The organism is Cupriavidus sp. 05L310, from assembly GCF_056398185.1.
Genome location: NZ_JBFTOX010000049.1, coordinates 1 through 56,647, shown reverse-complemented (window position 1 = coordinate 56,647; position 56,647 = coordinate 1). Strand labels below are relative to the sequence as shown.

The following is a 56,647-nucleotide window of genomic DNA, read 5'->3' as shown; positions in this document are numbered from 1 at the left end:
CTGTTGCTGATTCATTGTCTCTAACCCTCTATTCTTGGCAACTTGCGCGCAATTGTGGGAAATGCCGTGTTCGGTGGTACCGGGGATGCGATGATCGGGGGAAACCGGGGGGCAAGGGCGGGGCGCAGAAGGCGCCGATCGTGCCGGCCTGCGTGTTTTTCCTCTTTCCCTTTATAGCCCGAGTTCTTAGAATCTCCGGCATTGTCCGGGACTCGCCACGGTCAGGCAAGATTTTTTTTGGAACGACCGTTCTTTTTTTTGATATGCTGCCTTCCATTTGAGCCAGGCAGTTTCGTGAGGAGCACCCCGTAGCCGTGGCCATGGCAGGCGGCGCGGGGGGCTCCCGAACATCGAGGTCAATATGGGTTTGTCGATCAATCTGGAAGGCAAGGTCGCGCTGGTAACAGGCGCTTCGAGCGGTCTGGGCACGCGGTTTGCCCACGTCCTGGCCTCGGCTGGCGCCAAGGTTATACTGGCGTCGCGGCGGACCGAGCGGCTCAAGGAACTGCGTGCCGCGATCGAAGCCGAGGGGGGCAGCGCCCATGTGGTGCAGCTGGACGTGACCGACCACGACAGCATCCGCTCCGCGGTGGCGCATGCCGAGACCGAGGCGGGTGCGATCGATATCCTGGTCAATAACTCGGGGGTTTCCACCACGCAGCGCCTCACCGACGTAACCCCTGACGATTTCGATTTTGTCTTCGATACCAATACCCGGGGTGCCTTTTTCGTGGCCCAGGAAGTGGCCAAGCGTATGATCGCGCGCTCCAAGGGAGCCGAGAAAAACGGCAATCCGCTGCCGCAGTCGCGCATCGTCAACATTGCATCGGTGGCCGGGCTCAAGGTGCTGTCGCAGATCGGCGTGTACTGCATGAGCAAGGCCTCGGTGGTGCATATGACCAAGGCGATGGCGCTGGAATGGGCGCGCCACGGCATCAACGTCAATGCGATCTGCCCCGGCTATATCGATACCGACATCAATCACCACCACTGGGACACCGATGCGGGCCAGAAACTGATCCAGATGCTGCCGCGCAAGCGCGTGGGCAAGCCCGAGGACCTGGACGGCCTGCTGCTGCTGCTGGCGTCCGACCAGTCCGCATTCATCAACGGCGCGATCATCACGGCCGACGACGGCATGGTGTAACCGAGGTCAACGGCGGCGGGCTACACGCCCGCTCGCCCCGGCAAACTGGTTCTGCCACGCACCATAAGTGCGGGCAGGCATGCGGTTCGCTGTCCCTGGGCTTATCCGGTCCCCTTGGGCGCGACGCGCATCGGCGGCTTGCCGGATTGCCCGTTACCGACAGGCCGCGCGAGCCCCGGCCGGGCACATGGGCGCCATGTCCAGCCGATGCCGGGTTGCGGGACCAAGCAAAAGTTCCCGCACGCTCCACAGTCTTGGCATAATCCGCCATGTCTTGAGATTAAGTCTTTACATAATTCAAAGAATATCCGCCTGCGGCCAGGAGCGCCGCGCGGACCGGACCGGAGGCCGGGGAGATGCAAGCAGATAGGGAGGGACGGCGCGATGCCGACCCGCAAGACGTCACGGCCATGCCGGACGAGACTGGCGCCAGCCAGCAAGGGGACAGCAGCTTCAGGGTTTCGCCGCGGCTCGAAGACTGGGTCGGCGTGGTCGTCATGGTGCTGTTGGTGTGCATCACCTTCGCCAATGTGGTGGTCCGTTACTTCACCGATGAGTCCTTTGCCTGGACCGAGGAATTCTCGGTCTTCCTGATGATCGTGCTGGCCCTGGTGGCAGGCAGCGCCGCGGTGGCGCGCGACCGCAATATCCGCATCGAGTTTTTCTTCGAGCGCGGCAGCGCGGCTCGGCAGCGGCGCCTGGCAGTATTGTCGGCGCTGGCCGTCGCGGTGATGTTCATCGCGCTGGCGGTACTGGGCGGGCGCATCGCCTGGGACGAATACACGTTTGGCGAGACCTCGCCGGGCATCGGCGTGCCAAGCTGGTGGTACTCGGTCTGGCTGCCGGTGCTGTCGGCCGCCATCGCGCTGCGGGCGTTCGGCGTGGCGGTACGCAACCTGCGCGCGCTCAAGGCCATGCATGCCGGGAGCGCGGATGGCGTACCTGCTTCGGAGTCCGCGCCATGACCCTCGTTGCGATCATTCTGTTTGTGGTTTTTCTTGGCCTGATGATGCTTGGCGTGCCGATCGGCGTGTCGCTGGGCCTCGGTGGCCTGGTGGCGATCGGCCTGTCCAACCTGGATACGCAGATGTTCGGCCTGCTGGCCGTGCCGCAGAACTTCTACGCCGGCCTCGGCAAATACCCGCTGCTGGCCATCCCGATGTTCGTGCTGGTCGGTTCGATCTTCGATCGTTCCGGCGTGGCGCAGCGTCTCGTGACCTTCGCCATTGCCATCGTCGGGCGCGGCCCCGGCATGCTGCCGCTGGTGGCCATCCTGGTGGCCATGTTCCTGGGCGGGATCTCCGGCTCCGGCCCGGCCAACGCGGCCGCGGTGGGCGGCGTGATGATCGCGGCCATGTCGCGGGCCGGTTATCCCGGCGCGTACAGCGCGGCCGTGGTTGGCGCCGCCGCCGCCACCGACATCCTGATCCCGCCCTCGGTTGCCTTCATCATCTATAGCGTGCTGGTGCCCGGCGCGTCGGTGCCGGCGCTGTTCGCCGCCGGCATGATCCCCGGCATCCTGGCCGGTGTGGCGCTGATCGTGCCGGCCGTCTGGCTGGCACGCAAGCACAATATGGGCGCCATCGAGGCCGGGCTGCCGCGTCCGCCGTTCTGGAAGAGCCTGCGCGAAGCGGCCTGGGGGCTGGTCGCGCCGTTCCTGATCCTGGGCGGCATGCGCGCGGGCTGGTTCACGCCGACCGAGGCTGCCGTGGTGGCAGTCGTGTACGGCTTGTTCGTCGGCATGGTGATCTATCGCAGCATCGGCCTGCGCGACCTGTTCGTGATCTTTCAGGAAGCGGCGGAGACTTCCGCAGTCATCCTGCTAGTGGTGGCGCTGGCCGGCATCTTTGCCTATGCGCTGTCCACGCTGGGCGTGATCGATCCGCTGGCCAATGCCATCGCGCATTCGGGGCTGGGCGAGTACGGCGTGCTGGCGCTGATCGTGGCCTTGTTGATGACGGTGGGGATGTTCCTCGACGGCATTTCGATCTTCCTGATCTTCGTGCCGCTGCTGCTGCCGATCGCCAACGCCTTCCACTGGAATCCGGTGTGGTTCGGCGTGGTGTTGACGCTCAAGGTCGCGCTTGGCCAATTTACGCCGCCGCTGGCGGTGAACCTGATGGTCTCGTGCCGGATCGCGCGCGTGCGGATGGAAGAGACCGTACCCTGGGTGATCTGGATGCTGCTGGCCATGTTCGTCGCCATGCTGATGGTGCTGGCCTATCCGCCACTGGCGACGTGGCTCCCGGACTATCTCGGTTATTGAAGCTGAATCGGAAGTTGATCCCATGGACGGGCTTCGCGGCTCGCCTGCGGGATCGCGCAATGAGCCACGCTCAACGCAGTGCATAAGAAACACACAACACATCCTGAGAGGAGAGAATCCATGAAACGTCGTGCCTTGATGCTGTCGCTGGCAGCCACCATCGCCGCTGCCGCCCTCGCGCCCGCTGGCGCCATGGCGCAGGCCTACAAAGCCGAGTACAAGATGTCGCTGGTGCTCGGCCCGGCCTTCCCGTGGGGCAAGGGCGGCGAGATCTGGGCTGACCTGGTGCGCCAGCGCACCAGCGGCCGCATCAATATCAAGCTCTACCCCGGCACCTCGCTGGTGGCGGGCGACCAGACCCGCGAGTTCTCGGCGATCCGCCAGGGCGTGATCGACATGGCGGTCGGCTCGACCATCAACTGGTCGCCGCAGGTCAAGGAACTGAACCTGTTCTCGCTGCCGTTCCTGATGCCGGACTACAAGGCGCTGGACGCGCTCACCCAGGGTGAGGTCGGCAAATCGATCTTCGCGACGCTGGACAAGTCCGGCGTGGTGCCGCTGGCCTGGGGCGAGAACGGCTTCCGCGAAGTCTCCAACTCCAAGCGCGAAGTCCGCAAGCCGGAAGACCTGAAGGGCATGAAGCTGCGTGTGGTGGGCTCGCCGCTGTATATCGAGACCTTCAACGCACTCGGCGCCAATCCGACCCAGATGAGCTGGGCCGACGCGCAGCCGGCCATGGCCTCGGGCGCCGTGGATGGCCAGGAGAACCCGCAATCCGTGTTCGCCGCTGCCAAGCTCTACACGGTGGGTCAGAAGTTCGTCACCACCTGGGGCTACGTGGCCGACCCGCTGATCTTCGTGGTCAACAAGCAGATCTGGGAAAGCTGGACGCCGGCCGACCGCGAGATCGTCAAGCAGGCCGCCATCGATGCCGGCAAGCAGGAAATCGCGCTGGCGCGCAAGGGCCTGGTTGAGCCGGGCGTGCCGGGCTGGAAGGATATGGAAGCCCACGGTGTGAAGGTGTCGCAACTGACGCCGGCCGAGCACGATGCCTTTCGCAAGGCCACGGCCAAGGTCTACGACAAGTGGAAGAAGCAGATCGGCACCGACCTGGTCAGCAAGGCTGAAGCCTCGATCGCCAAGCGGTAAGCCGTGAGGAGGGATCGCGGTGCCTGCGAGGGCACGGAGAGCAGGGGCCGTTCGCGGACCCTGCTCTCCTTTGGCGGACGGATTGCGTCGCCAAAATGATCGCAATTGTCACAAATTTGGGAATATCCCGGTCGTTTGATAGAATGCGCCTTTCGCGGCGCATGGGAATTCCATCGCCGCGCGCCTGCCGCGCGCGCGGCGGCGGCCCGGGATCCCAAGAAGGTCCCGTCCTGTGTCCCGACCGGAATGTCATGCCGAACAAGCCTCGCCGTACCTCCTTGCCTGCCCGCCTGACGGGCCTAGCCCTGCTGCTGTCCGTGGCTGGTGCGCAGGCTGCGATGGCGCAGGCAGCATCGCCTGCCGTCCAGGTGGCGCAGGACAGCCTGCCGGCATCGGCCTCTTCGCTGGGGCTTGTGGCGGAACTACAGCAACGGCTGCGGGACAAGGCCGTGCGCGAACTGCGTACCAGCTACAACGGCGATTACGGCACCACGCTGATGCTTGCGGACGACCAGGTGGTCTGCTACGTGGCGCTGTTCTATCAGAAGAACCTCTGGCGGGTTTTCCGCTTTGAGTCGTTCGCTGCGGCGGAGCAGGCTTACCGCCAGTTGACCCAGCAGAGCACGGCCTGGGCGGACGACGATATCCGCCGACAGGTGCTGGCATCGCAGAAACGCGCATTTGACCGGGCCTTGCAAGAGAGCGAGGCGCGGGCAAACGCGCTCAACGAAGACGTGCGCGTGATGCAGGCGCAGCGCCAGCGCATCGCCGAGGAGCAGAAGGTGTCGCGCGTCGAGGTGCAGAGCGCGGAAATCGAGAGCCGTGCCTCGCGCATCCGCCTGGAGCAGCTGCAGCAGCAGATTCGCCGCATGGAGTCGTCGCTGACGGATTCCGGGCTGGTCATCCCCGGGGCGCCGGGGAGTGACCGTCCGGCGCGCCGCCAATAAGCCGTTTGCGCCTGCTTGGCAGAAATTTCCGAATGCTGAAGCAGAACTGTCTGAATTTCCCTATCTTTCCGTAGCGCTATGATTTCGCCCGGACCCGTTTCGCCCGCATAGGCTGGCGAGGCCGCGTCGCGTTTGCGCTGCAGAGGTGAGCCCCAGTGTCCCATTCCATTTTTCCATCGTACGCCAATCTTGATGTGCCGCCCCCATGGGGCACGGAGTTGGATGTGCGCGATGCGTTGGCGGCAATGCGTACCGCAGCTATCAAGCAGCATCTTGCTGCCACCGGTCCTGCGCATGCGCAGTCGTTGCGTCGCGTGCGCCTGCGCGGGCTGGCGGCCGGTGCGTTTGGCGGCGGCCTGGCTGTCGTGGTGGCGTGGCTTGTGACAGTGCTACTGGTGGCTCCGGCGCCATTACCCGCGCCCGCTACCGCCGGATTGCAAGCCGTGACCGTCCAGCGACCGGAAACTGCGGCGGCAGACGTGCAGAACTTGCCCGCGCCGCCGGATCCCGTTGCTGCCTTGCCTGCGGAACCCGCCGGCTACGAGCCCGAACCGGTCGCCGTGCCTCATCCCGTCGTAATCGCCCAAAGGGGCCGGCCGAAGGCGGGCGAAAGGGGGGCTACGGCCACGGCAGCCAGCCCGGTGACGCCGGCTGCGAATGCGGTCACACGGAGGCAGCCGTATGCCGCTCCGGTCCGGTTCGTGCCCTCGGCCAGCGGCAACGACAGCCAGACGCAGCCGCGCAGCGAGGCGGCCGATTTGCCGGTCTCAGGCGCCCCGGATATCGACCTGCGCCCGAGCGCAGTCGCATTCGTGCCGCCTGACATGCGCTTCGAACTGCAAGGCCATGCCCGGCTGATCGACGACTAAGGCGGGCGCGCCAGGCGCGAACCGTCGTTTCCGCCGATGGAAGCGAAGCGCCCCCGTGATAGGCTCGGGGCCATGAAACCCGTATTCACTCTCCTCATGCCCATCCGGTGGGGCGACATGGACGCCATGGGCCATGTCAACAACACGGTCTACTTCCGCTACCTGGAGCAGGCGCGCATTGCCTGGTTCGAGTCGCTCGGCCTTGGCGGCAAGGATGCCAACGGTTGCGGCCCGATCATCATCAACGCGCACATGACCTTCATCAGGCAGTTACGCTATCCGGGCGATATCGAGTGCCGCCTGTTTGCCGGCGATCTGGGACGCACCAGCTTCGAGACCCACATGGAGATCCGCCGCACCGATCAGCCCGATGTGGTGTATGCGGAGGGCGGCGCCAAGGTGGTGTGGTGTGACTATGAGGCCGAGAAATCGGTACCCGTGCCGCCGGCGATCCGTGCGCTGATGGCGTAGGCGTTCCGCGCCCCTAGTGGTTGACCAGGCGTTGCACCAGGTCCACCGAGGTATGGGCGCCGTATTTCTTCATCAGCCTGGCCCGGTAGATGTCCACCGTGCGCGGGCTGATCGACAGCAGCTTGCCGATCTGCTTGCTGGTCTTGCCGTCGACCAGCTGCGCGGCGATATCGCGCTCGCGGGCCGTCAGCTCGGCGGTGACCGGACGCTTCTGCGAGAGATCTTCGAAGGTCCAGATGCCGGCGCCCAGCGGCTGCTGGCGATCCAGCGAGCGTCCGGTGACATGGCACCAGAACAGCTCGCCGCCGGCGCGCTTCATGATGCGCTCGTCGGAGTAAGTGCCCTTGGCGTTCATGATGGGCACGATCCGCGCGCCGGTGCGCTCGAATTCATCCGCGGTGGGATAGAGTACCTGGAACGACTCGCCGATCAGGGCCTGCCTGGTGGTGCCGAAGATGCGGCAAAGCTCGTCATTGCAGTCCTCGATCATGCGCTCGCGCGACAGCACAAGGCCCACTGGCGCGAGCTGGAAAGCGGTCTGGTAGTCGATAGCGGGCATTTGCTTATGTAATTGTACGTATTGGCGCGGGCTGCGGCGCTTGCGTATGCTGTCGGGCAGTCGGCAATCTGGCGATTTCCGTCCGATTGTACCGTTACAATTTCCCTGCGTGACTCGCCGGCATCACCCGGAGGCGGGCGCAAAGACAGGAAATCACCGAGGAAGGAGCAAACATGAACAAGGTCTATGCCAGCGCCGCGGAGGCGCTCGCGGGCGTGGTTCGCGACGGCCAGACGATCGCGGTTGGCGGTTTCGGTCTGTGCGGCATCCCGGAGGCGCTGATTGCCGCCCTGCGCGACAGCGGCGCCAAGCAACTCACCTGTATCTCGAACAACGCCGGCGTGGACGGTTTTGGCCTCGGCCTGCTGCTCGCCACGCGCCAGATCAAGAAGATGATCTCCTCCTATGTGGGCGAGAACAAGGAGTTCGAGCGCCAGTACCTGGCCGGTGAACTTGAGCTGGAGTTCACCCCGCAAGGCACGCTGGCCGAGAAGCTGCGCGCCGGCGGCTCGGGCATCCCCGCGTTCTTCACCAAGACCGGCGTGGGCACCATCGTGGCCGACGGCAAGGAAATCCGCGAATTCGATGGCCAGCAGTACGTGATGGAACGCGCGCTGACCGCCGACGTGGCGCTCGTCAAGGCGTACAAGGCGGACCGCGCCGGCAACCTGGTGTTCCGCCGCACCGCGCGTAACTTCAACCCGATGTGCGCGATGGCCGGCAAGTTCACCGTGGTCGAAGTCGAGCACCTGGTCGATACCGGCACGCTGGATCCGGACGAGATCCACACGCCAGGCATTTTTGTGCAGCGCATCGTGCTGAACGCCAATCCCGAGAAACGCATCGAGCAGCGCACCGTGCGTGCCGCCAGCTAAGGAGAAACATCATGGCATGGACACGTGACGAAATGGCGGCGCGCGCCGCTAGCGAACTGCAGGACGGCTTCTACGTGAACCTGGGCATCGGCCTGCCGACGCTGGTGGCCAACCACGTTCCCGCGGGAATGGAAGTCTGGCTGCAATCCGAGAACGGCCTGCTGGGCATCGGCCCGTTCCCGACCGAGGCCGAGGTCGACGCCGACATGATCAATGCCGGCAAGCAGACCGTGACCACGCTGCCGGGCTCGTCGATCTTCTCCTCGGCGGATTCCTTTGCGATGATTCGCGGGGGCCATATCAACCTGGCCATCCTGGGCGCCATGCAGGTAAGCGAGAAGGGCGACCTGGCCAACTGGATGATCCCGGGCAAGATGGTCAAGGGCATGGGCGGCGCGATGGACCTGGTGGCAGGCGTGGGCCGCGTTGTGGTGTTGATGGAGCACACGGCCAAGAAGAAGGACGGCACCGAGGACATCAAGATCCTGGCGACGTGCGCATTGCCGCTGACCGGCGTGGGCGTGGTCAACCGCATCATCACGGACCTCGGCGTGATCGACGTGACCGAAGCCGGCCTCAAGCTGGTGGAAACGGCGCCGGGCGTGAGCCGCGAAGAGATCCAGAGCAAGACGGGCGCCCCGCTGCTCTGATGCGCTTTGCCGCGCCGGCCTTCGTGGCGGGCGCGGAGTGGCAATGAAAAAGCCCCGCGAGCTTGCGTTCGCGGGGCTTTTTGCTGGCGCTGCGGTGGCTTCGTCAGGCGCGGCGCTTGTTGTAGCTGGCGAAGACCGAGGCGCCACCGTCCGCGCGGACCAGCAGGACATCGAAAGGATCCTTGCGCGAACCCTGTTCCATGCCCGGCGAACCCACCGGCATGGCCGGCACCGCCAGGCCCGCGGCCTTGGGTTTGCCGGCCACCAGCCGCTTGATGTCGGCCGCCGGCACATGCCCTTCGACCGCGTAGCCGGCGATACGGCCGGTATGGCAGGAGCCGAAGCGCTCGGGAATGCCAAAGCGGGCGCGATAAACGCCGGTGTCTTCCACGTCGCGCACGGTGACGGCGAAGCCGTTCGCGCGCAGGTGCTCGACCCAGCCCTCGCAGCAGCCGCATTGTGGGCTCTTGTACACCTCGATGGCGAGCGGGGCGGCAGCGGTGCTGGCGCCGGCACGCAGCCCTAGCGAGACCGTGGCGCCGATGGCCAGGGTGCGGAGAAAGCGGCGCCGTTGCATGGTTTGTGCTGGTGCGCTCATTGCGCCACCCAGCCGCCATCCATGTTCCAGGCCACGCCGCGCACCTGCCGGGCCGCGTCGCTGGCGAGGAACACGGCCAGCGCGCCAAGCTCCTCGGGCGTAACGAACTGGCCGGAAGGCTGCTTCTCGATCACCAGTTCATGCTTGGCTTGCTCGACCGGGATGCCGTCCTTCTGGGCGCGCGCTTCCACCTGTTTCTGCACCAGCGGCGTCAGTACCCAGCCCGGGCAGATCGCATTGGCGGTGACGCCGGTCTGCGCGGTTTCCAGGGCCGTCACCTTGGTCAGCCCGACGATGCCGTGCTTGGCTGCGACATAGGCGGACTTCTGCGCCGACGCCACCAGTCCGTGGGCGGAGGCGATATTGATGACGCGGCCCCAGTCCTTGCGCTTCATGCCCGGCAGCGCCAGGCGGGTGGTGTGGAAGGCGGAGGTCAGGTTGATGGCGATGATCGCGTCCCAGCGCTCGGGCGGAAAGTCCTCGATATTGGCCACATGCTGGATGCCGGCGTTATTGACGAGGATATCGGCGCCGCCGAATTCCGTTTCGGCATAGCGCATCATGTCCTCGATCTCCGCGGACTTGCTCATGTCCGCGCCGTGGTAGCCAACGCGGATGCCCGCGCCGGACTGCGCGATCTCGCGCTTGGCGCCGTCGGCGTCGCCGAAGCCATTGACGATGATGTTGGCGCCCTGCGCGGCGAGTGCCTGCGCGATGCCGAGACCAATACCGCTGGTGGAACCCGTGACTAGCGCCGTCTTGCCTTTGAGCATGTTTTGCCCTCCGTCGGGAGATTTTGATGTTGGAATTGGACTGCGTGAACAGGCTGTCGTCCGCCAGCGGCAAAGGCATGGCGGCGCGAACCCGGATGCTGTGGCATTGTAACTGCTGCAGCGTACAATCCAGCTTTGCTTAACCTGGGCGCCGCCTGTTGGCGGTGCCGTTCTTGCTACCGTCTTGCCAGGGAGTTCAGATGTCAGTCAGCCCGCGCCTCGGCTTCGTTCAGTGCATCAGCCCGGCGGGTCTTCACCGCATGGCCTATCACGAGTGGGGCGACCCCACCAATCCCAGGGTGCTGATGTGCGTGCATGGCCTGACCCGCACCGGCCGCGACTTCGACACCGTCGCCGCCGCGCTGTGCGGCGAGTACCGCGTGGTGTGCCCAGACGTGGTCGGGCGTGGCCGTTCGGACTGGCTGGCGGACCCGCGCCGCTATGTGGTGCCGCAGTACGTCTCGGATATGGTCACCCTGATCGCCCGGCTCAATGTGGAGCAGGTCGACTGGTTCGGTACCTCGATGGGCGGCCTGATCGGCATGGGGCTGGCGGGGTTGCCCAAGACGCCGGTGCGCAAGCTGCTGCTCAACGACGTGGGCCCGCGCATCGCCGCCTCGGCGGTGGAGCGGATCGGCGCCTACCTGGGCCTGCCGGTGCGCTTCAAGACCTTCGAGGAAGGCCTGGCCTACCTGCAGACCATCAGCGCGTCCTTTGGCCGTCACACACCCGAGCAGTGGCGCGAGCTTAACGGCGCCATTCTCAAGCCGGTGCAGGGCGTGGAAGGCCTGGAATGGGGTTTGCATTACGATCCGGCGATGGCGCTGCCGTTTCGCGAGACCACGCCCGAGCAGGTGACTGCCGGCGAAGCGGCGCTGTGGCACATGTTCGAGGCCATCCAGGCGCCGACGCTGGTGGTGCGCGGCGCGCAGTCCGATTTGCTGACGCGCGAGACGGTGGCGGAAATGGTCTCGCGCGGACGCGACGTGAGCGCGGTGGAGGTGCCGGACGTCGGGCACGCCCCGACGTTCATCGACCCCGCGCAAGTGGCCATTGCCAAGCAATTTTTCCTGGGCGCGGCCTGAAGGCGGCCGCGGCCCGGATCCGATGTTTGAAGTCTTACCGACAACTAGAGTATTGCCATGAGTACCAGTGAACTGAAGCGCGCCCATGTGGGCAAGCGCCTGTCCGAATACGCGATCTACAACGGCGTGGTCTACCTCGCCGGCCAGGTGCCGGAGGTCGATCCCGGCGCGGATCTGCGCGGCCAGACCCGTGAGGTGCTGGGCCACATCGAGCGTCTCCTGAACGAAGCCGGCAGCGACAAGAGCCGGATCCTGTCGTGCCAGATATTTCTCACCGACATCGACCAGATCGGCATCATGAACGAGGTCTGGGATGAATGGGTGGTGCAGGGCAATACGCCCCCGCGCGCCACGGTGGAGGCGCGCCTGGCCAATCCGCAATACCTGATCGAAGTGGTGGTTACCGCCGCGCTCAAGTGAGGTTGGGGCAGCGAGATGGTGACGTCGACTGACCTGACCGGGCAGATTGCCGGCACGCCCGATTCCGGGCTGGTGGAGCGCGCCCTGGATTTCGTGCGCGAGCGTGGCAGCGAGGCGATGCTGCCCACCGGCGAAACCGTGTTCTCGCATGCCGAGGGCATGCTGCGCATTCTCGACGGGCTGCGCGTCGACGATGCCGCGCGCGCCGCGGCCTGCCTGTTTGCGCTGGCGGCGTTCGTGCCCGGCAGCGAGGTGGAAATCGAGCCGCTGTTTGGCGAGGAGGTCGCGAGGCTCGTCAAGGGCGTGAGGCAGTTGTTGCGTATCGGTGCGATCGCGGTGGGCCACAGCGGCGCGCCCGAAACCACCAAGGACGAAATCGCCGCGCGGCAGGAGCAGGTGGAAGCGCTGCGCAAGATGCTGCTGGCCTTCGCGCAGGACATCCGCGTGGTGCTGGTGCGGCTGGCCTCGCGCCTGCAGACGCTGCGCTGGCTGGCGCAGGCTAAGGCGCAGCCGTTGCCCGGTGTCGCGCGCGAAACGCTGGACATCTACGCGCCGCTGGCCAACCGGCTCGGGATCTGGCAGATGAAGTGGGAGCTGGAAGACCTGGCCTTCCGCTTCGAGCAGCCTGACACCTACAAGCGCATCGCGCGCCTGCTTGATGAAAAACGGATCGAGCGCGAAGGCTATATCGCGAGCGCCATCGCGCGGCTCCAGTCCGAGCTGGCTGCGGCGGACATCCGCGCGGAAGTGACCGGCCGCCCCAAGCATATCTACAGCATCTGGAAGAAGATGCGCGGCAAGGAACTCGACTTTGCCGATCTCTATGATGTGCGCGCCTTCCGCGTGATCGTCGACGACATCAAGGATTGCTACACCGTGCTGGGCATCGTGCACCATATCTGGCAGCCGATCCCGCGCGAGTTCGATGACTATATTTCCCGGCCGAAGTCGAACGGCTACAAGTCGCTGCACACGGTGGTGATCGGCGACGACGGGCGCGCCTTCGAGGTGCAGATCCGCACCCAGGAGATGCATCACTTCGCCGAGTACGGCGTGGCCGCGCACTGGCGCTACAAGGAGGCCGGCGCCAAGGGTTACAGCGGGCAGTTCTCGGCCAGTGAGCGCTACGACGAGAAGATTGCCTGGTTGCGCCAGTTGCTGGCCTGGAAGGACGATGCCGATCATTCCGTGGCGCACGACGAGTCGCCATGGGAGCAGCTCAAGCATGCGGCCATCGACGACCACATCTATGTACTGACGCCGCAGGCGCGCGTGGTGGCCTTGCCGCAAGGCGCCACGCCAGTGGATTTTGCGTATTACCTGCACACCGATCTTGGCCATCGCTGCCGCGGCGCGCGCGTGGACGGCACCATGGTGCCGCTGAACACGCCGCTCAAGAACGGCCAGACGGTGGATATCATCGCTGTCAAGCAGGGCGGGCCGTCGCGAGACTGGCTCAATGCGGAGCTGGGCTACCTGGCCAGCCCGCGCGCGCGGGCCAAGGTACGCGCCTGGTTCAATGCGCTCGATTCGCAGGAGACCATGTCGCAAGGCCGCGCGCTGATCGACAAGACCCTGCAGCGCGAGGGCAAGACCGCCGTCAACCTGGATGACCTCGCTACGCGGCTCGGCTTCAAGATGCCGGACGACCTGTTCGCCGCGGTCGCCAAGGATGAATTCAGCCTGCGCCACGTGGAGCAGGCGCTGCGGCACCCCGAAGGCGAGGCCGCGGTGGTGCAGAGCGAAGAAGAGGCAGTCACCAAGAAGAGCCGCGCCACCAGCGTGGCGCGCGGCGCCAAGAGCGGCGTGCTGGTGGTGGGCGTGGATTCGCTGATGACGCAGATGTCCAAGTGCTGCAAGCCGGCGCCGCCGGACGAGATCGTGGGCTTCGTCACGCGCGGGCGCGGTGTTTCCATCCATCGCCGCACCTGCCACACCTTCGGCCAGCTTTCGGCGCGCGCGCCTGAGCGCGTGATCCAGACCGAGTGGGGCAAGAAGAGCGATGCGGTGTATCCGGTGGACATTCACGTGGAGGCGATCGACCGGCAAGGGCTGCTGCGCGACATCTCGGAAGTGCTGTCGCGCGAGAAGATCAACGTCACCGGCGTGAAGACGCTATCGAGCAAAGGCGTTGCCCGGATGCAGTTCACCGCCGAGGTTTCGGAGGCCACGCAACTGCAGCGCGCACTCGGATTGATAGAAGATGTGGTGGGGGTCTTGCAGGCGAAAAGAAAGTGATGCTATACTTTCGTTCTCCGCAGGCTCGTAGCTCAGCTGGTTAGAGCACCACCTTGACATGGTGGGGGTCGTTGGTTCGAGTCCAATCGAGCCTACCAACGCATAAGTAGTAAGAGTAGTGCAGTGAAGTTCAAGTAGTGCCATAGGCTCGTAGCTCAGCTGGTTAGAGCACCACCTTGACATGGTGGGGGTCGTTGGTTCGAGTCCAATCGAGCCTACCAACGCATAGCAGTAAGAAGTAGCAAGCAGTACCGAAGCAGTCCGGTTCAACCCCGACAACCTGGAACGGAAAAGGCGCCATGTTCAAGACACAGCGAACTACTACCGCTAATTAGCGACAGTAGTCGAGGTGCGCCTTCGGACCCGGTGGATTGGGGTTAAATCGAAAAACAACGCAGCCTTGGCTGCGTTTTTTTTCGTCTGTCGCTTCTTGGCTCCCTGATATCCTGCTCGGTCGCCGGTAAGTGCAACCGAGTGAAATCCCCGCTGCATGGTCCATGCCTGTCGCATGTGCCCGGCGCTATAAGATGCTTTTCATTCGCTTGCCGGAGGCATTGCCCCGGCGGGTGGATTCCTGATGAGGTGCAAGATGATCGCAATCACGCTGCCGGATGGTTCCCGCCGCGAATTTCCCGGCCCGGTGACGGTTGCCGAAGTGGCGCAGAGCATTGGCTCGGGCCTGGCCAAGGCCGCTCTGGCCGGGAAGGTGGACGGCCAGATGGTCGATACGAGCCATCTGATCGATCGCGATGCTAGCCTGGCCATTGTCACGGACAAGGATGCCGACGGCGTCGACGTGATCCGTCACTCGACGGCGCACTTGCTGGCCTACGCCGTCAAGGAGTTGTATCCCGAGGCGCAGGTGACGATCGGCCCGGTGATCGAGAACGGCTTCTATTACGACTTCGCCTACAAGCGCCCCTTCACGCCCGAGGATCTGGTTGCCATCGAAAAGAAGATGGCCGAGCTTGCCAAGAAGGACGAGAAGGTGACGCGCGAGGTCTGGAGCCGCGACGAAGCCGTGCAGCTGTTCGAGTCGATGGGCGAGAAGTACAAGGCCGAGATCATTGCCTCGATTCCGCAGGATCAGGAGATCGGCCTGTACCGCGAAGGCAAGTTCGTCGACCTCTGCCGTGGTCCGCACGTGCCGTCCACGGGCAAGCTCAAGGTCTTCAAGCTGATGAAGGTGGCCGGCGCCTACTGGCGCGGCGACGCCAAGAACGAGATGCTCCAGCGCATCTACGGCACGGCCTGGGCCAAGAAGGAAGATCAGGAAGCCTACCTGCACATGCTGGAGGAGGCCGAGAAGCGCGACCACCGCAAGCTGGGCAAGCTGCTTGACCTGTTCCACCTGCAGGAGGAAGCGCCTGGCATGGTGTTCTGGCATCCCAAGGGCTGGCAGGTTTGGCAGGCGGTGGAGCAGTACATGCGTGGCCGCCTGACGCAGGCTGGCTATGAAGAGGTACGTACGCCGCAAGTGATGGATCGTTCGCTGTGGGAAAAGTCAGGTCACTGGCAGAACTACAAGGAGAACATGTTTGTCACGGAGTCGGAAAAGCGCGACTACGCGATCAAGCCGATGAACTGCCCCGGCCATGTGCAGATCTTCAACCATGGCCTGCGCTCCTATCGCGACCTGCCGCTGCGTCTCGCCGAGTTCGGTGCCTGCCATCGCAATGAGCCCTCGGGCGCACTGCATGGCCTGATGCGCGTACGCGGTTTTGTGCAGGATGATGCGCACATTTTCTGCACGGAAGAGCAGATCGTGGCGGAGGCGAAGGCGTTCAACGAACTGGCATTCTCCGTGTACGACGATTTCGGCTTCAAGGACATCGCGGTCAAGCTTTCGCTGCGTCCTGATCAGCGCGCCGGTTCGGACGAGGTCTGGGACCATGCCGAGGAAGGCCTGCGGCTGGCGCTGCGCGCCTGCGGCGTGGAGTGGGAAGAACTGCCGGGCGAGGGCGCCTTCTACGGTCCCAAGGTGGAATACCATATCAAGGACGCAATCGGCCGTTCCTGGCAATGCGGCACGCTGCAACTGGACCTGGTGCTGCCGGAGCGCCTGGACGCCGAGTACGTTTCGGAGGATAACTCGCGCAAGCGTCCGGTGATGCTGCATCGGGCTATCCTGGGCTCTTTCGAGCGCTTCCTGGGCATCCTGCTGGAGAATCATGCCGGCGCGCTGCCCGCCTGGCTGGCACCGGAGCAGGTCGTGGTGCTGAATATTGCCGATTCCCAGGCGGAATATGCTGAAAACGTCGTGCAACTTCTGCAAAAACAAGGATTTAGGGCAAAGGCGGATTTGCGTAACGAGAAAATTACGTATAAAATCCGCGAGCATTCCCTTCAGAAGATTCCCTACCTGCTGGTAGTGGGCGACAAGGAGCGGGATGCCAGTCAAGTGGCCGTGCGTGCCCGTGGCAACGTGGATCTGGGTGTCATGCCCGTCTCCGCGTTTGTGGAGCGTCTGCAACAGGACGTTTCCAGCAAAGCCTGATGGGATGAGCACGGCTTGTTTTTTGTCTTCTTGAGGTAACGCAACATCGCTACAGACAAAGGTCATCGCATCAATCGCGAAATCAGCGCACCCGAATTGCGCCTGGTCGGGGTTGATAATGAGCAGCTCGGCATCGTCAAGTTCATGGACGCGCTTCGCCTGGCTGAGGATAAGGACTTGGACCTGGTGGAAATCGCTCCGACAGCGGTGCCGCCGGTTGCCCGTATCATGGATTACGGCAAGTTCAAGTACGAGGAAGCCAAGCGCGCGCACGACGCCAAGCTGAAGCAGAAGATCATCCAGGTCAAGGAAGTCAAGTTCCGGCCGGGTACGGATGATGGCGACTACAACGTCAAGCTGCGCAACTTGAAGCGTTTCCTTGAAGACGGCGACAAGACCAAGATCACGCTGCGCTTCCGCGGCCGTGAGATGGCGCACCAGGAAATCGGCGCACGTGTGCTCGAACGCCTGAAGGCGGATCTGGAAGAAGTCGGCCAGGTCGAGCAGATGCCGAAGATGGAAGGCCGCCAGATGGTGATGGTGCTGTCTCCCAAGAAGAAGAAGTAAGATTTTTGCGCGCCGCCGCGGCCCGGAGGGGATTCCTCCGGGCGCGGTGTCGTGCGAAAGCGGCGCAGGTGCCTCCGCGGCATCGCGCAACAATAAGTGGATGCGGGTTTTGCAAGTGCTGGCGCCAGCTGGCCACCTGCATGCATGTCATAGAAGCTGGAGTTTTTCATGCCGAAGATGAAGACCAAGAAAAGCGCTTCCAAGCGCTTTACTGCGCGTCCGAATGGTTCGTTCAAGCGTGGCCAGGCCTTCAAGCGTCACATCTTGACCAAGAAGACCACCAAGAACAAGCGTCAACTGCGCGGCACCCAGGACGTCCATGAGACGAACCTGAAGTCCGTTCGCGCAATGATGCCTTACGCATAACCCTAACGAAAACGAAAGGAGCATTTCATGCCTCGAGTAAAACGTGGGGTCACTGCACGGGCCCGCCATAAGAAAGTCATCGTCGCTGCCAAGGGTTTCCGCGGCCGCCGCAATAACGTCTACCGTATCGCCAAGCAGGCGGTCATGCGCGCTGGTCAGTACGCATACCGCGATCGCCGCAACAAGAAGCGCGTGTTCCGCGCTCTCTGGATTGCGCGTATCAATGCTGCTTCGCGTGAGCATGGCATGACCTACAGCGTGTTCATGAATGGTCTGAAGAGGGCCTCGATTGAGCTGGACCGCAAGGTGCTGTCGGACATGGCTATTCATGACAAGCCTGCCTTTGCCGCCATCGTCAACCAGGTGAAAGCCACCGTTGCCTGATGCCGGCTCCGGGATGCCGCGCTAGTTCCTGGCGCGGCGCCCCGGGCGCAAGCACCGACCGCAAGGTCGACAGCATTTCCGCCGAATTTGCCCGAGCAGCGCCCGTCGCTGCAGCGGCGATTCAGCCGGACCTGCAGAAACGGGGCTCCTCACCGAGCCCCGTTTTTATTTCGAATGCCGTTTTGCATCGTGCCACCGCACGCCGCAAGACGACATCCGAAACGAAGCCCGCGCCGCCCCCGGTGCCGCACGGACTCTGCACCCACATCGCACCTAGTGCCAACCCACGCCCGGGCCCTGCGTGACCCGGACGCCAAATTTATCGCCGACCGCCGCCATGTCTCTGGATCCGGATCAAATCGTCGCCGACGCCCAGGCCGCCTTCGCCGCAGCCAACGATAACGCCACGCTGGAAAACGAAAAAGCCCGCTTTCTCGGCAAGACCGGCGCGCTCACCGAACTGCTCAAGAGCCTCGGCAAGCTTGACCCGGAAACCCGCAAGAGCGAAGGCGCGCGCATCAACCAGGCCAAGCAGCAGGTCGAGGCCGCGCTGCAGGCACGCCGCCAGGCACTGGCCGATGCGCTGATGAACGCGCGGCTGGCTGCAGAAGCCATCGATGTGACGCTGCCCGGCAGGGCGGTTGCCCGCGGCAGCCTGCATCCGGTGATGCGCACATGGGAGCGGGTGGAGCAGATCTTCGGCTCGGTTGGCTTCGACGTGGCCGATGGTCCCGAGATCGAAACCGACTGGATGAACTTCACCGCGTTGAACAACCCGGACAACCATCCGGCCCGTTCAATGCAGGATACGTTCTATGTGGACGGCCGCGACAGCGAAGGCAAGTTGCTGCTGCTGCGTACCCACACCAGCCCGATGCAGGTGCGCTACGCGCGCATGCACGTGGAGAAGTACAAGGGCCGCGAGATGCCGCCGATCAAGGTGATCTGCCCGGGCCGTACTTACCGCGTCGACAGCGATGCCACGCACTCGCCGATGTTCAACCAGGTCGAAGGCCTGTGGATCGGCGAGGACGTGAGCTTTGCCGACCTCAAGGGCGTGTACACCGACTTCCTGCGCAAGTTCTTCGAGCGCGACGACATCCAGGTGCGTTTCCGCCCCTCGTACTTCCCGTTCACGGAGCCGTCGGCGGAAATCGACATGGCCTTCGGCAACGGCAAGTGGCTGGAGATTTCGGGCTCGGGCCAGGTGCATCCCAATGTGCTGCGCAATATGGGCCTGGACCCGGAGCGCTACATCGGCTTCGCCTTCGGTTCGGGCCTCGAACGCCTGACCATGCTCCGCTACGGCATCAACGACCTGCGCCTGTTCTTCGAAGGCGACGCGCGTTTCCTGCGCCAGTTCGCCTGAGGCGCCCGCCGCGCCCGAGCACATCGTCACCGACACCACAGAACAGAATACTTACCGGATCAGAAGCGCCATGCAATTCTCGGAATCCTGGCTTCGCAGTTTCGTCAATCCCGACAAGATTTCCACCGATGCGCTCTCGCACAGCCTGACCATGGCCGGGCTGGAAGTGGAAGAGGTCGGCCCGGTCGCGCCGCCTTTCAACAAGGTGGTGGTGGCGCGCGTGCTTTCCACCGAGCGCCATCCCAACGCGGACCGTCTCAACGTTTGCCAGGTCGATGCCGGCACCGGCGAGAACCTGCAGATCGTCTGCGGCGCGCCCAACGTCGCGCCCGGCATCCTGGTGCCGTGCGCGCTGGTTGGCGCAGTGCTGCCGCCGTCGGAGACGGGTGGCAAGCCGTTTGAAATCAAGGTCGGCAAACTGCGTGGCGTCGATAGCTTCGGCATGCTGTGCTCGGCGCGCGAACTCAAGCTGTCGGAAGAACACGGCGGCCTGATGCTGCTGCCCGAAGATGCGAAGATCGGCCAGGACATCCGCGAGTATCTGGATCTTGATGACCAGGTCTTCGTGATCAAGCTGACGCCCAACAAGGCAGACTGCCTGTCGATCCACGGCGTGGCACGTGAAGTTGCCGCGCTGACCGGTGCCGAGCTCCGGCTGCCCGACATGAAGCCGGTAGCGGTGACGCTGAGCGACAAGCTTCCGGTCAAGGTGTCGGCGCCCGACCTGTGCGGGCGCTTCTCTGGCCGCGTCATCCGCGGCGTGAACGCGCACGCGGCCACGCCGGCGTGGATGGTGCAGCGCCTGGAGCGGGCTGGGCAACGCAGCATCTCCGCGCTGGTCGACATCTCGAACTACGTGATGCTTGAACTTGGCCGTCCCTCCCATGTGTTCGACCTGGACAAGATCCACGGCGGCCTGGATGTGCGCTGGGGCCGCAAGGGCGAACAGCTCAAGCTGCTCAACGGCAATACTGTCGAGCTCGACGAGCAGGTTGGCGTGATCGCTGACGACAAGGAGATCGAGAGCCTGGCGGGCATCATGGGCGGCGACAGCACCGCCGTCACGCTGGACACCACCAACATCTACCTGGAAGCCGCCTTTTGGTGGCCGGAAGCGATCCAGGGCCGCTCGCGCCGCTTCAACTTCTCGACCGATGCCGGGCATCGCTTCGAGCGTGGCGTGGACTACGCCACCACGGTCGAGCATATCGAGCGCATCAGCGCGCTGATCCTCGAGATCTGCGGCGGCCAGGCCGGCCCGGTCGACGACCAGGTTGTCAACCTGCCGCAGCGCAAGCCGGTGCGCCTACGTGTGGCGCGCGCCGAGCGCGTGCTCGGCATCGAGCTGTCGCCCGCGGTCATCGCCGACGTGTTTCTGCGTCTGCAGCTGCCGTTCACCCGCGAGCAGGGTGCGGACGGCGAAGTGTTCGTGGTCACTCCGCCGAGCTATCGCTTCGACATCGAGATCGAGGAAGACCTGATCGAGGAAGTGGCCCGCATCTACGGCTTCGAACGTATCCCGGCACGTCCGCCGATCGCCGAAAGCGAGATGCGCCCGACCGACGAAGCACGCCGCTCGACCCATGTCGTGCGCCACGCAATTGCCGCGCGCGACTACCAGGAGGTGATCAACTTCGCCTTCGTCGAAGAGAAGTGGGAGCGCGACTTTGCCAGCAACGACAACCCGATCCGCCTGCTGAACCCGATCGCCAGCCAGCTGGCGGTGATGCGTTCCACGCTGATCGGCGGCCTGCTCGACAAGGTGCGCTACAACCTCAACCGCAAGGCATCGCGCGTGCGGATGTTCGAAGTGGGCCGCGTGTTCCATCGCGACGCCTCGGTTGCCGATGGCGGCCTGACGGTGGCCGGCTATCGCCAGCCGATGGTTGCCGGCGGCATTGCCTACGGCCCGGCCTTCGAGGAGCAGTGGGGCATCGCCACCCGCCCGGTGGACTTCTTCGACGTCAAGGGCGATGTCGAAGCCTTGCTGTTCCCGCGCGTCGCGCGCTTCGAGCCGGTATCGCATCCCGCGCTGCACCCAGGCCGCGCCGCGCAAGTCGTGATCGACGGCAAGGTGGCCGGCGTGATCGGCGAACTGCATCCGCGCTGGCTGCAGGAGTACGAACTGACGCAAGCGCCGGTTGTGTTCGAGCTGGACCTGCAGGCACTGCGTGAAGTAGGCCTGCCCGGCTACACCGAAATCTCCAAGTTCCCGGCCGCCGTACGCGACCTGGCACTGGTGGTGAAGCAGTCGGTGCGCGTGCAGGACCTGCTGGACGCCATGCGCGAAGCCCTGGAAAAACAAGGCTCCGCCCGCTATTGCCAGAGCCTGGTGCTGTTCGACGAGTTCCGTCCGAAGGCGGCTTCGGCAGCCATTGGCGCAGACGAGAAAAGCCTTGCGTTCCGCGTGACCTTGCAAGATACTGGGGCGACCCTCCAGGACGAAACCGTCGATAGCGCGGTACGTTGCATGGTCGAAGCCGCCAGCGCTGCATTCCAGGCGCGGATGCGCGGCTGATCCACCAGCTGACATGACAATGGAGCGCCCGGACTTCCGCATCCGGGCGGATCGCCACACTGAATGACAATGAACGATCGACAAGCGTATCTCATGGCCGCAGCAATGGGCGGGGCAGGCGACCGGCAGGCAGCCTCCCATGATGACGAGACGTCCGACGCCCGCGTTGCCGAGGTGCCGACCCTGACCAAGGCCGAGCTCGCCGAAATGCTGTTCGACCAGGTCGGTCTCAACAAGCGCGAATCCAAGGATATGGTCGAAGCCTTCTTCGACGTGATCCGCGAAGCGCTGGAACATGGCGACAGCGTCAAGCTCTCCGGCTTCGGTAATTTCCAGTTGCGCGACAAGCCTCAGCGTCCCGGCCGCAATCCCAAGACCGGCGAGATCATTCCCATCACGGCACGACGCGTGGTGACCTTCCATGCCAGCCAGAAGCTCAAGGGTCTGGTGGAAGAGCGGGCCGGCCTGGTGGCGGTGGCCGGCTGATCGTTTGCCAGTAGCGCGAGCACTCGTTATCCTGCTTGTCTCGTTTGTCCGCGCGCTATCCCGCGCGGACACCACAACCTCTCCCGGTACGGCCTGAAGCCCGCCCATTGACCGTATGTCGGAAAGATCCAGCGAACGCATCTTGTTGCCGCCGATTCCCGCCAAACGCTACTTCACCATTGGCGAAGTCAGCGAGCTTTGCGCCGTCAAGCCGCATGTGCTGCGCTACTGGGAGCAGGAGTTCACGCAGCTCAAGCCCGTCAAGCGGCGTGGTAACCGGCGCTACTACCAGCATCATGAAGTCCTGCTGATCCGACGCATCCGCGACCTGCTTTATGAGCAGGGCTTTACGATCAATGGCGCCCGCAATCGCCTCGACGAAGGGCGCCAGCACAGCCATGCGTCCGCGGAGGACGAGCAAGCGCTTGCTGCAGCGGCTGCGGATGAAGCACCGGTTTTCTCGCTCGACCTGAACAATCTGCGCAACGAACTCGTGGAAATCCAGCACTTGCTCGCGCAGCTTCAGCAGATCGCGAAGCACGAATAAAAAGTGCAGCAAGGACTAGCCAATATTGAAAAGCGTCTGATATAATCTTTTTCTTTCGGGGCGTAGCGCAGCCTGGTAGCGTACCTGCATGGGGTGCAGGTGGTCGGAGGTTCAAATCCTCTCGCCCCGACCAAATTAGAGCCCACGTAATCAATCGATTACGTGGGCTTTTCTCATTTCTGTTTCTGTATCAGCGCGGTCGCCAATGATGTTGGCGAACTCTTATATCCGCCTGCCATAACTTGGCTCTGGGTACGCATACCCAGAATCGGGCATGCGCCAAGTGAGCCCGTCTTGCAGCGCAAACAGGTTTGTCGGGAAGTGCTGGCCGCTTCTACAATCAACCCATCGACGGCGCGGCATACATGTCTTGCCGGGCAGGAGTTCGCGGCCCACGGCGCCGGGCAGCAGACCTCACCGGATGCCGCTTGTGCTGACTTTTGCGAATGACAGGAGTGCATGATGGCCAAACGCGAGCGCGCCGCCCGCGCCTTGCAGGACGAGGTAAGCCGGCGCATCCAGCGCATCGATGACATCATTGAGGACGGCGCAAAGATCCGGGTGCCTGTGCCGCAAGCGCATGCACGCGATGCGAGAGGGCGTAACTGGGATATGAAGGTCTTCGGCAACGCCGCAGGCTACGAACGGAGTATCCGGGCCGTGGTGGACAAGGCACGCGACGAATTCGACCTGAACGAGGTGCCGGGCCAGCAAAGCGCTGATCCCTTCGGCATTCCCTCTTCGCCGGAGTAAGGGCTTCGTTGGAGTAACGACATGCAGGCTTGCGATCCCTGCCACCTTCTCGTTGGCGCACCGGCCACGGTGCAGCCGCATGAGAATCTGGCTGCATCCGGTGCGGGCGCGCTTGGCTTGGACATCAATTCACGTTGGGTGGACCGGCCATGGCGCTGCACGGTCTGCGGCGCCTGGATGTTCCAGAATGCTGCCCACGGCGAGCCGCCCAACGTCTGGCGCATGGGGCGCCGCCCGCAGGATCGCCCCCAGGACCGGACTTAGACCCGGCGGCGGGTTCGCGCCGCCGCTCTCCCTGGCCGGGCGCTGCGCTGCGGCATGCTACGATGGCCGCAAAGGGAGACGCTACTCATGAATGAATCCAGAACGCAGAACTACCGAGGCTACGTGATTTTGATCTCGGTGCAGCAGCAGGAGCGGGGGTGCCTGGTGAACGCCTCGATCGTCCAGGAGGCCAAGGGGGCGGTGCGCAATCCTTCGCCCTTGCAATCCTGGGAGGGGCATGAGCAGGGCGAACTGCTGGAAGTGGCCGATCGGGCTCAGGCGCGCGCATGCCGGCTGATCGACGCGACCGTGGACCACGTAGCTTATGCCGCGGGTTGATTGATCGTCGTGCCTGTGCCCGCTGGCACGATCGGTTGCTGGTTTGTCTTGCGCCGGATGCGCCAGCCGGAGCATTGTTCGTATTCGGCAGAAGTTTTGAGGGTGGGCCTACATGGCGCGGTCTGGCGGTCGTTAATCCCGATATGAAATCATTCGATGCTTGCGAAGACGGCGCGGCCAATGCCGATGTCATGGGCTGGGGGTCTTCGCCCCCCCACGTATTGGCCGCCGTGCTCAATACTGCCCTGGCAGCAGAAGATCTGGACGGCTTCGCCGCGCTGTTGTCGGATATGGCGCGCGATCGCGGCTTCAAGGGCGCGCGTGGCTCGCACCAGTCCATCTACGATATGCCCTACGCCAGCCTGCTGCCGCGCCAGCAGCATCTGCTGGCCGATGCCTTTGAGTTGCTGATTCGCCTGGGCCTGGAGCTGCAGCCCCGCAGGCCGCGCGTGCTGGGCGATATCCGGGGCGGGCTCCTGGCGCACGGCAATCACGAGATTCCCTCCGACTAACGGGCACGCGGACCGGCTGGCAGGGCGGGCGTGCTGCGTGCTAGCATCTCGCGAAAACGGGGCGTTGACGCAGCAATCGACCGTCACAGCGGACAGCCATGGTCAATGGCATGCAGGTCCATCTGTGGCGCAACGCGGCCTTCAGTCCTGAACAACCAGATCGCCGCACTGATGGCGACGTGTCGCCCGGTCCGATGCCGATCCCGACCGGGCGATGATGCCGACACGGCCCGCGCGCGCACGGCCGTGGCGTTCGAGGGGAGCGATCGCGTGTTGTGGAGGTATGTTATGGACGAAGACGAACCTTTCGGGGTTGTGTTCGAGGATTTTCGCGTCATCTGGGTGGCCGAGCGTTTGCAGGACGGCACATGGACCGCGCGCTATTGCTGGAGCCCCGGCACCTCCGAGGCCTCCGGCAACGCACTCCGGGCCGCGGTGCTCGGCGGCAAGTCAAAGCGGCTGCTGGGGGACTTCAAGACCGAAGAAGAGACCGTCGACGCCATTAAGGCGGCGGTGTTGCTTGAGGCGAAATGGGGGCGGTGAAGCTAGGGCCTGGAGAGTTCAGGCAGCACGATGCTGCTCCATTTCCAGGTCCATAGGCCTTCTCGCTTCAGGCCGATGACAACGCGTTCGCCGTTGTCCTTGGTGGCGGAGGCTTCGACGCTGCCCCAGCCACGATAAGACAGGCCGTACTTGAGCGCATCCCTTGCGGCCTCCTGCTTTGCCTGTCCGGCCGGCTCGCTATTAATGCCCGGCGGGGCGGGAGGTGCGGGCTTCGGCTGCGCCTGCGTGCCGGGCTTCTCGCCGGCCATCAGCGCCATGACGCCGGCGGGCGACACCATGGTGTCGATCATGGTGTTGATGACCGCCAGGCCGATCGCTTGCCCGATACCGGCAAAGGGCATGTTCTGCAATCCGGTCCCGCCAAGCTTCTGCTGCAGGGACAAGTTCAGCTGTGCCTTCAGGCTTTCGCGCAGGGCGGGATAGTCGACATAGCGGGAGAACTTGTCGGCATCCCGCGCTTCGATGGCGGAGCGCATCTGGTAGAGCGCCCAGTACGGGCTGGCGTAGCTGCTGGCAGCGACGGCGATCACCGCCGCGATGGCGGCTTTGGCAGGTTTGTTCATCGGGTTCCCGGTTGGAGCGCATGCAACGGTACAGCGAGGCTGTACCGTTGCTGGCTGACATTCCGCCATTGTCTCCAATCGGCAGCGTCTGCGTCTACCCGCCCGGCTGGCTGCGCTCCAGCAAGCCGATTTCCCGCACGGCTACCGACAGCATCGACAAGCCGGCAGCGCCCGTTGCACGCTGGTCTGCCAGCATGCGCGAGAAGCGCTCGATCTGCGCCTGCCGGCCACCTCGCCATGCCTCGATGAGCTGGGCCGGGGTGTCCAGTTCCTGCGGTTGCGCCAGCACGCTTACCGTCAGCGCGCGCTTGAGGCGGCCGAGATCTTCCAGTGTCGTGGTGCGTGCCAGCAGGTCCCAGTGGCTCTCGGCAGGCAGTGCCAGCGCGCGTTCGCGCAGCCAGCCGAAGCTGAACTCCGTGTCGAGCGCGAAATACACACCTGCCACCAGCGCCAGGCTACGCTGCGTGGCGCCGGCTACCTCGGCAATATCCAGCGCGGCAGCGGAGATTTCTCCCGCAGCCACGCACAGGGCCAGGCCATCGCCCACGCCGGACTGGCTCAGCGCCTGCCGCCGCTCGGCCAGCGCCGTGGCCTCGGGGCCGGCCAGGAGCGCGGGCAATTGCGGCGTGAGCCATGCCGCGGCCTCCGCGTAGCGTGCGCTGTGGCTGTCTGCCGGTCCGCCTGCCTGAGGATGCCGCAGGAACCAGAGGCTGGCGTGCTCCAGCAGCCGCCCCACAGCGACGAACATTTGCGCCTGTACCGCGTCGTCGACACGGTTGTCCAGCGCGTCGATGTCCGCCCAGAGTGGCTCCAGGCGGAACACGTCGCGCGCGATCAGACAGGCGCGCACGATGTCGGCGGGACGCGCATCGGTCTCTTCCAGCATGCGATGGACAAAGGTGGCACCGACACGGTTGACCAGTGTATTGGTCAGGTGCGTGGAAAGGATCTCGCGGCGCAGCGGGTGGCGCAGCATGGTGTCGGCATGCCGCTCGCGCAGCGGCTGCGGGAAGTAGGCGGGCAACAGGCCGGCCACCAGCGGGTCCTCGGGCAAGTTCGAGGCAAGCAATTCGTCATACAGCCACATCTTGCTGTAGGCCAGCAGCACCGCCCGCTCGGGCGAGGTCAGTCCCAGTCCGGCGGCCTTGCGTTCCACCAGTTCGTCCTCCGTTGGCAGGAATTCCAGCGCGCGCTTGAGGCGGCCTGCGCGCTCCAGCCAGCGGATCAGCCTGCCTTCCGCATCGATCAGCGAGGCGGCGTTGCGGCCCGCCACGGACAGCGCCTGGGTCTGGTAGTAGTTGTCTTCCAACACCAGCAGGCCGACCTCGTCCGTCATTTCCGCCAGCAGCTTGTTGCGCTGCTTTTCGGTCATCTCGCCATCCGCCACCGCCAGCCCGAGCAGGATCTTGATATTGACCTCGTGATCCGAGCAATCCACGCCGGCGGAATTGTCGATGGCATCGGTATTGATGCGTCCGCCATTGAGCGCGAATTCGATGCGGCCAAGTTGCGTGAAGCCAAGGTTGCCGCCTTCGCCGACTACCTTGCAGCGCAGCTCGGCGCCGTTGACGCGGACCGCGTCGTTGCTGCGGTCGCCCACTTGCAGGTGGCTCTCGTGGCTGGATTTGACGTACGTGCCGATGCCGCCGTTATAGAGCAGGTCGACCGGAGCCAGCAGGATGGCGTGGACCAGTTCGGCGGGCGACACCGTAGTGGCTGTGATGCCAAGGCAGGCTTGCACCTCGGGTGTGATGGCGATGGTCTTGGCGGTGCGTGGAAACACGCCGCCGCCGGCCGAGACCAGGCTCATGTCGTAGTCGGCCCAGCTGGAACGCGGCAGCTCGAAGATGCGCTGGCGTTCGCGCAGGCTGGAAGCCGGGTCGGGGCTGGGGTCGAGAAAGATGTGGCGATGGTCGAACGCGGCCACCAGGCGGATGTGGGGCGACAGCAGCATGCCGTTGCCGAAGACATCGCCGGACATGTCGCCAACGCCGGCGACGGTGAAATCGGTAGACTGGATATCGATGCCCATCTCGCGGAAATGGCGCTTGACCGATTCCCACGCGCCACGCGCCGTGATGGCCATTTTCTTGTGGTCGTAGCCTACCGAGCCGCCTGACGCGAAGGCGTCGCCGAGCCAGAAGCCGTACTCGGCTGAGATCGCGTTGGCGTAATCCGAAAAGCTCGCCGTGCCCTTGTCCGCGGCGACCACCAGATAGGGGTCGTCGCCGTCCTCGCGCACCACTTCCGGGGGCGGCACCAGGGTGCCGGCGACACGGTTGTCGGTCACGTCCAGCAGGCCGCGCAGGAAGGTCTGGTAGCAGGCAATGCCTTCCTGCAGGAAGGCGTCGCGGTCGGTTGCCGCCGGCGGCCGCTTGACCACGAAGCCCCCCTTGCTGCCCACCGGCACGATCACCGTGTTCTTCACCATCTGGGCCTTCATCAGCCCCAGCACTTCGGTGCGGAAGTCCTCGCGCCGGTCGGACCAGCGCAGGCCGCCGCGCGCTACCGGGCCGCCGCGCAGGTGCACGCCTTCCACGCGCGGGGAATAGACCCAGATCTCGAACATTGGCCGCGGCTCGGGCAGGCCCGAAACCAGCGCGGGATTGAACTTGAACGAGAGGTAAGGGCGTGGCCCGCCATCGGGGCCTTGGCGGAAATAGTTGGTGCGTACCGTGGCATTGATCACGCCCAGGAACAGGCGCAGGATGCGGTCCTCGTCCAGGTTGGGCACCTGGTCCAGGGCGGTGCCGATGGCTTGCAGCAGGCGCTCGCAGCGCGCCGCGCGGGCGCTTTCCGCGACGGGATCGAAGCGTGCCACGAACAGTTCCACCAGCCGCGAGGCGATGGCCGGGTTGCCGGTCAGGGCCCGTTCGATATAAGCATCGCTGAAGGTCGATCCGACCTGGCGCAGATAGCGGGCATAGGCGCGCAGGATGGTCACGTCGCGCGCGGCCAGTTCGGCGCGCAGCACCAGCCGGTTGAAGTCGTCGTTCTCGATCTCGCCGTTCCAGGCGCGCGCGAAGGCATCCTCGAACAGCGCCTTGATGCGTGCGATATCGGCGCCGAGGTCGATGCCGGTAGCCACGCCATCGGCCATTTCCAGCCCGAAATCGTGGACCCATACCGGCGCCGCGCCGTTGGGCTCGACCAGGTAGGGGCGCTCCTCGTCCACGCGCACGCCGAGATGCTCGAGCATCGGCAGGCTGAGCGACAGCGCGATCGGCTCGCGTGCCCGGTAGACCTTGAAGCGGAACGCACCCGGCGCGGCTTCGATCGGCCGGTACAGGTTCATGGCGATGCCGCCGCTGGCCTGCGCCGCTTCCATCAGTTCGATATCCCGCACCGCGGTGCGAGCCGGGTAGTCCTCGCGATAGCCGGCGGGGAAGGCGTCGCCGTAGCGGCGCAGCAGGCGGTTGCCTTGCTCTTCGCCGGTGCTGTCCAGCAGGGCGGCGGCAAGGTCGTCCTGCCAGCGGCGGGCGGCCTGCACGATGCGCTCTTCCAGCTCAGCGGCGTTGACATCGGGCATGGTGCCGGGATCGCCGCGCACGATCAGCTGGATGCGCGCCAGCGGCGACTCGGAGAGTTGCGGCGTGAACTCGCAGCTATTGCCGTGGAAGGCGGTCATCATCAGCTTCTGGATGCGCTGGCGCAAGTCGGTGTTGTACTTGTCGCGCGGCACGAACACCAGGCAGGAGACGAAGCGGTCGAAGCGGTCGCGCCGCACGAACAGGCGAATGCGCTGGTGCTCCTGCAGGCGCAGGATGCCCAGAGAAATGCCGAACAACTCATCTTCATCGGCCTGGAACAGTTCGTCGCGCGGGTATTGCTCGAGGATGGTGACCAGCGACTTGTAGAGATGGCCCTTGGTCAGGAACCCGGCGCGGGTCAGGATATTCTCGAACTTGCGGCGTACCAGAGGGATGTCCGCGCTGGACATCATGTAGGCGGTGGAAGTGTAGAGCCCCACGAAGCGGCGCTCGCCGAACAGTTTGCCGTCGGCGCCGATGAGCTTGACGCCGATGTAGTCCAGGTAGCCGGGCCGGTGCACGGTGGCCCGCGAGTTGGCCTTGGTCAGGAAAATCGGCGAACTGCCCTCGATGACGGTGGTGGCCGCCGCGGGCAACTCGGTGAGCGTGTCCGCGTCGGGCGTGCGCAGGCTTTCGCGCAGGATGCCGGCACCGGAGCCAGCCACGCCACGCAGGTAGAAGCGGCCGTCCTGGTTCACGAGTTCGTAGTCGCGCTGGCCCAGGAAGCAGAAATGATCGTCCAGCATCCATTCCAGGAAGGCGCAGGCTTCCTGCGTATCGGGCTGGCCGCCCTCCGGACCCTGTGCCAGCTTCTCGATGGTGGTGCGCGTGATGGCCGTCATCTGCGGCCAGTCTTCCACTGCGGCGCGCACATCGCCCAGCACGCGCGCAATGCCGCTGCGCAAGGCTTCTTGCGTGGCAGCATCGCCGCAGCGATCCACTTCGAAATGGATAAAGGATTCGAGGCGCGGGCCGCCGGCGGGTTCGTTCGTGGCCGCGTCGCCCTCACTGCCTAGCCCCACTTTCGCAATGGTGCCGTCCGCGTTGCGCCAGACCTGGAAGACCGGGTGAATCGCCGAGTGCAAGGCCAGGCCAAGCCGGTTGACCTCCATGGTGACGGAGTCGACCAGGAACGGCATGTCATCGTTGACGATCTCCACCACCGAGTGATCGGAGTGCCAGCCGTGCTGTTCAAGATTGGGGTTGTAGACACGCAGCCGCGCGTTGCCAGGGACGAAGCGCTGGGCGGTCTGCCAGTGCGCCATGACCGCGCCGTAGAGATCCGCTACCTCCCGCTTGAGCAGGTCTTCGGCATCGGCCAGGTCGTAGTAGTGGCGCAGGAAAGGCTCGACCTTGACGAACGTGTCGCCGGGCAGGCGGCCCTGTGCAAACTGGATGAGGTCGGCCAGCAACTGGGCCAGTCGCGCTTCGCTTTCCGCCAGCATGGTGTCTCCCCCAGACGGCTTGTTTCGGCAGTTTCATGCTGGGATAACCCGGCGTGGCACCGATGCGCGGTGTCCTCGCGGTGGCAGCATGACCGTGCTAACTACTGTAGAGCATAAAGGGGGGCGCCGCGCACAAAGTGCGCTGCACGCCTGTGGGGAGCTGCCGCATGGCGAGGCGCTGGCATGCGAAAGGGTGGCTATGAAATTTACGACTGGTTTTTATGATTTTATATCTTCGCAGGAATGCTTTTCCCGTGGCTACACTGCTTACCTGCGCCTTACCGGCCGGTAGGACGCGCGAGCCGAGCGGGGCACCGGGTCCTGCCACTGCGCGCGGTACAGCCCCAGCCGCCGGGACAGGCATCATGGAGACATAAAGATGTACAAGGAACGTATCCGGCTGGCCAGTCTGCTCGACAAGGTGATGCCGGCCCAGGCCGCGGCGGCGATGATCCGGGACGGCATGACCGTGGGCATGAGCGGGTTCACCCGCGCCGGCGACTGCAAGGCGGTGCCTGAGGCGCTGGCGCAGCGCGCGGCGACCGAACCGCTGCGCATTACGCTGATGACCGGCGCTTCGCTGGGCAACGACACCGACAAGCTCCTGGCCGAAGCCAATGTGCTGGCGCGGCGCTTGCCGTTCCAGGTCGACACGACCTTGCGGCGCAAGATCAATGCGGGCGAGGTGATGTTCATCGACCAGCATTTGTCGGAGACCGTGGAGCAACTGCGCGGGCGGCAGATCGCGCCGGTGGACGTGGCGGTGGTGGAAGCCGTGGCGATCACCGAGGAAGGCGGCATTGTGCCAACCACCTCGGTGGGCAATTCCGCGAGCTTTGCGATGCTGGCCAGCAAGGTGATTGTCGAGATCAACCTCAATATGCCGGGCGGCCTCGAGGGCCTGCACGATATCTACCTGCCTGCGCAGCGCCCCCACCGCGAGCCGATCCCGTTGGTTTCGGTGGATCAGCGCATCGGCTTGCCCTATATTCCGGTCGATCCCGCGAAGATTGCGGCCATCGTGATCACGCAGAAGGATGACAGTCCATCCACCGCGCAGCCGCCCGACCGGGAAACGCGGCAGATCGCGGGGCACCTGAACGATTTCCTCCTGCATGAGGTCCGGGCAGGCCGGCTGGCGCCGTCACTGCAACCCCTGCAGGCCGGCATCGGGACGATCGCCAACGCCGTGCTGCATGGCCTGATTGATTCGCCGTTCCGCGATCTCACGATGTATTCGGAAGTCTTGCAGGACAGCACGATCGAACTGCTCGATGCCGGGCGGCTGACCTTTGCCTCGGCTTCATCCGTCACCTTGACCAGCGCCGTCTACGCGCGCTTCCTGGCAGACCTGGAGCGCTACAAGTCACGCGTGATCCTGCGCCCGCAGGAGATCAGCAACCACCCGGAGATATTGCGCCGGCTCGGCCTGATCACCATCAACACGGCGCTCGAGTGCGATCTCTATGGCAATGTGAATTCCACCCATGTGGGCGGTACGCACATGATGAACGGCATCGGCGGCTCTGGCGACTTTGCCCGCAATGCGCACATTTCCGTATTCGTCACGAAGTCGGTGGCCAAGGCCGGCGCCATTTCCAGCATCGTGCCGATGGTTTCGCATGTGGACCACACCGAGCATGATGTCGATGTCATCGTGACCGAGCATGGCCTGGCCGATCTGCGCGGTCTGGCGCCGCGCGAGCGCGCGCAGCAGGTCATTGCCAATTGCGCCGATCCGCTGTATCGGGATCTGCTGCGTGATTACGTGACGCGCGCCGCGCGCCGCGGCGGACATACGCCGCACCTTATCGAGGAAGCGCTGGCCTGGCACGCGCGCTACCGCGAGGAGGGCACCATGGGCGGTCCCCAGGCAGCGCTGGCGGCTGCGTAAGCGGCGCGCGATTTTCCGGCGCCTCGTCCTCCCCGGGTATCCCTGGTTCTCCCTATCCCTTGAAGATAAGCACTGCCAGCACCAGGGAGGAAGCCATGAGGATCAGCACGTCTAGCATGATGGTCTCCGAAAAGGAGAAGGCCTGCCACGCCACGCAGCGGGGAAACCAGTGCATGCGGCAAGCGATGCTGGCCTGATCCTGCCTGCCTCCCGCAGGCCGGACAGTGCGCTGGCGCACCGTCCGGCGGGACGGCCTGCTGCCTGTGCCCGCGGCTTACTGCTTGGTCTTGGCGCCGTCGGTATAGGGATCGAACGAGCCGGCCTTGGCGCCGTCGGTGTACGGGTCGGGTTTGCCGGCCTTTGCTCCGTCGGTGTACGGGTCGAACTTGCCGGCCTTGGCGCCTTCCGTATAGGGATCGGCCTTCTTCTTGGTGCCGGAAGCGTTCAGGTTCGACTTGGTCGATTTCTTCGCGCCATCGGTGTACGGATCGAACTTGCCGGACTTTGCGGCGCTTTTATTGGGGTCCGTCTTGTTCGCATGGGCGCCGCCGTAAAGGTCGCCGCCTTCCGTGTAGTTCTTCTGGGCGTGCGCCAGCTGCGCGCCGCCAAGGGCTGTCAGGGCGGCGATCGTCAGGGCGGCTACGGTCTTGTTGCGCATATTCATCCTCGTGAGTAATGAGTAGTGGCCACGGGCAGGGGGCATGGCCGCATAAATGGTCGTTTGACCGGAAGACTTTACCGACTTGGGATGACCCTGCGAAGTTAATCTTTCTTCCCACTGTATTGAACCACTTTGCGCCCGCGCGGCTTCTGAGCCAGATCAAGTCCGGCGGCATCTTCCTGGGGAAAGTCGTGGAGGGGAGAACGGGGGGCTGGGTGACAGTACAGCCGCAGGCACTGGCCCCGGCAAGGCCCGGCCGCAGGCGGCCGGGCCCTCCGGTCCTTATTCCAGCGTAATGTTCTGGTCGTGCGCGATCTTCTTGCGCAGGTCCAGTTCGCGCTTGATCTGCGCGGCGTATTGCTGCGGCGTGTTGCCGTCGGGATAGGCGCCGCTCTCGGCCAGGCGGCGTTTCACGTTCGGATCCTGCAACGTCTTCACGGCAGCGTCATGGACCTTGGTGATGATCGCGGCAGGCGTGCCGGCAGGCGCCACCAGGCCATACCAGGCCATGTTGTTCATGTCCTTCATGCCGGCCTCGGCGAACGTCGGCACGTCAGGCAAGCCCTCCACGCGCTTCGGCGCCGCCACGGCGAGGGCGCGCAACTTGCCAGCCTGGATATGCGGCATGGACGACGGCAGGTTGTCGAACTGGCCGCTGACCTGGCCCGCCAGCGTGTCGTTCAGGGCCGGACCCGATCCCCGATAGGGGATGTGGACCATATCCGTCTTGGTCAGGAACTTGAACAGTTCGCCGTCGAGATGGGAGATGCTGCCCTTGCCGGCCGACGCGTAGCTGTACTTGCCGGGGTTGGCCTTGACCAGCGCGATGAACTCTTGCAGGTTCTTGGCCGGTACCTTGGGGTTGATCGTCAGCACGTTCGGCACATTGACCAGGTTGGTAATGGGCGCGAAATCCTTGATCGGGTCGTAGGGGTTGCGGGCGTTGGTAGCCGGGTTGGTCGCCATGGTGCTCACCGTGGCGATACCCAGCGTGTAGCCATCGGGCGCGGACTTGGCGAGGGCATCGGCGCCGATCGCACCGCCGCCGCCGCCGCGGTTTTCCACCACCACCACCTGGCCAAGTTCGCGGCCAATGCCGTCGGAGACCGCGCGGGCAACGATATCCGTGGTGCCGCCAGCGGCGAACGGCACGATCAGGCGGATCGGCTTGTTCGGATAGGTTTGCGCCATGGCGCTGTGGCACAGGCCAAGGAGGGCCAGGCAGGCTGCGCTGCCAACATTCAGTACTGCTTTCAAGAGAGGCTCCCGAGGGTTCTAAGTATGTGAGCGGACTGCTCGGCCAGGCGCGGGATGCGGCGATCTGCGTCGACGTTGCCCTTGTTTATCCCGCCGACGCGCCGCAACGTTGCCGCGGCAAGGGCTGCCGCGGAACGCTGGAGTTTTTTGGCTGGTTCCGTGATGCGGAACCATGTTCCGCAATGTGCTCCAGGCGCAATTCAACCGTGAAAGCTTGGCCGGCGGAATTGGTATCAACCCGCGTATGGATCGCAGCGCGGAGCGGGTAGGGCGAACGTATCGGCAGCCGCGGAAACTTGCATTGCGCGGCTTGGGCGCCGATGAGCCAAATGGAAATGAAAAAAGCCGGAAGCATTGCTGCTTCCGGCTTTTTGGAATTCGCTGGTGGGGCGTGAGTGACTCGAACACTCGACCTACGGATTAAGAGTCCGCTGCTCTACCAACTGAGCTAACGCCCCAACGAAGTCCAAGATTATAGCTAGGCGATTGTGACTGCGCAATACCTATTTTGCTGTTTTTTCAAAGACCCCCTGTCTGGCCCAGTGCGAACTTGCGGCAGTGTTCGAGATAGCCGACCTCGTGGCTGGCTATCAGGCCCAGCACGCTCGACCAGAGCCAGGACGGGGCATCGAGTTGCTTTGACCGGTTGCGGGCCAGTTCGGCTAGCCAGCCGCGTTGGGTGGCGAGATCCATCTGGCGCGCGTGGGCGTTGCCGACCACCTCGCCGAGGTACATCGCGACGCGGCTGGCCTCCTCCTGGGGCAGCGTATCGATCTCCAGCTTCAGGTCCTGCGGCAGCAGTTCACGGATGAAGACCGCCTTGTCGAGCAATTGCGCGGAAAGAATGCGATCGCCCAGCGCCGGCGAGAGATGGCGGGCGCCTTCGGCCACGCGCGCGCCGTTGTCGTGCGGCATGCTGGCCTTGGGGTAGCTCGGTGCGGCTGCCTTCGCCGCCTCCTTGATGTCGATCAGGCAGATTTCTGGGCCGGGGCTGTCATTGCTGTCAACGGACAGCAGCACGGCGAAGCGCAGGCGGCCCAGGGAGCTGCAACCCTTGACCCAGTAAGCGGCATCTATCACCTCCACGCGCGCGCCTTCGTCGCGAGAGGTCAGCAGCGTGGCAAGGTGGGCGATCTCGCGCCGCTCGGTGGGGGCCAGCCGCCAGAACCGTTTGCCGAGCGGGATGGAAGGCGTGGTATCCCGCAGGCGTTCACGGGATATCCGTGATCGGCCCGAGATTGCCCACATGGCAGTCGCCGCAGATCCAGATCTCCGGGTCCTCGGGCAGCGCGTGCGGCTGCCTGGCCGCCAGCCACTCGTAGAACTTGCGCGTATTGCCGCGCACGTAGGCGTGGGCGGAGCGCGCCATCTTCAGGTTCCGGCACCGCATCAGTTCATCCTCGCGCTTTGCCGGGCCGGGCCGGGCAGGCCAGGTTTGCCGCTGCGCTTGCCGGTGGCTTTGCCGGCGGCCCCGCCTGAGGCTTTCGGGTGCGTCTTCCTGTCGGACTTCGCAACGGGCTTCTTGTTGCTTGTCTTGGATGTCATGGTGTCGGGGGCGTCGCGCGCTGGCAAGAGGAAAGGGCCGGGCTGGCAGCGTCGGCCGTCCGGCGAACTGATGTCAGCGTACTCCATGCCATGCCGGCTCGCTGCCATTGTCACTCGCCCGCGGGCGGCCGGCGCGCATGGCCAGCGGCTACAATGCGCTCGTCTTCCATGTCCGCGGCCGCCGCTGCCGCGTCGAGCCAGAATCCGGAGCCCGTCATGCATGCCAGAGTCCTGCGCTACCTCGATGAGGTGGTGAACCGCAGTTCGATCCGCCAGGCCGCGCTGCATCTGCACGTGGCGCCGAGCGCGATCAACCGGCAGATACTGGACCTGGAGACTGAACTGGGCGCACCGCTGTTCGAGCGCATCAACAAACGCCTCCGGCTGACTCCGCTGGGCGAGATGGTGCTGGCGCACGTGCGGCAGACGCTGCGCGAGCACGAGCTCTTGCGCAGCCGTATCGCGGCCGTCAAAGGTGTGCGCCAGGGCGAAGTGACAATCGCCACGACCGCGGGGCTGGCCGGGTCGCTGATGCCTTCGCTGGTGCACGGCTTCCGCCAGCAATATCCGGGCATCCTGGTGCGCCTGCTGGATCTGCCCGTGGTGGACATCGTCAGCACCGTCGAGCGCGGCGATGCCGACCTCGGCCTCGCCTACGAACTGCCCGACATCGCGGCCTTTCGCATCCTGGCCAGCAGTGACTGGCATATCGGCGCGGTGGTCTCGCCCTCGCACGCGTTGGCTGCGCAGCCTTCGGCGCTGCTAGGTGAATGCCTGGCTTACCCAGTGATCCTCCCCGCGCCGTCGCTGTCGATCCGTGCCATCCTGGACGAGGCCTTCGCGCGCGCGGCCATGGAGGTGTCGCCGGTGACCGAGACCACTTCGACGGCATTGATGCGGCGCCTGGTCATGCTTGGGTCCGGCGTCGCTTTCCTGAACCCCCTCGATGTGCTGGAGGAGCGCGCGCGCGGCGCGCTCGCATGGGTGCCCTTGCGCGACGGCAAGCTGCCGTGCCAGACGTTGCGGCTGGTGGTGCGCGCGCGCAACCCGCTGAGCCCGGCGGCGAGTCTGATGGCGGAGCGGATCGGCGCAGGCCTGGCGGAACTGTTTGGGAGCCTGCGCTAGCGGCCCGCTGGACCTGGCCCTGGCACAACACGGTGGCTGTGCTGTTTTTGCGTACACCGTCGGTGGAATTCGATGCTTTGCGGCTGGCCGCCGCCGTCTTAGACTGTCTGGGCCGGTCAATACGACGCCGGCTGGCCAGCCCCGGCGCAGCATCGCTATCCACCCCTGATCCGAAGATCCCGTCATGACCCTCATCCTTATCAATGCAGACATTCTGGTCACCATGGATGCGCAGCGCCGCGAGATTCCGGGCGGCGCGCTGGTGGCCCAAGGCCCGTCGATCGAATGGGTGGGCGCCAGCGCCGAGTTGCCGCAGGAATACCGCCGGCTGATCGACGAAGGCCGCGCTGAGGTGCTCGACATGAGTGGCCAGGTGGTGATTCCGGGTCTGGTCAATACGCACCACCACATGTACCAGAGCCTGACCCGCGCCGTGCCGGCCGCGCAGGACGCGGAGCTGTTCTCCTGGCTGAGCAATCTCTATATGTTGTGGTCGCACCTGACGCCGGAGATGATCGATGTGTCGACCCGGACCGCGATGGCGGAATTGATGCTATCCGGCTGCACCACCACCAGTGACCATCTTTATCTTTACCCCAACGGCTCGCGCCTGGACGATTCGATTGCGGCGGCGGCGCAAATGGGCATGCGTTTCCATGCCGCGCGCGGATCGATGAGCGTGGGCCGCAGCAAGGGCGGCCTGCCACCCGACTCGGTGGTGGAGGAGGAGCAGGCGATCCTGAGCGACAGCCAGCGGCTGATCGAGCAATACCACGACGCTTCGCGCCATGCCATGCTGCGCGTGGTGGTGGCGCCATGCTCGCCGTTTTCCGTGTCGCGCGACCTGATGCGGGAGTCGGCGCTGCTGGCGCGCAACTATGGCGTGTCGCTGCACACCCACCTTGCCGAGAACGATAACGACATCGCCTACTCGCGCGAGAAGTTCGGCCTGACGCCCGCGCAGTACGCCGAGGAACTCGGCTGGGTCGGACCCGATGTGTGGCACGCGCACTGCGTCAAGCTGGACGACGAAGGCATCGCGCTGTTCGCCCGCACCGGCACGGGCGTGGCCCATTGCCCTTGCTCCAATATGCGGCTGGCTTCAGGCATTGCGCCGGTGCGCGCGATGCGCGATGCCGGCGTGCCGGTCGGCCTGGGGGTGGACGGCAGCGCTTCGAACGATGGTGCTCATATGCTGGGCGAGGTGCGCCAGGCGATGCTGTTGCAGCGGGTAGGATACGGGCCCGCCGCCATGAGCGCGCGCGAGGCACTGGAGATTGCCACCCTGGGCGGCGCGCGCGTACTGGGCCGCGACGATATCGGTGCCCTGGCGCCGGGCATGTCGGCTGACTTCGTGGCCTTCGACATGGGGCAGGTGGCTTATGCCGGCGCGGGCCACGATCCGGTGGCGGCGCTGGTGTTCTGCACGCCGGGCAATGTCGCCACCAGTGTGATCAACGGCAAGGTGGTGGTGCGCGACGGCGAGCTGCGCACGGTGGAATTGCCGCGCGTGCTGGCGCGGCACCGCGGGCTCGCGCGCGAATTGTTCGAGCGCGCGAGCGCAGGTTGATGCGAGTCCCGGATGCGGCGCGCGCATGACCCCACTCGAGTGGGGCTGCGTCATGTCTCCAATGTATTCAAACTAGGCGACGGGACGTTCTCCGAACGCCCCTGACCCTTCTCAGCCCGCCACAATTGTCGCGGGCTTTTTTTTGTATGTCTTTTTGATGAGATTTTTTGGGGGGGGGGGGGCGGGGAGATGATGCGCCAATGAAAAAAGCCGGAAGCATTGCTGCTTCCGGCTTTTAGAATTCGCTGGTGGGGCGTGAGTGACTCGAACACTCGACCTACGGATTAAGAGTCCGCTGCTCTACCAACTGAGCTAACGCCCCAACGAAGAAAAAGATTGTATCATCGTTTTTGCGTTTGTCAAACCCCCTCCCTGCGAAATCTTTCCTGTGCGAGCAGGGCCACGTATGGCATGTCCGAATTGCCCCGGTTCCTGCAGCGATGCGAAGGCGCAGGGGCTTTTTCATGCACCGGATCCATGCATTCATGCCATGGGAACTCGCCTTGTGCATCGGTAGTCATGCTTGGAGGCGAGCGAGGCGTAGGCCTTTGCGGACGAGTCGGGCCGACCCATGTTAGGATGAATCTTCACTTGCAATGGAGGGCTGTACCGATGGATATCAAATTCCAAGAGCAAGATCGCTACGATATCAATAATGAAGGCTTGCTATTCCACGCTGTTGTCAACGGCGAACAAGTCACCTGCGTGGTGACGCGCGAAGCGCTGTGGGAAGGCTTCAGTGCCGACCAGGTCTTGTCGCTGGAAGAGGCTTTCCGCGCCGGACGCGAGACAATCGAGCGTGCCGCCGTGGTGCTGATCGAGCAGGGCGCAGCCCAGCCGGTGGTGGTCAAGCGCGCCCATGTGGCGCCGCTCTGAAACGGGTCTCAGGCCGGGTCGGTCATCGGTCCGATCCCGTGCTAACGTTTCATGTTGTTGCGGCTTCTCGCCGCCTGGCGCCGGTTCCACGCCGGCGTTTCTCTTTTCCGTTCCCGCGGTCATGCCTTGCCGGGTTCAGGTCACGTTCCAGATCTAGTCGTACTCTTTCTTACGCCGTGCCATGGAGTGCTCCGCCCGGGCGACTTGCGCATTCCTCGAAGATTCGCGCCTGGCATTGCGCGCATCCGGCGGGATCCAGGCGGGCAATGATGGTGTGCAGCGCCTGCCGCTTGGTGGAGAAGATATGCCCCTCGCCCAGCTTTAGCGCAAAGCCGGTCTGATCCCATGTCTGCAGGACCTGCGTGCGCGGACGGTGGAAATACAGGTCGCCGCCGGTGGCACGCCGTTCGGCCAGCTCGCTTTCCCACATTTCGGCGCCGGCCAGGTCGATGAAGTTCATGCTCTTGGTCATGGCAAGCAGGTGGATCTGTCCAGGATGGGCGCTGCGTGCTTCGTGCAGGCGGTCGGTGACGTACTGGACGGCGCCGAAGTAGATTGCGCCTTCCATGCGCAGCAGCTTGAGTTGAGGACATTCCGGCTGCGGGCGGTGCAACTCGTCCAGCGGCGTAAAGCGGCGGTCGGGATCGTCCGCGTCGGGCACCAGGCTGCGCACAGCCGGCCGCGACGTGCGATAGAGATAGGCAACCAGCGACAAGATGGTGCCGAGCAGAACCGCCATTTCCAGGCGAATGGCCAGCGTGGCGGCAAAGGTGCTGACGGCGATGGCGAATTCGGTCTGGCTCAGGCTGGCGATGCGGCGCAGCCGGGCGAAATCGAACAGGCCCCAGGCCACCAGCATCAGCATCGCGGCGATTGCCGCGAGCGGAATCCGGGCCAGCAGTGGTGCGCTTGCGGTGACCAGCACGACCAGCAGCACGGCCGAGAAAATGCTGGCCAGCGGCGTCTGCGCACCCGCTTCATAGTTGGGCATCGAGCGGTTCAGCGAGCCGCAGGAGATATAGGCGGAGAAGAAGCCACCCGCGATATTGGACAAGCCCTGGCCAATGAACTCGCGGTTGGCGTCGATGTGCTGGCCTGAGCGCAGGGCAACCGCCTTGGCGATCGAAATCGACTGGCCGAGCGCCACGATGGTGAGCGCGGCGGCGATGCCCAGCAGGTCGGGGATGGCCTGCCAGGAGATGTCGGGCACGTGCAAGGGCGGAACGGCCGACGGTATCGGGCCAACCACGTTGACGTGGCGCGCGCCTTCGCTCCAGCCCGGCGCATTGAGCAGCAGGGCGATGCCGTAGCCTGCCAGCAGGCCGATCAGCATGAAGGGCAGCCGGCGCGAGACGCGCTTGACGGCGAGCGTGACCGCCAGTGTGACCGCGGCCACGGTGAACGCGCTCCAGTTGATGGTGTCGGCGTTGTCGAGCAGGAAGCGCACTACGCCGAAGGCGCTCGTGCCCGTGGGCACGGCCAGCCCGAACAGGTCCTTGAGCGCATAGAGCCCGATCAGCGTCGCCGCGCCGCAGGTGAAGCCAAGCAGCACCGAGGGCGAGATAAAGTTGGCGAGCGAACCGAGGCGCAGGGTGCCCACGGCAAGCTGCAGCAAGCCGACCATGACGGTGACGGCGAGCGCGAGATTGATGTACTCCGGACTGCCGGCAAACGCCACCGGACTCAGCATGGCGAACAGCGCCAGCGAGTTGGCATTGGTCGGCCCGGACATCACGTGCCAGCTCGACCCGAACAAGGCCGCCACGATGCAGGGGATGACGGCCGCATAGATGCCGTACTGTGGAGGCAGGCCGGCGAGTGTGGCGAAGGCGACCCCCTGCGGCAGCACCAGCACGGCGCCAAGCAGGCCCGCGATCAGGTCGGCGCGCAAGGAGGCCGGGCTTATGCGGTGCCGCCATGCTGGCAGCAGGCGCCCAAGCACGCCGCCTGTTCCGCCTTGCGCTGCAGGCACGGTCATGCGCGCGGGTCTCGCTCGGTGAAGGTTTCCAGCAGTTCGTCGAGCGCGCCATAGACCTTGCCGAGCCGCTCGGCGCCGATCATCTGCTCGAGCTCCTCATAGCGCCGGTCGATCAGCGGCTCCATCTCGGCGATCACGGCGCGGCACTTGTCGGTCAGCGAGATCAGCTGGCGGCGCTGGTCCGTGGTGGAGCGGGAGCGAAGGATCAGGCCCGCTTCCTCCATGCTCGACAGCATGCGGGTCAGGCTCGGGCTCAGGATGAGGCAGGCGTCGGCGACCTGGTTCGGCTCCATCTCGCCCTGCTCGTTGAGGGTGCGCACCACGCGCCATTGCTGCTCGGTCATGCCGTGCTGGCGCAGGATGGGCCTAAAGCCCGCCATCAGCGTTTCGCGAGCTTGCAGCAGCAGGTGGGGAAGGTTGCGGTGGCGGAAGGTGGCCGGTTTCATGCCGGCAAGTGTAGCTGTGCGGCGGCCCGGAAGCGAGACGGTGGCTTCCCGGATATCCCGAACGCGGACTTGCGCATACCGCTTTAACCCAGGGCGAGCGTCGCAACCACCGGCGTGTGGTCCGACGGCTGCTCCCAGGTGCGCGGCACGCGATCGATCACGCAGGCGCTGCACACATCGCGCAAGGCCGGCGACAGCAGGATGTGGTCGATGCGCAGGCCGGCATTGCGGCGGAAGGCGAACATGCGGTAGTCCCACCAGGAGAAGCTCTTCTCGGGCTGCTCGAACATGCGGAAGGCATCGGTCAGGCCGAGCGCCTCCAGCGCCCTGAAGGCGTCGCGCTCCGGGGGGGATACCAGGTTCTGGCCTTCCCACTTCTTGGGATCGTGCACGTCGCGGTCTTCGGGTGCGATATTGAAGTCGCCCAGCAGCGCGAGCTTCGGGTACTTCGCCATCTCCTCTTGCAGCCACACCGTCATCGCCTGCAGCCAGCCCAGCTTGTAGGTGAACTTGTCGGAGTCCGGCGCCTGGCCGTTGGGGAAATACGCGCACACCAGGCGCACGTCGCCGTAGGTGGCCGCCACCACGCGCTGCTGGGCGTCCTCGTAGCCGGGGATATTGCGCACCACGTCGCTGGGCGCCGCCATGCTAGCGTTGCGCGCCAGGATCGCCACGCCGTTGTAGGTCTTCTGGCCGGTGAACACGCTGTGGAAGCCCGCGCTCTCCAGTTCGGCCAGCGGGTACTTGTCGTCCGGCATCTTCAGCTCCTGCAGGCACAGGGCGTCGATCGGCGCGTCGGCTTTTTCCTGCTCGATCAGCCAGTCCAGCACTTGCGGTAGCCGGACCTTGAGCGAGTTGACGTTCCAGGTGGCGATTCTCATCTTTGTTTGTCCTGTTGATCTAAAGATCTAAAACGCATTTTACAGGGCGGGAACCCTTTGGCGCCGCCCGCAAGCACGAACTGCGGCGTGGCGCGCGAGCAAGCCGTTGCCGCGCACGGAAGCCAGATCGGCGATGTGGTTCTCGATGAGAAGCTGTCCCAACAGCAGGCTGGCGAGCGCAACCCCGACGCAAAAACATTCCCGGCTGGACGCAAGCCGGCGCGGCCTCAAGGCTTGAAGGAGCCCTCGATGGCATAGCGCGAGCCCGGATGCACCAGGCGCGCCAGCGTAATCGGCGAGCCCTGGCTTTCGGTGCGCCGGACCACGATCAGGCAAGGCTCGGCCGGCTTGATGCCCAGCAACTCGGCCTCCTGCTCGGTGGGCAGTTGCGCCTCGATCGAGTACTGGGCCTCCCATAGCGGTGCCACGGTCAGCAGGTAATTGGTGGGCGTGGTCTTGGTGAAGTCCACGTCCAGGTAGTCGGGCGCGCGGGCGGGGTTGACGTAGCGGTCCTCGCACAGCAGCGGCACGCCGTTCTCGCTATGGACGATCAGGGTGTGGAAGACCGGGCTGCCGACGGGCAGTCCCATGCGCTGAGCCAGGGCCTCGTTGACCACCTCGGCGCGCGCCATATGCACGTCCGAGCGATGGCGGTGGCCGCGTTCGGTGATCTCGTCGTGCAAGTCGCGGATGGTCAGGGTCGACGACGCGCGGTAGGGCTGGGTGGCGAACGTGCCCACGCCCTGTACACGCTCCACCAGTCCTTCTGCCTGCAGTTCGCGCACCGCCCGGTTGGCCGTCATGCGGCTGACGCGGAACTGCGTGACCAGCTCGGACTCCGACGGCATCAGCGTGCCCGGCGGCCAGCGCCCGGCGCTGAGTCCTTCCTTGAGGTAATTCTTGATATGCGCGTAGGCAGCGGCGGGTGGCAGGTAGGTCATGGCACGCATATTACTTGACCGGGCTTGTCTAGCCAATTTCCATTTTCGAAGGTTCCAAGGGAGTAGGGCGCCAGGACATGGCCCGTGTCAGGGTAGTCCCGACTCGTTGATTTGTTGTCCTTTCTTGTATATACAAGAATAAGCAACAAGAAAGTGACTCCCGGGTGAAATTAGAAGGGCGCTGCGCTGAAGGCGCTATCGGAGGTGGCATGGCAAAGGTGAAAATTTTTCAGGGGTGGTATGTGGTCGGCGCGACACACATGCTGCTGGCTCTGATCTTCGGTGCCGCGTATTCGTTCGGGGCCTTTTTTGCGAGTATCCAGGAGGGCTTCCAGGTGGGGAGCTCATCCGCGGCTTCCGTGTTTTCGTTCACCGCGCTGATTTACTATGCGGTGGGCGTTTTCTCCGGCGCCCTGGCCGATCGGATCTCGACGCGCCGGGTTATTGCCCTGGGGATCGTGCTGCTGGCGCTAGGCTTTGCCATTGCCAGTATTGCCACGGATTCACTGGCGTGGTTCCTGGTTGCCTTCTGCACGCTGGTGGGGCTGGGCGTCGGCCTGGTCTATGTACCGGCGGTGACGGCGGTCCAGCGCTGGTTCGTAAGGCATCGCAGCAAAGCTTCGGGCCTGGCGCTGGCTGGCACCGGGCTTGGTACGTTTGCCGGACCGGTGGCGGCCGGGTTGCTGATGGAGCAGATGTCCTGGCAGGCAACGATGCGGTGCTTCGCACTGGTCATCGCGGTGGTCGGGCTGGCGATGGCAATGGTAATGAAGGGGCGGCCGGAGGAGGCCGGCCTGCATCCCGATGGCGCTGCTTCCCTGCCAGGCGCCGTCCAGGCCAGCCCGCAGGCGGGGCATAGCCTGGCGCAGGCGGCGCGCGGCGGACGGTTCTGGTGGTACTTCGCTGCTATCCTGCTAGGCTCGGTCGGCCTGTTCGCCGCACTGGTTCATATCCACCCCTATGCGCGGCAGCATGGCATCTCTTCCGCTGGCGGGAACCTGCTGATCGGGCTGGTGGGCGTCGGCAATATCCTGGGCCGCCTGTCGCTGGGCGGGCTCGGCGACAGGCTCGGCCCAGGGCGGCTGCTGATGTGCCTGACCCTGGCGCTGGCCGTACTCAACGGCGTGTGGCTCGGTGCCGTTAGCTTTCCCGCGCTGGCGCTGTTCGCCATTCTGTTCGGCGCGGCAAACGGCGGCTGCATCTCCCTGTATCCCGCGCTCGCCGCGACCTGGTTCGGCACGGCCAACCTCGGGTCCATCCTCGGGGCGCTGTATATCGCGGTCGGGGTTGCCGCGATGGCCGGCGGTAGCTTCGCGGGCTGGCTCTTCGATACCTGCGGCAATTATTCGGCCGCGATTGCAGCGAGCGGATGCTGCGCGTTGGCTTCGGTAGCGTGTATTGCCCGTGCCGGCCGCCATGAAAAAAGCGGCTCGATATGAGCCGCTTTCTTCGTTACGCTTCCTTGCTTTCCCCTACCCTGCCTTATGCCACCGCCATGCCGCCGTGCCGCAGCAAGGCGTCGATCTGCGGAGCGCGGCCGCGGAATGCGGTGAAGGATTCCATGGCCGGGCGGCTGCCGCCCACGGACAGGATCTCGCGGCGGTAGCGCGCGCCGGTCTCGGCGTCCAGCACGGTGCCGGAGAGCTTTGCGGCCTCCTCGAACGCGGCGTACACGTCTGCGGACAGCACTTCAGCCCACTTGTAGCTGTAGTAGCCCGCCGCGTAGCCGCCGGCGAAGATATGGCTGAAGGTATTCGGCCAGCGCGAAAGCGGGTGCTGCGGCACCACGTGGGCGCGATCGTTGATTTCCCTGGACAGCGCGAGCACGGACTTCTCGCCCGCCGGTTCGAAGTCGGTGTGCAGGTGCATGTCGAACGACGAGAACACGATCTGGCGCAGCGTCATCATGCCGTTCTGGAAATTCTTGGCAGCCAGCATGCGCTCGAACAGGTCGCGCGGCAGCGGCTCACCGCTGTCGACCTGCGCGGTCATGTCCGCCAGCACCTCGTATTCCCAGCAGAAGTTCTCCATGAACTGCGAGGGCAGCTCCACCGCATCCCATTCCACGCCGTTGATGCCGGACACGCCCAGCTCGCCCACCTGGGTGAGCATATGGTGCAGGCCGTGGCCGAACTCATGGAACAGCGTGATCACTTCGTCGTGGGTGAACAGCGCTGGCTTGCCGCCCACGGGGGCCGTGAAGTTGCAGGTCAGATAGGCCACAGGGGTCTGCACGCGGCCAGCATCGAGCTGCTTTCGGCCACGGGCATCGTCCATCCACGCGCCGCCGCGCTTGCCTTCGCGGGCGTACAGGTCGATGTAGAACTGCGCCAGCAGTTCGCCTTCAGGCGATACCACGCGGAAGAAGCGCACATCGTCGTGCCAGGTCTGGGCCTGGTCGGGCTCGATGCGCACGGAGAACAGCTTCTCCACCACGCCGAACAAGCCCTTGAGCACCTGGGGTTCCGGGAAATATTGCTTCACTTCCTGCTCGGAGAACGCGTAGCGCTGTTCGCGCAGCTTTTCCGAGGCGTAGGCCACGTCCCACGGCGCCAGTTCGGTCAGCCCGAGTTCGGCGGCGGCGAAGGCCTTGAGTTCGGTCCAGTCCTTCTCGGCGTACGGGCGTGCCTTGGCAGCCAGTTCGTCCAGGAAGCGCAGCACTTCCGCCGGCGATTCCGCCATCTTGGGCACCAGCGAAACCTCGCCGAAGGAGGCGTAGCCGAGCAGTTGGGCTTCCTCGCGGCGCAGCGCCAGTTGCTCGCGCATATTGGCCGTGTTGTCCCATTCGGCCTTGCCCTGGCCGTATTGCTGAGCCAGCTCGGAGGCGCGGGTGACGCTGGCCTCGTACATGGTCTGGCGCAGCGAGCGGTCGTCCGCGTATTGCAGCACCGGGAAATAGGACGGGAAGTGCAGGGTGAATTTCCAGCCCGGCTTGCCGTCCTTCTCGGCGGCGGCGCGGGCGGCCTCGAGCGCGTCCTCAGGCACGCCGCTGAGCCGGCTTTCGTCCTCGATCAGCAGCGCGTAGGCGTTGGTGGCGTCGAGCACGTGATCGGAGAAAGCCTTGGACAGCTGGGCCTGCTGTTCCTGGATCGCGGCGAAGCGGGGCTTCTTGTCTTCGGGCAGTTCGGCGCCGCCCAGGCGGAAACCGCGCAATTCGTTTTCCATCAACTGGCGGCGGGCCGCGCTCATGGTGGCGAATTCCGGGCTGGCGGCGAGCGCCTTGTACTTGTCGTAAAGCGCCAGGCTCTGGCCGAGCGAGGACCAGAATTCGGTCATGCGCGGCAGGTTGTCGGCGTGCGCCTGGCGCAACGGCGGCGTATCCGCCACGGCGCTCAGGTGGCCGACCACGCCCCAGGCGCGTCCGAGCGGCTCGGTGGCGGCTTCCAGCGCTTCCACGGCGTTGGCCCAGGTGGCAGGGGTGGCGGGATCCTCGGCGCGGTCGACCGCGGCCTGCGCGGTAGCCAGCAGCACGTCGAGCGCCGGCCCGATGTGTTCGGGGCGTATCTCGGCGAAACGCGGCAGGTCGGTGAAATCCAGCAGCGGATTGGCACCGGTTGTGGCGTTGGCTTCATTGGCCTGGTTGGCGGCTTGGTCCATGGCGTCTCTCTTGGCGGGGCCAGTAAGGGCAATACCCCGCACATTGGGGCGGGGCGGCAGGATTTCCAGTGCCATGCCGTGCGGGCGCACCGCACGGCGGGCGGTCTTCAGCCGGCCGCGCGCTCGGCGGCTTCCAGCGTATTGATAAGCAGCATCGTAATAGTCATCGGGCCTACGCCGCCCGGTACCGGCGTGATATAGCCGGCCACTTCCTTGACGCCGTTGAAGTCGACATCGCCGCACAGCTTGCCGTTGTCGTCGCGGTTCATGCCCACGTCGATCACGGCCGCCCCCGGCTTGACCATATCGGCGGTGATGATGTTGCGCCTGCCCACGGCGGCCACGATCACATCGGCATCCCGGGTATGCGCGGCCAGGTCGCGCGTCTTGCTATTGCAGATGGTGACGGTGGCGCCGGCCTGCAGCAACAGCATCGCCATCGGCTTGCCGACGATATTGGACGCGCCAACCACCACCGCACGGGCGCCGCGCAGCGGGAATTGCACCGATTCCAGCATCTTCATGCAGCCATAAGGCGTGCATGGGCGGAACAGCGGGGCGCCGGTCATCAGGGCGCCGGCATTGGCCACGTGGAAGCCGTCCACGTCTTTTTCCGGGGCGATCGCTTCCAGCACTTTGTGGCTGTCGATATGCTTGGGCAGCGGCAACTGCACCAGGATGCCGTGGATATGCGGGTCACGGTTCAGGGTGTCGATGCGGTCCAGCAGGTCGGCCTCGGACAGGTCGGCCGGATAGCGGTCGAGGGAAGAGTGGAAGCCATTGTCGTCGCACGCTTTCACCTTGTTGCGCACATAAACCTGGCTGGCCGGGTCTTCGCCCACCAGGACCACGGCCAGGCCGGGCCGGTGGCCGCGTTCGGTGAGGCTGGCGGCGCGTCGGGCGGCTTCGGTACGGAGTTGCTTGGCAAGGGCGTTGCCGTCGATCAATTGGGCGGGCATGGGATGGGCGCGGGAGGGCGGGAGGTGGTCAAAGCGGAATTATAAAGGTTGACGCAACCCGGGGCGAAGTAGCTTGGGGCGCTGGTAGCATGTCCGCATGCCTGCCCTGACCCCTCTCGTTACGCCTGGCACGCCAGCCGAACATGCCGTGCTGCTGACATTCAGCCTGGCCGGACTGGCCTGGGCGCTGAGCCGGCGCCCCTGGCAACTGCTGCGCCGCGACGCCTTGCAGAATGGCTGGCTGGGCGCGCTGGTATTGCTGGCGCTGTTGTGGACGTTAAGGGCGACGCTGCCGGGCGGCATGGTGATCCAGTTGTTTGGCGCCACCCTGATGGTGACGCTGTTCGGGCTGCCGCTGGCCCTGCTGTCGCTGTTCGTGATCGACCTGGTGTCTTTGCTCGGCCTCGGGTACCTGGCCGGGCACGGCTGGGCTCAGCTGGATTGGGCCGCGCTCTGGCCGCGCTATGTCTGGATGGGGTTGTTGCCGGCCTTGCTGTCGGCTGCGCTGCAGGGCGCCATGCGCCGGCTGTTGCCGCGCCATCCCTTTGTCTTCATCCTTGGCCACGGCTACTTTGCCGCCGGCCTGGCCGCGCTGGGCGCCGGCGCGGCGAGGGCGATCTGGCGTAGCTACAGCGTGGGCGATGGCGTGCTGTCGCTGCCCGATACGCTGACCGCGGTGCTGATCCTGGCGTTTGGCGAGGCGTTTCTCACGGGCATGCTGGTGGCGGTGTTCGTGGTCTACAAACCGCAATGGGTTGTGACCTTCCGCGACGAGGAATATCTCAGGCGTTGAGCAGGCAGCCCGTCCGCCGGCCAGCGGGGCCGGACTGCCATTCTTCTTTCTGGCGCGGGCTCAGCTGCTCTTGGACAGGGCCAGGCGCAGCAGGTCGGCCACGGTGTTGACGTTGAGCTTTTCCATGATGTTGGCGCGATGCGCTTCCACGGTCTTGATGGAAATGCCCAGGTCGTCGGCGATCTGCTTGTTCAGCCGGCCTGCCACGATGCGCTCCAGCACCTGCTGTTCACGCGTGGTGAGCTTGCCCAGCAGGTCCTTGGCGGCGCGCTGCTCGCGGGCGGCGGAGTGGTCGGTGCGGGCCTTTTGCAGCATGCGCTCCACCAGCGAGCGCAGTTCGGACTCGTCGAACGGCTTCTCGATAAAGTCGATCGCGCCCTTTTTCATGGTGGAGACCGCCATCGGCACGTCGCCGTGGCCGGTGATGAAGACGATCGGAATATTGATGTTCTCCGCGATCATGCGTTCCTGCAGCTCGGGCCCGCTCATGCCCGGCATCCGCACGTCGAGGATCAGGCAGGAAACCTGGCCTGCGTCGTAGGCGGAGAGGAACTGTTCGGCGCTGGTAAAGCTGCGAACCTGGTAGCCATTGCCCTCCAGCAGCCAGGTCAGCGAGTCGCGCATGGCTTCATCGTCGTCGACGATGAAGACGGTCTCGCCGCGGTGGGAGGTGGGGTTTGGCGTTACGGTCATGAAGTCTCCTGGGACAACAAAGTCATTTGCCGCCAAGTGTAACCGGGCCGGGCGGCAAGCAACAGGGGCCGCCCTGGGGCGCGTGGCAGGGAACCTGGCGGCACGGCCAGCGATTTACTGGTCGATATGCGCCGGCAGCAGGGGCAGCATGATCTTGAATGTGCAGCCGATGCCGTCGGCATTATTCTCCACCCACAGCCGTCCCTGGTGCGACTCGATGATGGAGCGGCAGATATTCAGCCCCATCCCCATGCCGTCGGACTTGGTGCTGAAGAACGGCTCGAACAGCCGTTCCTTGGTGGCCTCGTCCACGCCGGGGCCCTGGTCGATCACGTCGATGCGCATGACCTGACCAAACTCGCCCGGCTCCACGCGCGCGTGCAGGCGGACCACGCCGGTGGCGCGCATGGCCGGCAGGCCGGCCATGGCCTCGACGGCGTTCTTGAGCAGGTTGACCAGCACTTGCTCGATCAGTACCGGATCGACGAACAGCAGCAAAGGCGGGGCCGGTAGCCGGGTCAGGATGGTGACGCGGCGGCGGGTGGCTTCCAGGTCGGCCAGGCCGACCGCGTCAGCCACGATGTCATGCAGGGCGGCTTCGCGCCGCTGCGGCTGGCTGCGCTTCACAAAGCCCCGGATGCGGCTGATGATGGTGCCTGCGCGCACCGCCTGCGCCGAAGTCTTCTCCAGGATCGGGATCAGGTCTTCGGCGGTGCTGCGCCCGGAGCGCAGCCGGGCCACCGCGCCCATGCAATAGTTGTTGATCGCCGCCAGCGGCTGGTTCAGCTCGTGCGCCAGCGACGAAGCCATCTCGCCCATGGTGGTGAGGCGGCTGGTGAACTGGAGCCGCTCCTCATGCTGGCGCGCCATTTCCTCGGCGGCCTTGCGCACGGTGATGTCGGTGGCGATCTGCATCTGCGCCAGGTGGCCGTCCACCCACTGGATATAGCGGCGGCGCACTTCGAACCATTTCTGCATGTCGGGCACGAACACTTCACGCGCGTCCGAGGAGTAGGGCATCAACTCCGAGGCCGGCAGGCCGGCGTAGGCGTCGACGAAGTCGGTTGCATCGCTGGAGACCTGCTCCTTGTCGATCTCGCCGCCGGCCAGCTTGAGGTGGCCCTCGGCTTCCCAGCCGAACAACTGCCGGTAGTAGCGATTGGCGAACAGCAGTTCGGGCTTGTCGGTGGCCAGCACGGACACCGCGGCATCCAGGCTTTCCAGCACCGTGGTGAAGCGGTCGTGCGCCGCGGCCAGCTCTTCGCGGGCGCGCTTGGGCTCGGTGATATCCGTCATCGAGCTCATCCAGCCGGTATGCCTGCCACGGCCGTCCACCAGCGGCGACACATACATGCGGGCGTAGAAGCTGCTGCCGTCACGCCGCATCACGCGCATTTCGTAGCCGCCGGCAGGCGATTTGCCCTGCAGCGTCAGGTCGATCTGCTTCTGCATTTCCTGCTGGTCGTTGGGCGGCCAGTAGGGGAAGGGCGGCACACGGCCGACCAGGTCGGCGTCCTGCCAGCCGGTCATGCGGCAGAAGGCGGGATTGACGTAGGTGATGCGGCCGTTCAGGTCGAGCGCGCGCAGCCCGATCAGCATGGAGTTTTCCATCGCGCGCCGGAACGAGGTCTCGGCCAGCAGGGCGCGCTGTGCCTCGGAGCGGCGGCTGGTATGCCGCCACATGCTCCACAGGCTCCACAGGAGGAAGCACGACAGCCCGACCACCAGCCACAGCAACATGTTGTTGGGCAGGTTGGAGGCGGGCGGGTAGGCGTCCGCGCGCAATGACAGCGAATGGCCAGGCGGGTCGAGCAGCACCTCGTACGACAGCGCATTGCCGGGTACTGGCCGCAGCGAGGTGCTGGCGCGGATCTGGTTGTTCTTGTCGATCAGCGAGAAGCGGTAGCGCTCGGTCAGCTCCGGTGGCAGGAGGTGGGTCAGGATGCCATTGACGGAGTACAGCGCGCCCAGCGTGCCGAGGAACTCGTTGTCGCGCACGATCGGCACTTCCATCAGCATGAAGCTGTCGCCGCGGTCGTTGACCAGCGGGCGCGAGTACACCACGCGCTGGGTTTCGCGCGCGGCGTCGAAAGTATCGAGGACTTCGGGTTCCAGCGGCTGGTCCTGGGTTTCGCGCAGGCGGCCGGCGAATTCCGAGGTGGACGGCAAGGACCAGCGCCCGCGCCGGGTTGCGTCGAGCCAGTTGACGAACACGATCTCGGGGTTCTCGCGCAGGATTTCCTGCGCGGCTGTCCGATAGGCGCCCTGGTCGAGCTGGGCGGCGGCAATGTCCCGCGCCAGCGAGGCAAGCTGGTCCTGGTTGCTCAGCAGCGACAGGCGCACGCGTTGCTGGGCCCAGGCCGCGTCGCGATAAAGCGCGTCGCGTTGTTGCTGGCGCTCGGTTTCATGCAGCGACCACAGGATCACCCCCATCGCCACGGTGAACAGCACGATCGCCACCAGCGGGATGAACATGAACCAGCTGGTTGCCACCAGGTTGCGCCAGCGCAGCCACCACAAGCCGCGCGGCGGCCCGTTGACGGCCGCGGGCTCGTCCGCATGGCCGAGCGTATCGAGGTGCGTCAGCGGGCTGGGCGGCGCGGCTAGCGCAGGGTCGCCGCCGCTCGCCTTGGCGGTGCCGGAAGCGGAGGGAGGGACGATGGCGGCGCGGAGGTGGGAAAAGAAATCTTTGAGGGACGGCATGGCGGGATTGACGACTGACCGACCAGTGTAACGGGATTGCAGGCGCGCGTCGCTTGGGGTAAGCGCCAATGCGGCAGTGCGGCATTCCTGCCGAGGGCGCGGCGGGCGACAGGTGTTTTCCGGCGAGGGCTGGCGCGATGTTGTGGTGCGTTGCGGCAATATCCCACATTATGAGAAACCATATCGTAATTTGAAAATTAGGCTTGTCTTGCCCAATGTGCTTCCATAGAATCGGTCCGACCGAAAAGTGCGGACGGTAGTGCTGTGTCCGGTCCTGCCAGCTGAATCTGGCAAGCCCGGGCGAAGCGCTAGCGATGGGGATGCGAAACATTCGTGGCCCGCGCGCCGTACCGTAGTCACACCGTCAGGCCGGGGCTCTCACGACATGAATCAGGGGAGCGCCGAGGCAGGAATTCACCAGGAGACAGTCATGTCAGCTGTACCAGAGCAGATCCTCGGCGCCAGCAGCGCCAACGACGCCGATCCCCAGGAAACCCACGAGTGGCTCGATGCGCTTCAGGGCGTGATCGCCGCCGAAGGCACCGACAGGGCCGCCTTCCTGATCGAGAAGCAGATCGAATACGCACGCGTGAACGGCGTCAATCAGCCGTTCCACGCTGAAACGCAGTACATCAACACCATCCCGGTGGAGCAGCAGGCCCGCATTCCCGGCGACCAGGACATCGAGCACCGCATCCGCTCGTACACGCGCTGGAACGCCATGGCGATGGTGCTGCGCGCCAACAAGCACACCAACGTTGGCGGCCATATCTCCTCGTTCGCTTCCGCGGCCACGCTGTACGACGTTGGCTACAACCACTTCTGGCACGCCCCGTCCGAGAAACACGGCGGCGATCTGGTGTTCGTGCAGGGCCATTCGGCCCCCGGCGTGTATTCGCGCGCATTCCTGCTCGGCCGCCTGAGCACCGAGCAACTCGACAGCTTCCGCCAGGAAGTCGACGGCAAGGGCATCTCGTCCTACCCGCACCCGTGGCTGATGCCTGACTTCTGGCAATTCCCGACAGTGTCGATGGGCCTGGGCCCGATCATGGCCATCTACCAGGCCCGTTTCATGAAGTACCTGCACAGCCGCGGCCTGGTACAGACCGAAGGCCGCAAGGTATGGGCATTCCTCGGCGACGGCGAGACCGACGAGCCGGAATCGCTCGGCGCCATCGGCATGGCCGGCCGCGAGAAGCTCGACAACCTTGTGTTCGTGATCAACTGCAACCTGCAGCGCCTGGACGGTCCGGTGCGCGGCAATGGCAAGATCATCCAGGAACTGGAATCCGAGTTCCGCGGCGCCGGCTGGAACGTGATCAAGGTAGTGTGGGGCAGCCGCTGGGACCAGTTGCTGGCACGCGACAAGAAGGGCCTGCTGATGAAGCGCATGATGGATTGCGTGGACGGCGAGTACCAGACCTTCAAGGCCAAGGATGGCGCCTATGTGCGCGAGCATTTCTTCAACACGCCCGAACTCAAGGCGATGGTGGCCGACTGGTCCGACGAGGACATCTGGCGCCTGAACCGCGGCGGCCACGATCCGCACAAGATCTTCGCCGCCTATAGCGCCGCCAACGAGCACAAGGGCCAGCCTACGCTGATCCTGGCCAAGACCATCAAGGGCTATGGCATGGGCGACGCCGGCCAGGCCATGAATATCAGCCACCAGCAGAAGAAGATGCCGGTGGACGCGATCCGCCGCTTCCGCGACCAGTTCAATATTCCTGTCGCCGACGACAAGATCGAGGAAGTGCCGTACGTCACCTTCGAGGAAGGCTCGAAGGAACTGGAATACATGCGCAACCGCCGCATGGAGCTGGGCGGCTACCTGCCGGCCCGCCGCCAGAAGGCCGAAGCCCTGAAGGTGCCCGAGCTGTCCGCGTTCGACGCGCTGCTCAAAGCCACCAGCGAAGGCCGCGAAGTGTCCACCACCATGGCCTTCGTGCGGATCCTGAACACCCTGCTCAAGGACAAGCAGGTCGGCAAGCACGTGGTGCCCATCGTGCCCGACGAGTCGCGCACCTTCGGCATGGAAGGCCTGTTCCGCCAGATCGGCATCTGGAACCAGCAAGGCCAGAAGTACGTGCCGGAAGACCATGACCAGCTGATGTTCTACAAGGAATCGCAGACTGGCCAGGTGCTGCAGGAAGGCATCAACGAAGCCGGCGCCATGTGCGACTGGATTGCCGCCGCCACGTCGTACTCGACGCACGGCATCCAGATGATCCCGTTCTACATCTACTACTCGATGTTCGGCATCCAGCGTATCGGCGACCTGTGCTGGGCGGCTGCCGACATGCGCTCGCGCGGCTTCCTGCTGGGCGGCACCTCGGGCCGCACCACGCTGAACGGCGAAGGCCTGCAGCACGAAGACGGCCACTCGCACGTGTTCCACGCCGCGATCCCGAACTGCATCTCGTATGACCCGACCTTCCAGTACGAGCTGGCGGTGGTCATGCAGGATGGCCTGCGCCGCATGTATGCCGAGCAGGAAGACGTGTACTACTACCTGACGGTGATGAACGAGAACTACGAGCATCCGGAAATGCCGGCTGGCGTAGAGGGCGACATCGTCAAGGGCATGTACCAGTTCAGGAAGGGCGTCGAAAACAGCAACGCGCCGCGCGTGCAACTGCTGGGTTCGGGCACGATCTTCCGCGAGGTGATTGCCGCCGCCGACCTGCTCAAGAAGGACTGGGGCGTCGAATCCGACCTGTGGGGCTGCCCGAGCTTTACCGAACTGGCCCGCGAAGGCCACGACGTGGAGCGCTGGAACCTGCTGCACCCGACCGAGACGCAACGCGAATCGCACGTGACCAGGAGCCTCAAGTCCGTGCGCGGTCCGGTGATCGCCTCGACCGACTACGTGCGCGCCTTCGCCGACCAGATCCGTCCTTTCGTGCCGCGCCGCTTCGTGGTGCTCGGCACCGACGGTTTCGGCCGCTCGGATACCCGCGAAAAGCTGCGTCATTTCTTTGAGGTCGATCGTCACTGGGTGACGTTGGCTGCACTGAAGGCGCTGGCCGACGAGGGTGCGATCGGTCGCGACAAGGTGGCGGAAGCCATCAAGAAGTACAACCTCGACCCCAACAAGCCGAACCCGATGTCGGTCTAAGCGGACCGGCTGCACGAACCCCCCGCAGAAACGGTAGCGCCGCGCCGCGGGTGCCGGGCAAATGCCCGGCGCCTTGCGGCGCGGCGGCGTGACAGATGCAGGCAGTGAGGGTAACCTCACACGCTCGTATTTGTCGCGTGCGCCGGCCTGCCCAGGAGACACTGAATGAGTCAAGCGATTGAAATCAAGGTGCCGGATATCGGCGATTACGACGCCGTTCCCGTCATTGAAGTGCACGTGAAACCGGGCGACACCATCAACGCGGAAGATGCGCTGGTGACGCTGGAATCGGACAAGGCCACGATGGACGTGCCCTCGCCCCAGGGCGGCGTGGTCAAGGAAGTCCGGATCAAGGTCGGCGACAACGTCGCCGAAGGCACCGTGCTGGTGATGCTGGAGCCCGCCGGCGCCGCCGCGGCCGCGCCGGCCCCTGCAGCACCGGCGCCCGCGCCTGCACCCGCTGCGGCGCCCGCCGCGGCTCCGGCAGCGGCTCCGGCAGCGGCCGCGGCAAGCGCCCCCGCGCCGGCCGCTGCTGCAGGCCCGGTCGAAGTCAAGGTGCCGGACATCGGCGACTACGACTCGGTCCCCGTGATCGAAGTCCACGTCAAGCCGGGCGACACCATCAGCGCGGAAGACGCGCTGGTGACGCTGGAATCCGACAAGGCCACCATGGACGTGCCGTCGCCCAGCGCCGGTGTGGTCAAGGAAGTCCGGATCAAGGTCGGTGACAATGTCGCCGAAGGCACGCTGATCCTGATCCTGGAAGGCGCTGCCGCCGCGCCGGCCAGCGCGCCTGCCGCCGCCCCGGCTCCCGCAGCTGCCGCCGCGGCACCGGCTCCCGCCGCCAGCGTGCCGGCGC

The 56,647-nt window shown here is 64.9% G+C and carries 49 protein-coding genes, 5 tRNA genes and 1 pseudogene (1 of these 55 cut by a window edge); 35 read left to right on the top strand and 20 right to left on the bottom strand.

The genetic code is table 11. The features are described from left to right. A protein-coding gene (locus AC1DS6_RS30025) for an electron transfer flavoprotein-ubiquinone oxidoreductase (RefSeq protein ID WP_441627317.1) crosses the window boundary here: on the bottom strand, positions 1-15 show its beginning. 1,671 nt of this gene lie to the left of the window's left edge; the window shows 15 of its 1,686 coding nt (coding positions 1-15); its start codon is at positions 13-15; its stop codon lies off the left edge, out of view. A gap of 346 nt (positions 16-361) precedes the next feature. Between AC1DS6_RS30025 and AC1DS6_RS30020 the strand changes: the two genes are divergently transcribed. The 7 genes from AC1DS6_RS30020 (at position 362) to AC1DS6_RS29990 (ending at position 6,849) form a co-directional block, all read left to right on the top strand. After that, positions 362-1,147: an SDR family oxidoreductase gene (locus AC1DS6_RS30020; protein ID WP_045240045.1), complete on the top strand. Its 786-nt coding sequence runs from the start codon at positions 362-364 to the stop codon at positions 1,145-1,147. A 356-nt stretch (positions 1,148-1,503) separates the two neighbouring features. Next, positions 1,504-2,112, top strand: coding sequence for a TRAP transporter small permease (locus AC1DS6_RS30015; protein ID WP_441627315.1), 609 nt, complete (start codon positions 1,504-1,506; stop codon positions 2,110-2,112). After that, positions 2,109-3,413: a TRAP transporter large permease gene (locus AC1DS6_RS30010; protein ID WP_441627313.1), complete on the top strand. Its 1,305-nt coding sequence runs from the start codon at positions 2,109-2,111 to the stop codon at positions 3,411-3,413. The genes AC1DS6_RS30015 and AC1DS6_RS30010 overlap by 4 nt, the downstream gene beginning before the upstream one ends. 120 nt (positions 3,414-3,533) lie before the next feature. Next, positions 3,534-4,562 carry a DctP family TRAP transporter solute-binding subunit gene (locus AC1DS6_RS30005; protein WP_441627311.1) on the top strand — a complete coding sequence of 343 codons (1,029 nt, stop codon included), beginning with the start codon at positions 3,534-3,536 and terminating at the stop codon, positions 4,560-4,562. A gap of 251 nt (positions 4,563-4,813) precedes the next feature. Further along, positions 4,814-5,509 (top strand): DUF2968 domain-containing protein, encoded by a 696-nt coding sequence (locus AC1DS6_RS30000; RefSeq protein WP_441627309.1) that lies wholly within the window; start codon positions 4,814-4,816, stop codon positions 5,507-5,509. Positions 5,510-5,754: 245 nt separating this feature from the next. Continuing rightward, on the top strand, positions 5,755-6,378 hold the full coding sequence (locus AC1DS6_RS29995; protein ID WP_441627307.1) for a hypothetical protein: 624 nt from the start codon (positions 5,755-5,757) through the stop codon (positions 6,376-6,378). A gap of 72 nt (positions 6,379-6,450) precedes the next feature. Further along, positions 6,451-6,849 carry an acyl-CoA thioesterase gene (locus AC1DS6_RS29990; RefSeq protein ID WP_441627305.1) on the top strand — a complete coding sequence of 133 codons (399 nt, stop codon included), beginning with the start codon at positions 6,451-6,453 and terminating at the stop codon, positions 6,847-6,849. Between the two features lie 13 nt (positions 6,850-6,862). Here the strand turns inward: AC1DS6_RS29990 and AC1DS6_RS29985 are convergent, their stop codons facing one another. Continuing rightward, positions 6,863-7,408: a PAS domain-containing protein gene (locus AC1DS6_RS29985; protein WP_441627303.1), complete on the bottom strand. Its 546-nt coding sequence runs from the start codon at positions 7,406-7,408 to the stop codon at positions 6,863-6,865. A 173-nt stretch (positions 7,409-7,581) separates the two neighbouring features. On the opposite strand from AC1DS6_RS29985, the gene AC1DS6_RS29980 reads away from it, so the two are divergent. Continuing rightward, entirely contained in the window at positions 7,582-8,283 is a 702-nt protein-coding gene (locus tag AC1DS6_RS29980; RefSeq protein ID WP_045240052.1) for a CoA transferase subunit A, read from the top strand. 11 nt (positions 8,284-8,294) lie between these two features. Continuing rightward, entirely contained in the window at positions 8,295-8,933 is a 639-nt protein-coding gene (locus AC1DS6_RS29975) for a CoA transferase subunit B (protein ID WP_428178738.1), read from the top strand. Positions 8,934-9,036: 103 nt separating this feature from the next. On the opposite strand, the gene AC1DS6_RS29970 is transcribed toward AC1DS6_RS29975, so the two are convergent. Continuing rightward, the gene (locus AC1DS6_RS29970) at positions 9,037-9,510 is read right to left on the bottom strand and encodes a DUF411 domain-containing protein (protein ID WP_441627300.1); all 474 of its coding nucleotides are present in this window, start codon (positions 9,508-9,510) and stop codon (positions 9,037-9,039) included. A 17-nt stretch (positions 9,511-9,527) separates the two neighbouring features. Continuing rightward, complete coding sequence (locus AC1DS6_RS29965) at positions 9,528-10,304, bottom strand: 3-hydroxybutyrate dehydrogenase (RefSeq protein WP_441627298.1); 777 nt, start codon at positions 10,302-10,304, stop codon at positions 9,528-9,530. Between the two features lie 200 nt (positions 10,305-10,504). Here AC1DS6_RS29965 and AC1DS6_RS29960 point away from each other — a divergent pair, with 200 nt between their 5' ends. The 18 genes from AC1DS6_RS29960 (at position 10,505) to AC1DS6_RS29875 (ending at position 25,192) form a co-directional block, all read left to right on the top strand. After that, a complete protein-coding gene (locus AC1DS6_RS29960; protein ID WP_441627296.1) occupies positions 10,505-11,389 on the top strand; it encodes an alpha/beta fold hydrolase in 885 nt (294 codons plus the stop codon). A 57-nt stretch (positions 11,390-11,446) separates the two neighbouring features. After that, positions 11,447-11,809 carry a RidA family protein gene (locus AC1DS6_RS29955; protein ID WP_441627294.1) on the top strand — a complete coding sequence of 121 codons (363 nt, stop codon included), beginning with the start codon at positions 11,447-11,449 and terminating at the stop codon, positions 11,807-11,809. A gap of 15 nt (positions 11,810-11,824) precedes the next feature. After that, positions 11,825-14,047, top strand: a complete 2,223-nt coding sequence (locus AC1DS6_RS29950) for a RelA/SpoT family protein (protein ID WP_441627292.1) — start codon at positions 11,825-11,827, stop codon at positions 14,045-14,047. Positions 14,048-14,068: 21 nt separating this feature from the next. Then, a tRNA-Val gene (locus AC1DS6_RS29945) sits at positions 14,069-14,145 on the top strand. Positions 14,146-14,191: 46 nt separating this feature from the next. After that, positions 14,192-14,268: transfer RNA gene (locus AC1DS6_RS29940), tRNA-Val, on the top strand. A 368-nt stretch (positions 14,269-14,636) separates the two neighbouring features. Next, positions 14,637-16,544, top strand: a complete 1,908-nt coding sequence (gene thrS / locus AC1DS6_RS29935) for a threonine--tRNA ligase (RefSeq protein WP_441627290.1) — start codon at positions 14,637-14,639, stop codon at positions 16,542-16,544. A 45-nt stretch (positions 16,545-16,589) separates the two neighbouring features. Beyond that, positions 16,590-17,111, top strand: coding sequence for a translation initiation factor IF-3 (infC, locus tag AC1DS6_RS29930; RefSeq protein WP_081488948.1), 522 nt, complete (start codon positions 16,590-16,592; stop codon positions 17,109-17,111). Between the two features lie 168 nt (positions 17,112-17,279). Next, a complete protein-coding gene (rpmI, locus tag AC1DS6_RS29925) occupies positions 17,280-17,477 on the top strand; it encodes a 50S ribosomal protein L35 (RefSeq protein WP_006575466.1) in 198 nt (65 codons plus the stop codon). A 27-nt stretch (positions 17,478-17,504) separates the two neighbouring features. Continuing rightward, positions 17,505-17,861, top strand: a complete 357-nt coding sequence (rplT, locus tag AC1DS6_RS29920; protein WP_006163216.1) for a 50S ribosomal protein L20 — start codon at positions 17,505-17,507, stop codon at positions 17,859-17,861. A gap of 337 nt (positions 17,862-18,198) precedes the next feature. Then, on the top strand, positions 18,199-19,230 hold the full coding sequence (gene pheS / locus AC1DS6_RS29915; protein WP_045240059.1) for a phenylalanine--tRNA ligase subunit alpha: 1,032 nt from the start codon (positions 18,199-18,201) through the stop codon (positions 19,228-19,230). A 70-nt stretch (positions 19,231-19,300) separates the two neighbouring features. Then, positions 19,301-21,748, top strand: coding sequence for a phenylalanine--tRNA ligase subunit beta (gene pheT, locus AC1DS6_RS29910; protein WP_441627287.1), 2,448 nt, complete (start codon positions 19,301-19,303; stop codon positions 21,746-21,748). A 69-nt stretch (positions 21,749-21,817) separates the two neighbouring features. Continuing rightward, the gene (locus AC1DS6_RS29905) at positions 21,818-22,234 is read left to right on the top strand and encodes an integration host factor subunit alpha (protein WP_441627285.1); all 417 of its coding nucleotides are present in this window, start codon (positions 21,818-21,820) and stop codon (positions 22,232-22,234) included. 115 nt (positions 22,235-22,349) lie between these two features. Then, positions 22,350-22,781: a MerR family transcriptional regulator gene (locus AC1DS6_RS29900; protein WP_276288261.1), complete on the top strand. Its 432-nt coding sequence runs from the start codon at positions 22,350-22,352 to the stop codon at positions 22,779-22,781. A 56-nt stretch (positions 22,782-22,837) separates the two neighbouring features. Further along, positions 22,838-22,914, top strand: a tRNA-Pro gene (locus tag AC1DS6_RS29895). Positions 22,915-23,243: 329 nt separating this feature from the next. Next, a complete protein-coding gene (locus AC1DS6_RS29890) occupies positions 23,244-23,534 on the top strand; it encodes a hypothetical protein (protein ID WP_441627411.1) in 291 nt (96 codons plus the stop codon). A gap of 351 nt (positions 23,535-23,885) precedes the next feature. Further along, positions 23,886-24,137 carry a hypothetical protein gene (locus tag AC1DS6_RS29885; protein ID WP_276288260.1) on the top strand — a complete coding sequence of 84 codons (252 nt, stop codon included), beginning with the start codon at positions 23,886-23,888 and terminating at the stop codon, positions 24,135-24,137. 143 nt (positions 24,138-24,280) lie between these two features. Further along, the gene (locus tag AC1DS6_RS29880) at positions 24,281-24,649 is read left to right on the top strand and encodes a hypothetical protein (protein WP_441627282.1); all 369 of its coding nucleotides are present in this window, start codon (positions 24,281-24,283) and stop codon (positions 24,647-24,649) included. 288 nt (positions 24,650-24,937) lie between these two features. After that, complete coding sequence (locus AC1DS6_RS29875; protein ID WP_441627280.1) at positions 24,938-25,192, top strand: hypothetical protein; 255 nt, start codon at positions 24,938-24,940, stop codon at positions 25,190-25,192. A gap of 2 nt (positions 25,193-25,194) precedes the next feature. Here AC1DS6_RS29875 and AC1DS6_RS29870 read toward each other — a convergent pair whose 3' ends face one another. Beyond that, positions 25,195-25,776: a DUF2939 domain-containing protein gene (locus tag AC1DS6_RS29870; RefSeq protein WP_441627278.1), complete on the bottom strand. Its 582-nt coding sequence runs from the start codon at positions 25,774-25,776 to the stop codon at positions 25,195-25,197. Between the two features lie 94 nt (positions 25,777-25,870). Further along, the gene (locus tag AC1DS6_RS29865; protein ID WP_441627276.1) at positions 25,871-30,751 is read right to left on the bottom strand and encodes an NAD-glutamate dehydrogenase; all 4,881 of its coding nucleotides are present in this window, start codon (positions 30,749-30,751) and stop codon (positions 25,871-25,873) included. Positions 30,752-31,130: 379 nt separating this feature from the next. Between AC1DS6_RS29865 and AC1DS6_RS29860 the strand changes: the two genes are divergently transcribed. Then, positions 31,131-32,645 (top strand): acetyl-CoA hydrolase/transferase family protein, encoded by a 1,515-nt coding sequence (locus tag AC1DS6_RS29860; RefSeq protein ID WP_441627274.1) that lies wholly within the window; start codon positions 31,131-31,133, stop codon positions 32,643-32,645. 52 nt (positions 32,646-32,697) lie between these two features. Here AC1DS6_RS29860 and AC1DS6_RS29855 read toward each other — a convergent pair whose 3' ends face one another. The 5 genes and pseudogenes from AC1DS6_RS29855 to AC1DS6_RS29835 all read right to left on the bottom strand — a co-directional run bounded on the left by AC1DS6_RS29855 (position 32,698) and on the right by AC1DS6_RS29835 (position 35,953). After that, the gene (locus AC1DS6_RS29855; RefSeq protein WP_441627272.1) at positions 32,698-32,820 is read right to left on the bottom strand and encodes a hypothetical protein; all 123 of its coding nucleotides are present in this window, start codon (positions 32,818-32,820) and stop codon (positions 32,698-32,700) included. Between the two features lie 99 nt (positions 32,821-32,919). Next, entirely contained in the window at positions 32,920-33,303 is a 384-nt protein-coding gene (locus AC1DS6_RS29850) for a hypothetical protein (protein ID WP_441627270.1), read from the bottom strand. Positions 33,304-33,588: 285 nt separating this feature from the next. Next, entirely contained in the window at positions 33,589-34,563 is a 975-nt protein-coding gene (locus tag AC1DS6_RS29845) for a tripartite tricarboxylate transporter substrate binding protein BugE (protein ID WP_045240072.1), read from the bottom strand. A 382-nt stretch (positions 34,564-34,945) separates the two neighbouring features. Further along, a tRNA-Lys gene (locus AC1DS6_RS29840) sits at positions 34,946-35,021 on the bottom strand. A gap of 61 nt (positions 35,022-35,082) precedes the next feature. Then, a pseudogene (locus AC1DS6_RS29835) lies at positions 35,083-35,953 on the bottom strand (DUF2252 family protein). Between the two features lie 371 nt (positions 35,954-36,324). On the opposite strand from AC1DS6_RS29835, the gene AC1DS6_RS29830 reads away from it, so the two are divergent. Together AC1DS6_RS29830 and AC1DS6_RS29825 are read left to right on the top strand one after the other, a co-directional pair. Next, on the top strand, positions 36,325-37,233 hold the full coding sequence (locus tag AC1DS6_RS29830; RefSeq protein WP_477103724.1) for a LysR substrate-binding domain-containing protein: 909 nt from the start codon (positions 36,325-36,327) through the stop codon (positions 37,231-37,233). Positions 37,234-37,417: 184 nt separating this feature from the next. Beyond that, on the top strand, positions 37,418-38,803 hold the full coding sequence (locus tag AC1DS6_RS29825; RefSeq protein ID WP_441635211.1) for an 8-oxoguanine deaminase: 1,386 nt from the start codon (positions 37,418-37,420) through the stop codon (positions 38,801-38,803). 246 nt (positions 38,804-39,049) lie between these two features. On the opposite strand, the gene AC1DS6_RS29820 is transcribed toward AC1DS6_RS29825, so the two are convergent. Then, positions 39,050-39,125 (bottom strand) — tRNA-Lys (locus AC1DS6_RS29820). Positions 39,126-39,415: 290 nt separating this feature from the next. On the opposite strand from AC1DS6_RS29820, the gene AC1DS6_RS29815 reads away from it, so the two are divergent. Then, positions 39,416-39,679, top strand: a complete 264-nt coding sequence (locus tag AC1DS6_RS29815; protein ID WP_045240075.1) for a DUF1488 family protein — start codon at positions 39,416-39,418, stop codon at positions 39,677-39,679. A 169-nt stretch (positions 39,680-39,848) separates the two neighbouring features. On the opposite strand, the gene AC1DS6_RS29810 is transcribed toward AC1DS6_RS29815, so the two are convergent. The 4 genes from AC1DS6_RS29810 to hutC all read right to left on the bottom strand — a co-directional run bounded on the left by AC1DS6_RS29810 (position 39,849) and on the right by hutC (position 43,925). Further along, positions 39,849-41,657 carry a SulP family inorganic anion transporter gene (locus tag AC1DS6_RS29810; protein WP_441636063.1) on the bottom strand — a complete coding sequence of 603 codons (1,809 nt, stop codon included), beginning with the start codon at positions 41,655-41,657 and terminating at the stop codon, positions 39,849-39,851. After that, a complete protein-coding gene (gene hpaR, locus AC1DS6_RS29805; protein WP_441636061.1) occupies positions 41,654-42,103 on the bottom strand; it encodes a homoprotocatechuate degradation operon regulator HpaR in 450 nt (149 codons plus the stop codon). The genes AC1DS6_RS29810 and hpaR overlap by 4 nt, the downstream gene beginning before the upstream one ends. An 83-nt stretch (positions 42,104-42,186) precedes the next feature. Further along, positions 42,187-42,984 (bottom strand): exodeoxyribonuclease III, encoded by a 798-nt coding sequence (gene xth / locus AC1DS6_RS29800; protein WP_441636059.1) that lies wholly within the window; start codon positions 42,982-42,984, stop codon positions 42,187-42,189. A gap of 227 nt (positions 42,985-43,211) precedes the next feature. Continuing rightward, on the bottom strand, positions 43,212-43,925 hold the full coding sequence (gene hutC, locus AC1DS6_RS29795; RefSeq protein WP_082095066.1) for a histidine utilization repressor: 714 nt from the start codon (positions 43,923-43,925) through the stop codon (positions 43,212-43,214). A gap of 209 nt (positions 43,926-44,134) precedes the next feature. On the opposite strand from hutC, the gene AC1DS6_RS29790 reads away from it, so the two are divergent. Beyond that, entirely contained in the window at positions 44,135-45,364 is a 1,230-nt protein-coding gene (locus tag AC1DS6_RS29790) for an MFS transporter (RefSeq protein WP_441636057.1), read from the top strand. A gap of 43 nt (positions 45,365-45,407) precedes the next feature. Here AC1DS6_RS29790 and AC1DS6_RS29785 read toward each other — a convergent pair whose 3' ends face one another. Beyond that, complete coding sequence (locus tag AC1DS6_RS29785) at positions 45,408-47,522, bottom strand: M3 family metallopeptidase (protein WP_477103723.1); 2,115 nt, start codon at positions 47,520-47,522, stop codon at positions 45,408-45,410. Between the two features lie 107 nt (positions 47,523-47,629). Beyond that, positions 47,630-48,481: a bifunctional methylenetetrahydrofolate dehydrogenase/methenyltetrahydrofolate cyclohydrolase FolD gene (folD, locus tag AC1DS6_RS29780; RefSeq protein WP_428178366.1), complete on the bottom strand. Its 852-nt coding sequence runs from the start codon at positions 48,479-48,481 to the stop codon at positions 47,630-47,632. A 97-nt stretch (positions 48,482-48,578) separates the two neighbouring features. Here folD and AC1DS6_RS29775 point away from each other — a divergent pair, with 97 nt between their 5' ends. Beyond that, positions 48,579-49,274, top strand: a complete 696-nt coding sequence (locus AC1DS6_RS29775) for a hypothetical protein (protein ID WP_441636051.1) — start codon at positions 48,579-48,581, stop codon at positions 49,272-49,274. A gap of 60 nt (positions 49,275-49,334) precedes the next feature. Here AC1DS6_RS29775 and AC1DS6_RS29770 read toward each other — a convergent pair whose 3' ends face one another. Together AC1DS6_RS29770 and AC1DS6_RS29765 are read right to left on the bottom strand one after the other, a co-directional pair. Then, positions 49,335-49,967, bottom strand: coding sequence for a response regulator transcription factor (locus tag AC1DS6_RS29770; RefSeq protein WP_045240083.1), 633 nt, complete (start codon positions 49,965-49,967; stop codon positions 49,335-49,337). 114 nt (positions 49,968-50,081) lie between these two features. Further along, on the bottom strand, positions 50,082-52,670 hold the full coding sequence (locus AC1DS6_RS29765) for a PAS domain S-box protein (RefSeq protein WP_477103722.1): 2,589 nt from the start codon (positions 52,668-52,670) through the stop codon (positions 50,082-50,084). Positions 52,671-53,100: 430 nt separating this feature from the next. Here AC1DS6_RS29765 and aceE point away from each other — a divergent pair, with 430 nt between their 5' ends. Further along, complete coding sequence (gene aceE / locus AC1DS6_RS29760; protein WP_441636047.1) at positions 53,101-55,788, top strand: pyruvate dehydrogenase (acetyl-transferring), homodimeric type; 2,688 nt, start codon at positions 53,101-53,103, stop codon at positions 55,786-55,788. A gap of 165 nt (positions 55,789-55,953) precedes the next feature. After that, positions 55,954-56,647 (top strand): biotin/lipoyl-containing protein (locus AC1DS6_RS29755; RefSeq protein ID WP_477103721.1); only part of this gene is annotated, 694 nt, incomplete at its 3' end.

Coding starts and splice junctions, on each gene's coding strand:
- AC1DS6_RS29785 (WP_477103723.1), bottom strand. CDS start 47,522: ATGGACCAAGCCGCCAACCAGGCCAATGAAGCCAACGCCACAACCGGT.
- AC1DS6_RS30020 (WP_045240045.1), top strand. CDS start 362: ATGGGTTTGTCGATCAATCTGGAAGGCAAGGTCGCGCTGGTAACAGGC.
- xth (WP_441636059.1), bottom strand. CDS start 42,984: ATGAGAATCGCCACCTGGAACGTCAACTCGCTCAAGGTCCGGCTACCG.
- AC1DS6_RS30010 (WP_441627313.1), top strand. CDS start 2,109: ATGACCCTCGTTGCGATCATTCTGTTTGTGGTTTTTCTTGGCCTGATG.
- pheS (WP_045240059.1), top strand. CDS start 18,199: ATGTCTCTGGATCCGGATCAAATCGTCGCCGACGCCCAGGCCGCCTTC.
- AC1DS6_RS29870 (WP_441627278.1), bottom strand. CDS start 25,776: ATGAACAAACCTGCCAAAGCCGCCATCGCGGCGGTGATCGCCGTCGCT.
- AC1DS6_RS29980 (WP_045240052.1), top strand. CDS start 7,582: ATGAACAAGGTCTATGCCAGCGCCGCGGAGGCGCTCGCGGGCGTGGTT.
- pheT (WP_441627287.1), top strand. CDS start 19,301: ATGCAATTCTCGGAATCCTGGCTTCGCAGTTTCGTCAATCCCGACAAG.
- AC1DS6_RS29815 (WP_045240075.1), top strand. CDS start 39,416: ATGGATATCAAATTCCAAGAGCAAGATCGCTACGATATCAATAATGAA.
- thrS (WP_441627290.1), top strand. CDS start 14,637: ATGATCGCAATCACGCTGCCGGATGGTTCCCGCCGCGAATTTCCCGGC.
- rpmI (WP_006575466.1), top strand. CDS start 17,280: ATGCCGAAGATGAAGACCAAGAAAAGCGCTTCCAAGCGCTTTACTGCG.
- AC1DS6_RS29830 (WP_477103724.1), top strand. CDS start 36,325: ATGCATGCCAGAGTCCTGCGCTACCTCGATGAGGTGGTGAACCGCAGT.
- AC1DS6_RS29970 (WP_441627300.1), bottom strand. CDS start 9,510: ATGCAACGGCGCCGCTTTCTCCGCACCCTGGCCATCGGCGCCACGGTC.
- AC1DS6_RS29950 (WP_441627292.1), top strand. CDS start 11,825: ATGGTGACGTCGACTGACCTGACCGGGCAGATTGCCGGCACGCCCGAT.
- AC1DS6_RS29885 (WP_276288260.1), top strand. CDS start 23,886: ATGAATGAATCCAGAACGCAGAACTACCGAGGCTACGTGATTTTGATC.
- folD (WP_428178366.1), bottom strand. CDS start 48,481: ATGCCCGCCCAATTGATCGACGGCAACGCCCTTGCCAAGCAACTCCGT.
- hpaR (WP_441636061.1), bottom strand. CDS start 42,103: ATGAAACCGGCCACCTTCCGCCACCGCAACCTTCCCCACCTGCTGCTG.
- AC1DS6_RS30015 (WP_441627315.1), top strand. CDS start 1,504: ATGCAAGCAGATAGGGAGGGACGGCGCGATGCCGACCCGCAAGACGTC.
- AC1DS6_RS29790 (WP_441636057.1), top strand. CDS start 44,135: ATGGCAAAGGTGAAAATTTTTCAGGGGTGGTATGTGGTCGGCGCGACA.
- AC1DS6_RS29865 (WP_441627276.1), bottom strand. CDS start 30,751: ATGCTGGCGGAAAGCGAAGCGCGACTGGCCCAGTTGCTGGCCGACCTC.
- AC1DS6_RS29875 (WP_441627280.1), top strand. CDS start 24,938: ATGGACGAAGACGAACCTTTCGGGGTTGTGTTCGAGGATTTTCGCGTC.
- AC1DS6_RS29975 (WP_428178738.1), top strand. CDS start 8,295: ATGGCATGGACACGTGACGAAATGGCGGCGCGCGCCGCTAGCGAACTG.
- AC1DS6_RS29765 (WP_477103722.1), bottom strand. CDS start 52,670: ATGCCGTCCCTCAAAGATTTCTTTTCCCACCTCCGCGCCGCCATCGTC.
- rplT (WP_006163216.1), top strand. CDS start 17,505: ATGCCTCGAGTAAAACGTGGGGTCACTGCACGGGCCCGCCATAAGAAA.
- AC1DS6_RS29850 (WP_441627270.1), bottom strand. CDS start 33,303: ATGCGCAACAAGACCGTAGCCGCCCTGACGATCGCCGCCCTGACAGCC.
- AC1DS6_RS29775 (WP_441636051.1), top strand. CDS start 48,579: ATGCCTGCCCTGACCCCTCTCGTTACGCCTGGCACGCCAGCCGAACAT.
- AC1DS6_RS29985 (WP_441627303.1), bottom strand. CDS start 7,408: ATGCCCGCTATCGACTACCAGACCGCTTTCCAGCTCGCGCCAGTGGGC.
- AC1DS6_RS29810 (WP_441636063.1), bottom strand. CDS start 41,657: ATGACCGTGCCTGCAGCGCAAGGCGGAACAGGCGGCGTGCTTGGGCGC.
- AC1DS6_RS29995 (WP_441627307.1), top strand. CDS start 5,755: ATGCGTACCGCAGCTATCAAGCAGCATCTTGCTGCCACCGGTCCTGCG.
- AC1DS6_RS29900 (WP_276288261.1), top strand. CDS start 22,350: ATGTCGGAAAGATCCAGCGAACGCATCTTGTTGCCGCCGATTCCCGCC.
- AC1DS6_RS29880 (WP_441627282.1), top strand. CDS start 24,281: ATGAAATCATTCGATGCTTGCGAAGACGGCGCGGCCAATGCCGATGTC.
- AC1DS6_RS29860 (WP_441627274.1), top strand. CDS start 31,131: ATGTACAAGGAACGTATCCGGCTGGCCAGTCTGCTCGACAAGGTGATG.
- AC1DS6_RS29770 (WP_045240083.1), bottom strand. CDS start 49,967: ATGACCGTAACGCCAAACCCCACCTCCCACCGCGGCGAGACCGTCTTC.
- AC1DS6_RS30005 (WP_441627311.1), top strand. CDS start 3,534: ATGAAACGTCGTGCCTTGATGCTGTCGCTGGCAGCCACCATCGCCGCT.
- AC1DS6_RS29960 (WP_441627296.1), top strand. CDS start 10,505: ATGTCAGTCAGCCCGCGCCTCGGCTTCGTTCAGTGCATCAGCCCGGCG.
- AC1DS6_RS30000 (WP_441627309.1), top strand. CDS start 4,814: ATGCCGAACAAGCCTCGCCGTACCTCCTTGCCTGCCCGCCTGACGGGC.
- hutC (WP_082095066.1), bottom strand. CDS start 43,925: ATGACCTACCTGCCACCCGCCGCTGCCTACGCGCATATCAAGAATTAC.
- AC1DS6_RS29825 (WP_441635211.1), top strand. CDS start 37,418: ATGACCCTCATCCTTATCAATGCAGACATTCTGGTCACCATGGATGCG.
- AC1DS6_RS29855 (WP_441627272.1), bottom strand. CDS start 32,820: ATGCACTGGTTTCCCCGCTGCGTGGCGTGGCAGGCCTTCTCCTTTTCG.
- AC1DS6_RS29955 (WP_441627294.1), top strand. CDS start 11,447: ATGAGTACCAGTGAACTGAAGCGCGCCCATGTGGGCAAGCGCCTGTCC.
- AC1DS6_RS29905 (WP_441627285.1), top strand. CDS start 21,818: ATGAACGATCGACAAGCGTATCTCATGGCCGCAGCAATGGGCGGGGCA.
- aceE (WP_441636047.1), top strand. CDS start 53,101: ATGTCAGCTGTACCAGAGCAGATCCTCGGCGCCAGCAGCGCCAACGAC.
- AC1DS6_RS29890 (WP_441627411.1), top strand. CDS start 23,244: ATGGCCAAACGCGAGCGCGCCGCCCGCGCCTTGCAGGACGAGGTAAGC.
- AC1DS6_RS29965 (WP_441627298.1), bottom strand. CDS start 10,304: ATGCTCAAAGGCAAGACGGCGCTAGTCACGGGTTCCACCAGCGGTATT.
- AC1DS6_RS29990 (WP_441627305.1), top strand. CDS start 6,451: ATGAAACCCGTATTCACTCTCCTCATGCCCATCCGGTGGGGCGACATG.